Source organism: Nocardia sp. Root136 (genome assembly GCF_001427185.1).
Classification (GTDB): domain Bacteria; phylum Actinomycetota; class Actinomycetes; order Mycobacteriales; family Mycobacteriaceae; genus Nocardia; species Nocardia salmonicida.
Genome location: NZ_LMFE01000003.1, coordinates 1 through 55,250 on the forward strand (window position 1 = coordinate 1; position 55,250 = coordinate 55,250).

Annotated in this window: 59 protein-coding genes and 2 pseudogenes (1 of these 61 running past the window's edge); 23 read left to right on the top strand and 38 right to left on the bottom strand. The window is 68.2% G+C overall.

The genetic code is table 11. The annotated features are described in order from the left end of the window. The 10 genes and pseudogenes from ASD42_RS14920 to ASD42_RS14965 all read right to left on the bottom strand — a co-directional run. Positions 1-198: NAD(P)-binding protein (locus ASD42_RS14920; protein ID WP_156677474.1), on the bottom strand; the 198-nt coding region annotated here is incomplete at its 3' end. Then, positions 195-530, bottom strand: a complete 336-nt coding sequence (gene fdxA, locus ASD42_RS14925; protein WP_056816898.1) for a ferredoxin — start codon at positions 528-530, stop codon at positions 195-197. The genes fdxA and ASD42_RS14920, both read right to left, overlap by 4 nt. Further along, positions 527-1,282: an ABC transporter ATP-binding protein gene (locus tag ASD42_RS14930; protein WP_056817273.1), complete on the bottom strand. Its 756-nt coding sequence runs from the start codon at positions 1,280-1,282 to the stop codon at positions 527-529. Before ASD42_RS14930 ends, fdxA begins: the two co-directional genes overlap by 4 nt. After that, positions 1,279-2,142: an ABC transporter permease gene (locus ASD42_RS14935; protein ID WP_084465373.1), complete on the bottom strand. Its 864-nt coding sequence runs from the start codon at positions 2,140-2,142 to the stop codon at positions 1,279-1,281. The genes ASD42_RS14930 and ASD42_RS14935 overlap by 4 nt, the downstream gene beginning before the upstream one ends. Positions 2,143-2,171: 29 nt before the next feature. Then, positions 2,172-3,584: an ABC transporter substrate-binding protein gene (locus tag ASD42_RS14940; RefSeq protein ID WP_056816900.1), complete on the bottom strand. Its 1,413-nt coding sequence runs from the start codon at positions 3,582-3,584 to the stop codon at positions 2,172-2,174. Between the two features lie 10 nt (positions 3,585-3,594). Next, positions 3,595-3,822 (bottom strand): 4Fe-4S dicluster domain-containing protein, encoded by a 228-nt coding sequence (locus tag ASD42_RS14945; protein ID WP_056816902.1) that lies wholly within the window; start codon positions 3,820-3,822, stop codon positions 3,595-3,597. Continuing rightward, positions 3,822-6,487: pseudogene (locus ASD42_RS14950) on the bottom strand (fumarate reductase/succinate dehydrogenase flavoprotein subunit). Before ASD42_RS14950 ends, ASD42_RS14945 begins: the two are co-directional and overlap by 1 nt. 5 nt (positions 6,488-6,492) lie before the next feature. Next, the gene (locus ASD42_RS14955; RefSeq protein ID WP_056816905.1) at positions 6,493-7,302 is read right to left on the bottom strand and encodes a GntR family transcriptional regulator; all 810 of its coding nucleotides are present in this window, start codon (positions 7,300-7,302) and stop codon (positions 6,493-6,495) included. Between the two features lie 75 nt (positions 7,303-7,377). Next, on the bottom strand, positions 7,378-8,352 hold the full coding sequence (locus tag ASD42_RS14960; protein WP_056816908.1) for a LysR substrate-binding domain-containing protein: 975 nt from the start codon (positions 8,350-8,352) through the stop codon (positions 7,378-7,380). A 36-nt stretch (positions 8,353-8,388) separates the two neighbouring features. Next, complete coding sequence (locus ASD42_RS14965; RefSeq protein ID WP_056816911.1) at positions 8,389-8,994, bottom strand: YdcF family protein; 606 nt, start codon at positions 8,992-8,994, stop codon at positions 8,389-8,391. Between the two features lie 107 nt (positions 8,995-9,101). On the opposite strand from ASD42_RS14965, the gene ASD42_RS14970 reads away from it, so the two are divergent. Then, positions 9,102-10,109 (top strand): YeiH family protein, encoded by a 1,008-nt coding sequence (locus ASD42_RS14970; RefSeq protein WP_056816913.1) that lies wholly within the window; start codon positions 9,102-9,104, stop codon positions 10,107-10,109. 108 nt (positions 10,110-10,217) lie between these two features. Continuing rightward, positions 10,218-10,478, top strand: coding sequence for a hypothetical protein (locus ASD42_RS14975; protein ID WP_056816916.1), 261 nt, complete (start codon positions 10,218-10,220; stop codon positions 10,476-10,478). Between the two features lie 45 nt (positions 10,479-10,523). Here the strand turns inward: ASD42_RS14975 and ASD42_RS14980 are convergent, their stop codons facing one another. Next, positions 10,524-12,269, bottom strand: a complete 1,746-nt coding sequence (locus ASD42_RS14980) for a 2-isopropylmalate synthase (RefSeq protein ID WP_084787151.1) — start codon at positions 12,267-12,269, stop codon at positions 10,524-10,526. 180 nt (positions 12,270-12,449) lie between these two features. On the opposite strand from ASD42_RS14980, the gene ASD42_RS14985 reads away from it, so the two are divergent. Together ASD42_RS14985 and ASD42_RS14990 are read left to right on the top strand one after the other, a co-directional pair. After that, the gene (locus ASD42_RS14985) at positions 12,450-13,121 is read left to right on the top strand and encodes a FadR/GntR family transcriptional regulator (protein ID WP_056816919.1); all 672 of its coding nucleotides are present in this window, start codon (positions 12,450-12,452) and stop codon (positions 13,119-13,121) included. After that, on the top strand, positions 13,118-13,900 hold the full coding sequence (locus ASD42_RS14990) for an ABC transporter ATP-binding protein (protein ID WP_056816921.1): 783 nt from the start codon (positions 13,118-13,120) through the stop codon (positions 13,898-13,900). The genes ASD42_RS14985 and ASD42_RS14990 overlap by 4 nt, the downstream gene beginning before the upstream one ends. Here the strand turns inward: ASD42_RS14990 and ASD42_RS14995 are convergent. The 4 genes from ASD42_RS14995 to ASD42_RS34400 are packed head-to-tail and all read right to left on the bottom strand — an operon-like array spanning position 13,867 to position 16,113. Beyond that, entirely contained in the window at positions 13,867-14,817 is a 951-nt protein-coding gene (locus ASD42_RS14995) for an ADP-ribosylglycohydrolase family protein (RefSeq protein WP_056816925.1), read from the bottom strand. The genes ASD42_RS14990 and ASD42_RS14995 overlap by 34 nt on opposite strands. A 41-nt stretch (positions 14,818-14,858) precedes the next feature. Next, complete coding sequence (locus ASD42_RS15000; protein ID WP_056817280.1) at positions 14,859-15,068, bottom strand: hypothetical protein; 210 nt, start codon at positions 15,066-15,068, stop codon at positions 14,859-14,861. Between the two features lie 18 nt (positions 15,069-15,086). Next, positions 15,087-15,638 carry a MepB family protein gene (locus ASD42_RS15005; RefSeq protein WP_084787152.1) on the bottom strand — a complete coding sequence of 184 codons (552 nt, stop codon included), beginning with the start codon at positions 15,636-15,638 and terminating at the stop codon, positions 15,087-15,089. After that, on the bottom strand, positions 15,628-16,113 hold the full coding sequence (locus tag ASD42_RS34400) for a hypothetical protein (protein ID WP_056816926.1): 486 nt from the start codon (positions 16,111-16,113) through the stop codon (positions 15,628-15,630). Before ASD42_RS34400 ends, ASD42_RS15005 begins: the two co-directional genes overlap by 11 nt. Before the next feature lie 112 nt (positions 16,114-16,225). Here ASD42_RS34400 and ASD42_RS15015 point away from each other — a divergent pair, with 112 nt between their 5' ends. Next, a complete protein-coding gene (locus tag ASD42_RS15015) occupies positions 16,226-16,750 on the top strand; it encodes a DinB family protein (RefSeq protein ID WP_056817284.1) in 525 nt (174 codons plus the stop codon). A gap of 1 nt (position 16,751) precedes the next feature. On the opposite strand, the gene ASD42_RS15020 is transcribed toward ASD42_RS15015, so the two are convergent. Then, positions 16,752-17,408, bottom strand: a complete 657-nt coding sequence (locus ASD42_RS15020; protein WP_056816929.1) for an HAD family hydrolase — start codon at positions 17,406-17,408, stop codon at positions 16,752-16,754. Between the two features lie 157 nt (positions 17,409-17,565). Here ASD42_RS15020 and ASD42_RS15025 point away from each other — a divergent pair, with 157 nt between their 5' ends. The 5 genes from ASD42_RS15025 to ASD42_RS15045 all read left to right on the top strand — a co-directional run bounded on the left by ASD42_RS15025 (position 17,566) and on the right by ASD42_RS15045 (position 21,745). Beyond that, on the top strand, positions 17,566-18,240 hold the full coding sequence (locus tag ASD42_RS15025; protein WP_056816932.1) for a PaaI family thioesterase: 675 nt from the start codon (positions 17,566-17,568) through the stop codon (positions 18,238-18,240). Positions 18,241-18,429: 189 nt separating this feature from the next. Then, positions 18,430-19,206 carry a GntR family transcriptional regulator gene (locus tag ASD42_RS15030; RefSeq protein WP_056816935.1) on the top strand — a complete coding sequence of 259 codons (777 nt, stop codon included), beginning with the start codon at positions 18,430-18,432 and terminating at the stop codon, positions 19,204-19,206. Then, the gene (locus tag ASD42_RS15035; RefSeq protein WP_056816936.1) at positions 19,206-19,433 is read left to right on the top strand and encodes a 4Fe-4S dicluster domain-containing protein; all 228 of its coding nucleotides are present in this window, start codon (positions 19,206-19,208) and stop codon (positions 19,431-19,433) included. Before ASD42_RS15030 ends, ASD42_RS15035 begins: the two co-directional genes overlap by 1 nt. Positions 19,434-19,451: 18 nt before the next feature. Then, complete coding sequence (locus ASD42_RS15040; protein WP_056816939.1) at positions 19,452-20,882, top strand: ABC transporter substrate-binding protein; 1,431 nt, start codon at positions 19,452-19,454, stop codon at positions 20,880-20,882. Continuing rightward, entirely contained in the window at positions 20,879-21,745 is an 867-nt protein-coding gene (locus ASD42_RS15045; protein WP_056816941.1) for an ABC transporter permease, read from the top strand. Before ASD42_RS15040 ends, ASD42_RS15045 begins: the two co-directional genes overlap by 4 nt. Here ASD42_RS15045 and ASD42_RS15050 read toward each other — a convergent pair. Beyond that, on the bottom strand, positions 21,742-22,986 hold the full coding sequence (locus ASD42_RS15050) for an RNA-guided endonuclease InsQ/TnpB family protein (protein WP_056816945.1): 1,245 nt from the start codon (positions 22,984-22,986) through the stop codon (positions 21,742-21,744). The two genes, ASD42_RS15045 and ASD42_RS15050, sit on opposite strands and share 4 nt — an antisense overlap. Between ASD42_RS15050 and tnpA the strand changes: the two are divergent. The 4 genes and pseudogenes from tnpA to ASD42_RS15070 all read left to right on the top strand — a co-directional run. Continuing rightward, positions 22,957-23,229 (top strand): annotated as a pseudogene (gene tnpA, locus ASD42_RS15055) (IS200/IS605 family transposase); the annotation flags it as partial. The gene ASD42_RS15050 and the pseudogene tnpA sit on opposite strands and share 30 nt — an antisense overlap. 57 nt (positions 23,230-23,286) lie before the next feature. After that, entirely contained in the window at positions 23,287-24,030 is a 744-nt protein-coding gene (locus tag ASD42_RS15060; protein WP_056816949.1) for an ABC transporter ATP-binding protein, read from the top strand. Further along, positions 24,027-26,765: a fumarate reductase/succinate dehydrogenase flavoprotein subunit gene (locus ASD42_RS15065; RefSeq protein ID WP_056816952.1), complete on the top strand. Its 2,739-nt coding sequence runs from the start codon at positions 24,027-24,029 to the stop codon at positions 26,763-26,765. The genes ASD42_RS15060 and ASD42_RS15065 overlap by 4 nt, the downstream gene beginning before the upstream one ends. A 245-nt stretch (positions 26,766-27,010) precedes the next feature. Continuing rightward, a complete protein-coding gene (locus ASD42_RS15070) occupies positions 27,011-28,261 on the top strand; it encodes a serine hydrolase (RefSeq protein ID WP_056816954.1) in 1,251 nt (416 codons plus the stop codon). Between the two features lie 18 nt (positions 28,262-28,279). Here the strand turns inward: ASD42_RS15070 and ASD42_RS15075 are convergent, their stop codons facing one another. From ASD42_RS15075 to ASD42_RS15085, 3 genes are read right to left on the bottom strand one after another with little or no spacing between them, the layout of a single operon-like run. Beyond that, positions 28,280-29,476: a GNAT family N-acetyltransferase gene (locus ASD42_RS15075; RefSeq protein ID WP_056816958.1), complete on the bottom strand. Its 1,197-nt coding sequence runs from the start codon at positions 29,474-29,476 to the stop codon at positions 28,280-28,282. Between the two features lie 32 nt (positions 29,477-29,508). Continuing rightward, complete coding sequence (locus ASD42_RS15080; RefSeq protein WP_056816961.1) at positions 29,509-30,093, bottom strand: NAD-dependent epimerase/dehydratase family protein; 585 nt, start codon at positions 30,091-30,093, stop codon at positions 29,509-29,511. 26 nt (positions 30,094-30,119) lie between these two features. Then, positions 30,120-30,410 carry a hypothetical protein gene (locus ASD42_RS15085; protein ID WP_174555379.1) on the bottom strand — a complete coding sequence of 97 codons (291 nt, stop codon included), beginning with the start codon at positions 30,408-30,410 and terminating at the stop codon, positions 30,120-30,122. 280 nt (positions 30,411-30,690) lie between these two features. Between ASD42_RS15085 and ASD42_RS34405 the strand changes: the two genes are divergently transcribed. Beyond that, positions 30,691-30,837 carry a hypothetical protein gene (locus ASD42_RS34405; RefSeq protein WP_156677475.1) on the top strand — a complete coding sequence of 49 codons (147 nt, stop codon included), beginning with the start codon at positions 30,691-30,693 and terminating at the stop codon, positions 30,835-30,837. Between the two features lie 71 nt (positions 30,838-30,908). Here the strand turns inward: ASD42_RS34405 and ASD42_RS15095 are convergent, their stop codons facing one another. Next, positions 30,909-31,553 carry a response regulator gene (locus tag ASD42_RS15095; RefSeq protein WP_056816971.1) on the bottom strand — a complete coding sequence of 215 codons (645 nt, stop codon included), beginning with the start codon at positions 31,551-31,553 and terminating at the stop codon, positions 30,909-30,911. Then, positions 31,550-32,698 carry a sensor histidine kinase gene (locus tag ASD42_RS15100; protein ID WP_056817287.1) on the bottom strand — a complete coding sequence of 383 codons (1,149 nt, stop codon included), beginning with the start codon at positions 32,696-32,698 and terminating at the stop codon, positions 31,550-31,552. Before ASD42_RS15100 ends, ASD42_RS15095 begins: the two co-directional genes overlap by 4 nt. A 108-nt stretch (positions 32,699-32,806) precedes the next feature. Between ASD42_RS15100 and ASD42_RS15105 the strand changes: the two genes are divergently transcribed. Next, the gene (locus tag ASD42_RS15105) at positions 32,807-33,355 is read left to right on the top strand and encodes a hypothetical protein (protein ID WP_056816974.1); all 549 of its coding nucleotides are present in this window, start codon (positions 32,807-32,809) and stop codon (positions 33,353-33,355) included. A gap of 57 nt (positions 33,356-33,412) precedes the next feature. On the opposite strand, the gene ASD42_RS15110 is transcribed toward ASD42_RS15105, so the two are convergent. The 8 genes from ASD42_RS15110 to ASD42_RS15145 are packed head-to-tail and all read right to left on the bottom strand — an operon-like array spanning position 33,413 to position 40,989. After that, positions 33,413-34,357: an ABC transporter substrate-binding protein gene (locus tag ASD42_RS15110; protein ID WP_056816977.1), complete on the bottom strand. Its 945-nt coding sequence runs from the start codon at positions 34,355-34,357 to the stop codon at positions 33,413-33,415. Next, positions 34,354-35,073 carry a class II aldolase/adducin family protein gene (locus tag ASD42_RS15115; RefSeq protein ID WP_056816979.1) on the bottom strand — a complete coding sequence of 240 codons (720 nt, stop codon included), beginning with the start codon at positions 35,071-35,073 and terminating at the stop codon, positions 34,354-34,356. The genes ASD42_RS15110 and ASD42_RS15115 overlap by 4 nt, the downstream gene beginning before the upstream one ends. Before the next feature lie 15 nt (positions 35,074-35,088). Beyond that, the gene (locus tag ASD42_RS15120) at positions 35,089-36,258 is read right to left on the bottom strand and encodes an LLM class flavin-dependent oxidoreductase (RefSeq protein WP_056816982.1); all 1,170 of its coding nucleotides are present in this window, start codon (positions 36,256-36,258) and stop codon (positions 35,089-35,091) included. Next, positions 36,255-37,355, bottom strand: a complete 1,101-nt coding sequence (locus ASD42_RS15125; protein ID WP_056816985.1) for an LLM class flavin-dependent oxidoreductase — start codon at positions 37,353-37,355, stop codon at positions 36,255-36,257. Before ASD42_RS15125 ends, ASD42_RS15120 begins: the two co-directional genes overlap by 4 nt. After that, positions 37,352-38,377 (bottom strand): ABC transporter substrate-binding protein, encoded by a 1,026-nt coding sequence (locus tag ASD42_RS15130; protein ID WP_056816989.1) that lies wholly within the window; start codon positions 38,375-38,377, stop codon positions 37,352-37,354. Before ASD42_RS15130 ends, ASD42_RS15125 begins: the two co-directional genes overlap by 4 nt. Beyond that, positions 38,374-39,138 (bottom strand): ABC transporter ATP-binding protein, encoded by a 765-nt coding sequence (locus ASD42_RS15135; RefSeq protein WP_056817290.1) that lies wholly within the window; start codon positions 39,136-39,138, stop codon positions 38,374-38,376. The genes ASD42_RS15130 and ASD42_RS15135 overlap by 4 nt, the downstream gene beginning before the upstream one ends. After that, on the bottom strand, positions 39,135-39,950 hold the full coding sequence (locus tag ASD42_RS15140; RefSeq protein ID WP_056816992.1) for an ABC transporter permease: 816 nt from the start codon (positions 39,948-39,950) through the stop codon (positions 39,135-39,137). Before ASD42_RS15140 ends, ASD42_RS15135 begins: the two co-directional genes overlap by 4 nt. A 1-nt stretch (position 39,951) precedes the next feature. Then, positions 39,952-40,989: an NrtA/SsuA/CpmA family ABC transporter substrate-binding protein gene (locus ASD42_RS15145; protein ID WP_056816995.1), complete on the bottom strand. Its 1,038-nt coding sequence runs from the start codon at positions 40,987-40,989 to the stop codon at positions 39,952-39,954. A gap of 213 nt (positions 40,990-41,202) precedes the next feature. On the opposite strand from ASD42_RS15145, the gene ASD42_RS15150 reads away from it, so the two are divergent. Continuing rightward, a complete protein-coding gene (locus ASD42_RS15150; protein ID WP_056816998.1) occupies positions 41,203-41,949 on the top strand; it encodes an IclR family transcriptional regulator in 747 nt (248 codons plus the stop codon). Positions 41,950-42,061: 112 nt separating this feature from the next. Beyond that, a complete protein-coding gene (locus ASD42_RS15155) occupies positions 42,062-43,489 on the top strand; it encodes an MDR family MFS transporter (protein WP_056817000.1) in 1,428 nt (475 codons plus the stop codon). Here the strand turns inward: ASD42_RS15155 and ASD42_RS15160 are convergent. After that, positions 43,476-44,453, bottom strand: a complete 978-nt coding sequence (locus tag ASD42_RS15160) for an alpha/beta hydrolase family protein (RefSeq protein ID WP_056817005.1) — start codon at positions 44,451-44,453, stop codon at positions 43,476-43,478. The genes ASD42_RS15155 and ASD42_RS15160 overlap by 14 nt on opposite strands. A gap of 62 nt (positions 44,454-44,515) precedes the next feature. Here ASD42_RS15160 and ASD42_RS15165 point away from each other — a divergent pair, with 62 nt between their 5' ends. Beyond that, positions 44,516-45,052, top strand: a complete 537-nt coding sequence (locus ASD42_RS15165; RefSeq protein WP_056817008.1) for a helix-turn-helix domain-containing protein — start codon at positions 44,516-44,518, stop codon at positions 45,050-45,052. Positions 45,053-45,123: 71 nt separating this feature from the next. Here ASD42_RS15165 and ASD42_RS15170 read toward each other — a convergent pair whose 3' ends face one another. Next, complete coding sequence (locus tag ASD42_RS15170; protein WP_131816530.1) at positions 45,124-45,819, bottom strand: hypothetical protein; 696 nt, start codon at positions 45,817-45,819, stop codon at positions 45,124-45,126. Between ASD42_RS15170 and ASD42_RS15175 the strand changes: the two genes are divergently transcribed. Beyond that, a complete protein-coding gene (locus tag ASD42_RS15175; RefSeq protein ID WP_056817015.1) occupies positions 45,818-46,621 on the top strand; it encodes a class I SAM-dependent methyltransferase in 804 nt (267 codons plus the stop codon). The genes ASD42_RS15170 and ASD42_RS15175 overlap by 2 nt on opposite strands. 5 nt (positions 46,622-46,626) lie before the next feature. Here the strand turns inward: ASD42_RS15175 and ASD42_RS15180 are convergent, their stop codons facing one another. Both ASD42_RS15180 and ASD42_RS15185 read right to left on the bottom strand, forming a co-directional pair. Further along, positions 46,627-47,634 (bottom strand): hypothetical protein, encoded by a 1,008-nt coding sequence (locus ASD42_RS15180; RefSeq protein ID WP_156677476.1) that lies wholly within the window; start codon positions 47,632-47,634, stop codon positions 46,627-46,629. Between the two features lie 127 nt (positions 47,635-47,761). Beyond that, positions 47,762-49,177: an amino acid permease gene (locus ASD42_RS15185; RefSeq protein ID WP_056817021.1), complete on the bottom strand. Its 1,416-nt coding sequence runs from the start codon at positions 49,175-49,177 to the stop codon at positions 47,762-47,764. Between the two features lie 144 nt (positions 49,178-49,321). On the opposite strand from ASD42_RS15185, the gene ASD42_RS15190 reads away from it, so the two are divergent. Next, on the top strand, positions 49,322-50,314 hold the full coding sequence (locus ASD42_RS15190; RefSeq protein ID WP_056817024.1) for an LLM class flavin-dependent oxidoreductase: 993 nt from the start codon (positions 49,322-49,324) through the stop codon (positions 50,312-50,314). A gap of 13 nt (positions 50,315-50,327) precedes the next feature. Here the strand turns inward: ASD42_RS15190 and ASD42_RS15195 are convergent, their stop codons facing one another. Beyond that, the gene (locus ASD42_RS15195) at positions 50,328-51,155 is read right to left on the bottom strand and encodes an NADPH-dependent oxidoreductase (protein WP_056817027.1); all 828 of its coding nucleotides are present in this window, start codon (positions 51,153-51,155) and stop codon (positions 50,328-50,330) included. 135 nt (positions 51,156-51,290) lie between these two features. Between ASD42_RS15195 and ASD42_RS15200 the strand changes: the two genes are divergently transcribed. Next, positions 51,291-51,869 (top strand): pyridoxamine 5'-phosphate oxidase family protein, encoded by a 579-nt coding sequence (locus tag ASD42_RS15200; protein ID WP_056817030.1) that lies wholly within the window; start codon positions 51,291-51,293, stop codon positions 51,867-51,869. Positions 51,870-51,871: 2 nt separating this feature from the next. Here the strand turns inward: ASD42_RS15200 and ASD42_RS15205 are convergent, their stop codons facing one another. Beyond that, complete coding sequence (locus ASD42_RS15205; RefSeq protein ID WP_235569569.1) at positions 51,872-52,951, bottom strand: SMP-30/gluconolactonase/LRE family protein; 1,080 nt, start codon at positions 52,949-52,951, stop codon at positions 51,872-51,874. A gap of 82 nt (positions 52,952-53,033) precedes the next feature. On the opposite strand from ASD42_RS15205, the gene ASD42_RS15210 reads away from it, so the two are divergent. Further along, a complete protein-coding gene (locus ASD42_RS15210; protein ID WP_056817032.1) occupies positions 53,034-53,780 on the top strand; it encodes a M50 family metallopeptidase in 747 nt (248 codons plus the stop codon). Here the strand turns inward: ASD42_RS15210 and ASD42_RS15215 are convergent. Together ASD42_RS15215 and ASD42_RS15220 are read right to left on the bottom strand one after the other, a co-directional pair. Then, complete coding sequence (locus ASD42_RS15215; RefSeq protein WP_084787163.1) at positions 53,771-54,253, bottom strand: gluconokinase; 483 nt, start codon at positions 54,251-54,253, stop codon at positions 53,771-53,773. The genes ASD42_RS15210 and ASD42_RS15215 overlap by 10 nt on opposite strands. A 114-nt stretch (positions 54,254-54,367) precedes the next feature. Beyond that, positions 54,368-55,250 carry the final stretch of a CocE/NonD family hydrolase gene (locus ASD42_RS15220; RefSeq protein WP_235569572.1) on the bottom strand. Its footprint extends 1,157 nt past the window's final position, so only the last 883 of its 2,040 coding nucleotides appear in the window; its start codon lies beyond the right edge, outside the window; its stop codon occupies positions 54,368-54,370.

A 55,250-nucleotide genomic window follows, 5' to 3' on the forward strand; every position in this document is an offset into this window, starting at 1 on the left:
GGCGGTGATGATGCCCTTGATGCGCGGGTGGTCGGGCGCGACGCCGTAGCGGATCAGACCGAAGGGCGCGGGCATGCGCTCGTAGAGGTCGATGCTCACTCCCCCGTCTGAGCAGGCATCGGACTTCATCAACGCGTCGGCGGCGTAGATACCGGCGGGCCCGGCGCCGATGATCGCCACCCGCAGTGGGGTTCTCATTTCTCGTACCCCGCGACGAACGGCGTGTCCACGCCGAGTTCGCCCACCGCACCCGCGCCACCAGGCGAACCCAGCGCAGTGTCGCGGCCGGGGAGCACCGTGTCGAAGAAGGCCGCGTTCGTGGCGACGAACCCTTCCTGGCCCGGCGGGATATCGTCGTCGAGATAGATCGCCTCGACTGGGCAGACCGGCTCGCACGCACCGCAATCCACGCACTCGGTCGGATGGATGTAAGCCATCCTGTCACCGGTGTAGATGCAATCGACCGGGCATTCCTCCACGCAAGCGCGATCCATGACGTCCACGCAGGCGGCTCCGATGACGAAGGTCATGGCTGTAGTTCCTTCTCGTTGGGCTCGCCGAGGGCGGCGAGGATTTCGTAACGCAGACGCGCGAATTCGGGTTCGAATCGGGCGCCGGGTGCGCGCGGTGAGGCGATCTCGATGACGCGCTGAATGCGGGCAGGGCGCGGGGTGAGCAGAACGATCCGGTCGGCCAGCAGGAGCGCCTCGTCGACGTCGTGGGTCACGAACAGCACCGTGGTTCGGCGTTGCTGCCACACCGAGATGAGCAGGCGCTGCATATCCGCGCGGGTCTGCGCGTCGAGGGCGCCGAACGGTTCGTCCATCAGCAGCACCCGTGGCTGCGCGGCCAACGTTCGCGCCAATTGCACGCGCTGACGCATACCGCCCGAGAGCGCACCGGGCAGGTGATCACCGAACTCTGTGAGCCCCACCAGGTTCAGCAGTTCCTGGGCTTCGATGCGGCGGCTGCGCCGTGATACCCCGCGCAGTTTCAGCGCGAATTCGACATTGCGCCGAGCGGTGCGCCACGGCAGCAACGCGTCCTCCTGGAACACCATCGAGCAGTGCTGCGCCGAGGGTCCACCGTCGACCGTGACCGTCCCACCGATCGGCGGCAGCAACCCGGCCATCGCCCGCAGGACCGTGGATTTGCCGCAGCCCGATGGGCCGAGCAGTACCACGATCTGACCCGCGTCGACATCGAGATCGACTTCGGCGGCGAGACTTTCACCGTAGGCGATACGCAACCCGTGCAGCCGCACCGCGGCGCCGGCGCTCATCGCTGCGCCCTCGGAAGCCACCGGTTCACCCGGCGACCCGCCAGTTCGACCAACCAGGCGGTGAACCAGCCGAGCAGGCCGATGGTGAGCATTCCGACGATCACCCCCGGATAATCCAGGAGCCCGTAGGACTGCCAGGTGAAGTACCCGATACCGAACTGACCCGAGATCATCTCCGCGCTGATCACACAGATCCAGGCCACACCCATCGCCACCGACAGCCCGGAGAAGATGCCGGGCAGCGCGCCGGGCAGCGCGATCTGGAACAGGATGTCGCGGCGGCGGGCGCCGAGGGTGTGGGCCGCCTCTTCCCAGACTTTGGGCAGCGCGTGCATGGCGTGGATGGTGCTCACCGCGACCGGGAAGAACGCGGCGAAGAAGGTGATGAACACGATGCCCTGTTCACCGGTCGGGAACAGCAGGATGGCAAGGGGCACCAGCGCGATCGCCGGGATCGGCCGGAACACCTCGAGCACCGGCCGCACGAGCGCGCTGACCACGGCCGAGCGACCCACCGCCATACCGATCAGCACGCCGGACACCGTGGCGAGGCCGAAGCCGATCAGGATGCGGCGGGTGCTGGAGAAGATGTCACGGTAGTAGGTCGACGCACCGAGCTGCGTGCGAAAGGAGTCGAATACCTGTGCGGGCGTAGGGATCTTGTCGAAACGCAACCAGAACACGACCTGATTGGTGGTGAGCAGGTACCAGCCCAGCAGCAACGCCAACAGCGGCACGGCGGTCAGTACAGCCTTGCGCACCTTGGTGGGAACGGCGAATCGGATGGGTGAACTCGTCGGTGTGGCAACGGTTTCGGGGGCCGCGACGGGCGCGGTGCGGGGTTCGGCGGAAATGGTCATGGTGAGCCTCCTGGTCTCACGTGACGGATCTAGCGGGCCTTCAGTGCTGCCTGGTAGTCGATCACCGTGACGCCCGGATGGGCGGCGGCGTACTGCTGTGCACCGACGCGGGTCGCGAACGGCAAGAGCCGATCGTCGGGGCCGACGGCGGGATCGCTGACCCAGGTCGCGGTCGCGGCGAACAGCCGGATCCCGGTGCCGTGGTCGGGCACGTAGGCGGCGCGGACGGTGGCACCCGTGGCCGCGATCTGCCGCAGCAGACAGGTCGGTGTTCTGGCGACCATGGTTGTCGGGGTGTCGGCGAACCACACTTCCGAGGCGGTGGGGATTCCGTCCACCATTCCCCCGCACGCGGCATCGGTACCGGTCAGTGGTGCGGCGGCGGCCACCGACGCGCGGGCGGTGTCGTAGTCGGCGCCGTACACAGCACGCACGTAGCGGTCGTCGACGAACTCGCCGAGGTCGAGGTCCGCCAGTGCGCCGAGGCTTTTCAGGAACGGCAGCAGCTTGCCGAGCGCGTCCACCTGCTGAGGTTTGATCGTCGGATCGAAGCTCACCAGGCCGTTCGGGCCGTTGTAGAGATACACCACCTCGGCGGGCAACCCGGTGATCTCGGCGACTCGCTGCGCGGCGGCCAGTGGGTTCTGGTTGAGATAGTCCGTGGTTTTGCGCACCGCGGTGAGAAACGCGGTGACGATGTCGGGGTTGTCGGTGCCGAAGCGTTCACTCGCGACGACGGCGTGAAAGGTCGGAATGCCCGCGCTGCCACCGTCATAGAGCAGTTTCGCCTTACCGTCGTAGACGAGCTTCTGTGGCCACGGCACGAACTGAGCCAGCGCGGCCACCTGATCACCCTGCAGAGCCGAGGCGCCGACGGCGGGATCCTGACCGAGCAGCTTCACATCGTCGAGGGTCATCCCGGCCGCGGACAGCCCCGTGGCGAGCATGCCGTGCGCGGCCGACCCGACGCTGGTCGACACGATCTCACCGCGCAGATCTGTGATCGTCGCTGCCTTCGAATCCGTCGGCACCACAATCTGATTCAGCGAACCGCGCAGATTGTAGCCGGTGACGGCGATCAGTTCGGATTTCACGTCGGCGTGATCACGGGTCTTGGATCCGTTGACCAGGATCGGTGCGTCGCCCATCGAGCCGATGTCGACCTGACCTGCCAGCATCTGTGCGGTCAGCGGTGGGCCCGCGGCGAAATCCTTCCACTCCACCTTGTAGGTGAGGCCCTTGGTCTTGCCGAGTTCGGCGAGTTCGGCCTCGAAGGTGCCACGATCACGCAGCAGGGTGCCCGCCGTGACGGTATTGATGGTCTTGGACTGGTAGCCGATGTTCACGGTGACGGTCTTGCCGTCGTCGGCGCCCCCGCAGCCGGTGGCCAGGGAGGCCACCGCGGCGACACCGAGCAGCAGCGCGGGGATTCGGATGCTCATGATGGCTCTCTCAACGCAACAGGAACGGGATGTTCACGGTGACGGCGCCGACCGGGCATCGCGCGGCACACGGCCCGCAGTACCAGCACTCGTCGACGTGCATGTACGCCTTGCCCGAATCCGGGTGGATGGCAAGGGAATCGAGCGGACACATGTCCACACAGAGGGTGCAGCCGTCGATACATTTCGCCTCGTCGACCGAGACGGGGACATCGAGGCGGGCATTGACCTGGGCCATCAGAGTTCCTTTCCAGAGTTGGCGATGCCGATGCGGGCGAAGGCACGGACATCGGCGTCCGGGTCGTCGAGGGCCGCCTGCAGCGCCGAGGTGATGTCGCGTCGCTCGGCGATCCGTTCGGCCAGTGCGCGCACTGCCGCCTTGCGGACGTCGAGATTGGGGTCGGAGACCGCCGACAGCAGCGGTGCCGCGGCGAGTTCGGGGTCCGCGGCGGCCAGGGCGATCGCCGCTGCTTGGCGGACCTGCCACGCCGGATCGGTGATGGCCACGGTGGCCGTCGCGGCGGCGTGTTCGTCGCAGCCGGTGCCCGCCAGACTCGACAGCGCGGCCGCCCGGACGAGCGGTTGGGGATCGGCCGCCAAAGCGAGGAGGGTTACCGCGCCGCGCGGATCACCGACCGCCGCGATCCCTTTCGCGACACCGATGCGCACGTCGTGGTCTTCGTCGGCGGCAGCGACGGCGAGTTCGTCGAGCGCGTCGACCGAGGTGAGGCCGCCGACCACCGTGCGCCGCACCGCGGCATTCGGATCGACCAGCCATCGCGCCAGCTCACCCGCGTCCACCCTGCGGTGTCGCCACAGCGCCTCGATGGCGGCCGAGCGCACCGCAGGCTCCGGTGCGGAGACGCATTTTCGCAGGGCGGCATCGAATTCCGGCCCCGGAACGAGCACTTCGAGGAGTTCGGTGAGCAGACCGATGGCGGCGTGGCGCACGTCGACATCGGTATCGGCGAGCGCGGCGGCGAAGATCGGTGCCGCTCGGGACCAGTCGTCGGTGGTTTCACTCAACACCGACAGCGCGGTGCGGCGAACCTCCGGGTGCGGGTCGGTCAGAAACGGGGTGAGCTCGTCGAGTTCGGGGCATTCGTCGGCGAGCTCGAGCAGGGTCAGCAGCCGCGCGCTCATCGGGCACCCCACGCGCCGACGAGTTCGGGGGCAGCCACATCGGCGACTCCGTCGGGCCGCACGAAACCGGGCACGGGCACGATATAGGGCGCGACCGGCCGAGTCTTGAACTCCATCGCACCGCCTGCACCGCGAAAGAGGTTCAGATGGCAGAACCACTCGGCGTCGTTGCTGGCGGGCCAATCCGCACGCTGATGATAGAGCCCCCACCGACTTTCGGTCCGGCGCAGGGAAGCACGCGCCGCCATTTCGGCACAGTCTCGAATGAAGGTGACCTCGGCGCAGCGCATCAGTTCGTGCGGCGTCTGTCCGCCCATCGCGGCGATATCGGTGCTCATCCGTTCGAAGGCTTCGACGCCGAGCGTCAGATACGACTGCGCCTTGGGCGGCTGCAGGTAGTCGTTGACGAAGCGGCGCAGCTTGTACTCGACCTGCGGCTGTGGCGGGCCGTCGGGGTTGTGCAAGGGGCGGTAGATCAGCTCGTGGGCGGCCTCGATCTGATCGGCCGGCAGGTCCGGGTGTGCTGCGCCGCGCGCGAATTCGCTCGCGTGCTCACCGGCGATGTCGCCGTAGACGAAGGCGCCGATCATGTAGTTGTGCGGCACCAGCGCCATATCGCCGGCCGCGTAGAGCCCGGGCACCGTGGTCGCGGCGTGTTCGTCGACCCAGACTCCCGACGCGGAATGTCCACTGCACAAACCGATCTCGGAAATGTGCATCTCGATGTCGCTGGTGCGGTAGTCGGTGCCGCGGCCTTCGTGGAAGGTGCCACGGGTGGGGCGTTCGGTGGTGTGCAGAATGCCTTCGATCTCGCGAATCGTGGCATCGGGCAAGTGGCTCAGTTTCAGGTAGATCGGGCCGCGTGCGCTGTCGAGTTCGCGTTTGACCTCGGCCATCATCTGACCTGACCAGTAGTCGCAGTCGACGAAGCGGTTGCCTTCGGAGTTGACCTGGTAGCCGCCGAACGGGTTGGCCACATACGCGCAGGCAGGACCGTTGTAGTCCTTGATCAGCGGGTTGATCTGGAAGCACTCGATGCCCGAGAGTTCGGCGCCGGCGTGATAGGCCATCGCGTAGCCGTCACCGGCGTTGGTGGGGTTCTCGTAGGTGCCGTAGAGGTAGCCCGACGCGGGCAGACCGAGCCGACCGCACGCACCCGCCGCCAGGATCACCGCGCCTGCCGAGATGGTGACGAATTCGCCGGTGCGCGTGTCGAATCCGACCGCGCCGACCGCGCGTCCGTCGACGGTGAGTACCCGTACCGGCATCACCCGGTTGCTGATGGTCACCTTGGATCGGACGTCTCGGGCGCGCAGGGTGCGGTAGAGCACCTTCTTCACGTCGCGCCCCTCGGGCATCGGCAAGACGTAGGAGCCGGAGCGGTGTACCTTGCGGACGGCGTATTCGCCGTGCTCGTCCTTCTCGAATTTGACGCCGTAACCTTCGAGGCGTTGCACCATCTCGAATCCCCGGGTCGCGGTTTCGTAGACGGTGCGTTGGTTGACGATGCCGTCGTTGGCGACGGTGATGTCGGCGACGTAATCCTCCGGGCTGGCCTTGCCGGGGACAACGGCGTTGTTGACGCCGTCCATGCCCATGGCCAGTGCGCCGGAGTGCCGGACGTGGGCCTTTTCGAGAAGGAGCACGTTGGCGCCGTGGCGGGCCGCGGTGAGCGCGGCCATGGTGCCCGCGGTGCCGCCACCGACGATCAGGACGTCACAGACGAGTTCTCGCCGGTCGGTCAGCGGTGGAACCTGCATGGGGATCAACCCCTTTCGTTGTTGTCGCGGGTGCGCCGCGGGGTCACCGGGACGCGGTCGAGCCGCCCGGACAGGGAGAACCGGTCGCCGCGATAGCGGATGTATTCGAGATCGACGGGTCGACCGGAGTCGGTGTAGGTGAGCCGTTCGACGAACAGCAACGGAGATCCCGCGCGGACCTGCAACAGTCCGGCGACAGTGGGATCGGCGGCGACCGCCTCGATCGCGACCGCGGCCGAGCCGAGTGGCAGACCGAGTTCGGCTTCGAGGAGGCCGAACACGTCGCAGCCGGCGAGATCCTTGTCCAGGAGTGGGATGCCGACGTCGGCGGTGAGATAGCTGGCGTCGAGCGAGAGCGGAGCGCCGTCGAGGTAGCGCACCCGTTCCAAGGCGACGACCGGGTCGCCGGGCTGCAGCTCGAGCCGTTCGGCGACCAGCGGTGTGGCGGGCACGACCTCGGCGAGCAGGACCTGGTTCACCACCCGGTCACTGCTGGTCTCGAAGGTTTCAGCGAGGCCACGCAGTCGGTCGAGGCCCTGTACCGCCTTGTCGGCGACGACGAATGTGCCCGCACCGGGGACTCGGTCGATCAGGCCCTCGTCGCGGAGCAGAGTGAGTGCGTCGCGGACGATATTGCGGCTGGTGGCGAAGTCGGCGGCGAGCTGGGCTTCGGCGGGCAGTGCACGAGTGCCGTAGACGCCGCTGCGGATGCGAGCGCGCAGGATGTCGCGGATACGCCGGGCCGGTGCGCTGCGTCTGCCCGAACCCGGATCGGGAGGCCGTGGCCTCGCCGAGGAGGCTGGAGTGGCTGTCATGCGGCAAATGCTGCGAACGCCGCGTTACGGCGGACGTTTCGGGCAATTACCGGCCGGTTACGCCAGTTCCTGGTTTTACTCCAGGCCCTCGACCTGCGACGATGCGGTCTCGGTGGGGAGTCCCACCACCGAGCTACGGGCGATTTCGAGGCGCGCGGCCCGATCGACGAGCAGTTCACCGGGTCCCGACGGTGGGGTGTTGCGGCGCCAGATGGCGCGGAATTTGCGGGTCAGGCGGGCCGAGTCGGCCGAGGGGACCTCCACCAGGGTGCCGGTGACGAGGTCCGGTGCGGCGATCAAGCGGCTCAGGACCGCGGGAGCCATGCCCGTTCGGGCCGCCGCCACGATCGCGCCGGTCGAGCCGAGTTCGGCCGCCGGGCCCGTGGGTGGGGCCGCGGTGGCCAGGAGGTCCCATACGGTGTCGCGGGTGCCCGAGCCGGGTTCGCGCCACAGCAAGGCGGTGCCTGCCAGCTCGGTCAGCGTGACCGGAGTCTTGCGCTGCGCCCATGGATGATTCGGTGCCACGACGACGACCAGGTCGTCGGCGCCGAGCACTCGGCTGCCGAGTCCGGCCGGTGGATGCGGGCCTTCCACGAATCCGAGATCGGCCGTGCCGTCCCGCACGAGGCCCGCGACCTGTGTCGAGTTCTCGACTTCGAGCGCGATCACGACTTCGGGGTGATCGGCGCGCAGGGCGGCGAGCCAATGGGGGATGCGATGGTCGGCGATGGTCTTGGAGGCGGCGATGCGCAGGCGTGGGGCTTGTGCGGCGCGAAGCCGGGCGACATCGTCCACGAGGTCTTTGACAGCAGCCAGGACGGTGCGCGCGTGAGCGACGACGGCGCGACCCGCGTCGGTGAGTTCGGAACCGGTCGGCGCACGGTCGAGCAGCTTCACGTGCATGCGCCGTTCCAGCGCGCTGATTCGCATGCTCGCGGCGGGCTGGCTGACCCCGTGTCTGCGCGCGGCGGCACCCAGGCTGCCCAGCTCGGCCACCGATACGAGGAGATCGAGGACCTCCAGGTCGGGGGTTCCGGGTGGCAACGTCATGGCCCGATTATGGGTGACCGGCGGCGCGCCACCACATCAGGCACCGTCGCCGCCGTGATCCGGGCCGAATCGGCGGCGCAGCTTCTTGGCCACCCCGTAGAGGGCGAACGCCGGTTTGAGCGGCATCCATTCGCCGAACCGGTACTCCTGTCCGGGGACGAGTCGGACGGCCAGTTCCGGGCTCTGTTCCGTGAGATAGGCGCGGGCGGTCTCGGCATGGGTGGGCAGTGAGATGATCTTGATCCGGTCGACGTCTTTCAGGTACGGAATCGCGAAAGCGATGTTCTCCCAAGTGGATCGGCTCGATTCCTCCAGGACCAGTTCGCCCTCGTAGCCACAGGTTTCCACGGCGTAGCGCCCCATCAGCGCCGCCTCGGTCTCCGGACCCGCGCAGGCGCCCCCGCACAGCACGAGGCGGGTCTCGGTCGCACGCGGATCGATGGATCGCAGACCGGCGCGCACTCGCCACCGGTTCATGCCGTTGGCGCGCGAACCGGTGTTGCGGTACCCGAGGACCACGACTGCTTCCGACCCTGAGCGTGGCGGGCCGACGCCCCGACGAGAGGCGCGCCGATTCGCCCATTCACCCCACAGCATCAATCCGACACCGGTGGCGACAGTCAGCCGGGTTCGTTTCCGCACGTCTCCAGGAAACCACACACCCCATCGACAGGGCCATAAGCGCAAATTATGACCACCTGCGAATTCGGGCTCTACCTCGGAGTCCTCGGTGGCGCGAGGGTGAAGGAGTGAACCGCGTACCCGCTCTCGCTCCCGGCCTGATCCTGGCCGCACTCCTGGCTACCGTGGCCACGCCGTTCGGCAAGGCGCTGCCGATGATCGGCACGCCGGTGCTCGCGCTCGGCGCGGGCGCCGTCGCCGGGATGGTGCTGCGACGCAAGGACGTGACGGGCGAGACGTTCGGCCCCGGGCTCGATGTCGCCCGCCAGCGCTTGCTCGGGCTGGCGATCGTGCTGCTGGGGCTCGGCCTGCCGCTGGGGTCGGTGATGAGTGTGGGGCGCGAGACGGCGGTGGTGCTGATCGGGACGCTGCTCGTCGGCGGGGTGGCGGCGTTCTTCGTCGGACGGATGCTGGCGGTGGACAAGGAGTCGGCGACCCTCATCGCCGTGGGCACCACCATCTGCGGCGCGTCCGCGATCGCCGCGGCCACCGCGGTCCTTCGGCCCGACAAGCAACGGGTCGCCTACGCCCTGTGCACCATTTTCATCTTCAATGTCACGGCCGTGCTGGTGTATCCGCCGATGGGCCGCGCTCTCGGCCTGTCGCAGGAGGCCTTCGGACTGTGGGCGGGCACCGCGATCAACGACACGTCGTCCGTGTTGGCCGCGGGCGTCATCTTCGGCGCGGCCGCTGCCCAGTTCGCGGTGATCGTGAAAATGGTGCGCAGCCTCGCCATCATCCCGCTCTGCGTCGGCCTGCACGTCGGCCGCCGCCACATCGCCGAGGTGACCGATCTACCTAAGCCCTCTCTGCGTCAGGCGGTCCCGCTCTTCGTGATCCTGTTCCTGGCCGCCTCCGTCATCGCGGGCCTCGGCATCGTCCCGGCCGAACTGACCGCACCGCTCGCCGACCTCAGCGGCTGGCTCATCGCCGCCGTCCTCGCCGCCATCGGCACCTCCCTGAGCCTGGCCCGCCTGCGCACCGCAGGTCCGCGCCCCCTGATCCTCGGCGGCACCCTCGGCCTGATCCTCGGCACCACCAGCCTCGGCCTCATGTCCCTGACCGGTTGGTGCTGACAGCAACTGCCCAGCAGACGACTACGACGGCCTCTCGCACCTGAGCCGCACGGTCGCGCGCAGCTAGGATTGCTGGACATCACATGTCGGCGCGGACAGGAGGATGTCATGAACAGTGTTTGCCGGATCATCGCCACCGCGGGTGCCGCCGCGGCATTGACCCTGGCCACCGCGGGCGTCGCAGCGGCTGAGGAAGCCGAGCCACCTTCGTCGCCGTTGGTCGAGTACATCGAGTCGTGGCCGCCCGCCCCCGAGGGGTGCAATACGATCTGGGACCCGATCGAGAATGCCGTCGAGGACTCGATTCCGCCCCAGTACGAGGCGGAGTTCGACGCGTTCGACGACTGGTGCGAGGGCGATCAGGACTGACGCGCCCTGCTCGGGGCGGTCGACAGTGCGACCGCCCCGATAGACCTATTCCGTCGCGTTGACGGCGTTCATCACCGCGTCCAGCGAGGCCGCCAGGACCGAGGTGTCGCGGCCGAACGCCCACCCGGTGCGGCCCGCCGCTCGGTATTCGACGTAGCTCACGGCAGTGCTGTCGGCGCCTGTGTTCACGGAATGCTGGGTCAGGCCGAGGATCTCGATGGGGTGGCCCGCCTCGGCGAGGGCAGCGGCCAGTGCCTCGACCGGGCCCACGCTGTGGCGTACCGAGCGCTGTTCGTTGCCGTGCGCGGCGAGGACGAGCTCGGTGGTGTCGTCGGCGATCTCCCATCGCACCAGCGTGATTCGGTGTTCGGGGGCGGTGTAGGCCCGCTCGAACAGCGTGAACAGTTCCTTGGCGGTGATCTCCGCGCCGGTCTCGTCGGCGTGTTCTTGGACCCGCTTCGCCAGGTCGATCTGCAGACGCCGTGGCAGGGCCAGCCCGTATGCGGTGTGCAGCAAGTAGGCGATGCCGCCTTTGCCGGACTGTGAGTTGACCCGGATCACGGCGTCGTAGGAGCGGCCGAGGTCGGCGGGGTCGATCGGCAGATACGGCACCTGCCACTGCGATTCGCGTTCGGGGATGTCCTCGGCCGCTGCCCGTCGGCGGTGCTCGGCCATGCCCTTGCCGATCGCGTCCTGGTGGGTGCCGGAGAAGGCGGTGTGGACGAGATCGCCTACGTACGGGTGCCTTTCGTGGATGGGCAGGCGGGTGCAGTGCTCGACGGTGCGGCGGATCTCGTCGATATCGGAGAAGTCGATCATCGGGTCCACGCCCTGGGCATGCAGGTTCAGGGCCAGGGTGGCGATGTCGACGTTGCCGGTGCGTTCGCCGTTGCCGAAGACGCAGCCCTCCACGCGTTGCGCGCCTGCCAGCACAGCCAGTTCGGCGCAGGCGATGCCGGTCCCCCGGTCGTTGTGCGGGTGCACCGACAGGATCACGCCGTCGCGGCGAGCCAGGTTGCGGTGCATGTATTCGATCTGGTCGGCATAGATGTTCGGGGTCGCGACCTCCACTGTCGCAGGCAGATTCAGCGTCACCGGCCGCTGCGGGGCCGCCTGCCACAGCTCGGTGACGGCGTCGCAGATCTCGAGGGCGAAATCCGGTTCGGTCAGGTTGAACACTTCCGGCGAGAACTGGAACCGCACGTTCGGCAGCTCGCCCGCCAGTTCCAGGACGTCGCGAGCACCGGCGACGATCAACTCGCGCAGTTGTGCGCGATCCTTGCCGAGAACCACCGCACGCCAGACCGGCGCGGTAGCGGTGTACAGGTGGATCACCACCTCGTTGGCGATACCGCGCACCGACTCGACGGTCCGTTCGATCAGGTCACGACGCGCCGGGGTGAACACGACGACGGCCACGTCCGGCGGGGCGAGCGGGGTCTCGGCCAGCAGTCGCACGAAATCGAAGTCGGTCTGCGAGGCGGACGGGTAGCCGACCTCGATCTCCTTGTAGCCCATGGCGATCAGCAGCTCGAAGAACCGGCGTTTGCGAGCCGGGTCCATCGGTTCGGCCAGCGCCTGGTTGCCGTCACGCAGGTCGACGGGGACCCACAGGGGCGCGGTGGTCATCCTCGCGTCGGGCCAGTCACGGTGCCCGACAGGGACATCCACGCGCCGATGGACATCGCGGTATCGGTACGACGGCATCGCCGAGTGGCGCTGCCGGTTCCACGCGGGCGCGCCGTCGGCGACAGCGCCCGAGGGGGTGGTCAGGGTGGGGAATTCGGTCATGACTTGCTCTGCTTCCTGGCCACGTCGGGCCACGAGACGACGGCGACCGGCCATGACTGAGCCCCACGGCGGGGCGGCCGGTCGGTCAGGCCCCGCCGTGGCGGCCGAGAAGAAGCGCGGTGTTGGTCATGATGGGTACACTTCTACCACAACTCCTCAGACAAGTAGAGAGGTTTATCGGTGGTATCGCAGGTACGACGTCAACCGCTGGCCGCACAAGCGGCTGAACTCCTGCTCGCGCGGATCCGCGCGGGTGAATGGCCGTTGGGCCATCGGTTACCGGGTGAGACGCTGCTCGCCGCCCAGTTGGGCGTCGGCCGCTCGACCCTGCGCGAGGCGATCCGGGAACTCGCGGGCAAAGGTGTGCTCGACAGCAGGCAGGGCTCCGGGGTGTTCGTCACCGCACTCGACGTCTCCGAGGACTGGGATGTCGTGCTGCGTGGCGCCACCATCGCCGCGGTGATCGAGGCGCGCATCGCGATCGAAGCCGAAGCCGCCGCCCTCGCCGCGCACCGGCGAACGCCCGCTGACCTGCGAGCAATCCGGCGCGCCCTGGCGGGTCGCCGCGCCGAGGGCCAGAGCGTCGCCGCTCACGTCGACGCCGACATGGCCTTCCATCGCGCGGTCATCGTCGCCGCGCACAACGACGTGCTCACCCAACTGTTCGACAGCTTCCTCCCGCGCCTGCGCCTGGCCATGATCGACATGCTCGAGCTGCGCCCGGTTCGCTCCGAGCAGGCCGACCACTGCGCGCACGAGCAGCTGACCCAGGCGATCGCCGACCGGAACCCCACTGCCGCCGCGGAATTCAGCCGCACCCACCTGTCCGCCTTGAAGGATGCCTTCACATGACCGGCGCTCCTGTGATCGAACTCGACGAGGTGACCTTCCGTCGCGACGGCAAGAAGATCATCAACGGCATCTCGCTGACCGTGCGCGCTGGTGAGCACTGGGCTCTGCTCGGCCCCAACGGCGCGGGCAAGAGCACGCTGCTGGGCTTCTGCGGCGCGGTCACCTTCCCCACCACCGGGGCCGTGCGGGTGCTCGGCGAACAGTTCGGCCGGGTGGAGTTGGCTCGGCTGCGCCGCTCGATCGGCCACGTCAACCCGCGTCATCCCCTGCGCTACGCCCTCACGGTGCGCGAGGTCGTCCTCACCGGCGTCACCGGCACGATCGATACGCCGATGCGCTGGTCACCGTCCGCCGACGACCTCGCCCGTGCCGATGCGATCATCGACACCCTCGGTCTGTCCGGAAGATCCGACGACATCTGGCCGACGTTGTCCCAGGGCGAGCGCGGACGCACCCTCATCGCCCGCGCCCTGATCAGCGACCCCCGGGTCCTACTCCTGGACGAACCCTCCACCGGGCTCGACCTGGCCGCCCGCGAACAGCTGCTCACCACCATCGACACCCTCGATCACACCCACCCCGAGGTCGCCTCGATCCTGGTCACCCATCACCTCGAGGAACTTCCGAGCACCACCACCCACGCCCTGCTCATCGCCGACGGCCACACCGTGGCCGCGGGCCCGGCCACCGAGGTCATCACCACCGACCATGTCTCCACCGCCTTCGCCCACCCGATCGAAGTCCGCTACGACGGCCGCTGGAGCGCTCGCGCCCGCTGAGAACCCAGCGCCCATGCGGGCAGCGGTTCCCGCGCGGCGAGCCACTCCGCCGGAATTCCCCGGGTGCGACCGCGATTTCCGGTGCCGGTATGGGCTGCCACGATTCCGCCGACGATCGCGGCCGTGGTGTCGACGTCTCCGCCCGCCTCGATACAGGCGCACACCGCCGCCGGATAGTCGTGGAGGTATGTAGCGGCCACCCACAGGGTGAAGGGCACGGTGTCGTGAGCGCTGACCCTTGCGCCGTTGCCCAGTTCATAGGCAGCCTCGGCGACCGTTCGGCCGAGCAGCTGCCGGGCTCGACGCACACCCTGCGCGGTGCGCCCGTCGACCAGATACGGCTCGACAGCCAGCAGCAATTCGTCAGGCGTACAGCCCTTTTCGCGAGAGGCGGCGGCGTATGCGGCCGCAGCCGCGACCGCCATCGCACCGACGATCGCTTCCGGATGCCGATGGGTCAGCTCCGCGGACATCGCCGCCTGCGCCGCGGCCCGGTCCGGATCTCCGGCGAAATGCGCACCGAGCGGCGCCACCCGCATCGCGGCCCCGTTTCCCCACGATCCCCGCCCGCCGAACACCGCACCCGCCGCTTCGGCCCACGGACGCCCGTCTCGAATCTCGTGCAGCACAACCACTGTGCCCGGACCGTAGCCGCGATACGGTTCGCAACGCTCGGCGAACGCGGCCGCGAGAGCATCGCGATCCACCCTGCCGCGTTCTCGGATCTCGGCGTACACCGAACACGCCATCTCGGTGTCGTCGGTCCATTGCCAGGGTGCGACCGGTGGTCGTCCGGCAAGAAGATCGGGGATCGAGCGCCCGGGGACGAAGAATTGCGCGCCCAGCGCATCCCCCACGGATAAGCCTTCGAGGCTGTCGAAAGAGGCTTCGGAATTCAGCATGCTGAGCGCAATCATCGCCCACCTGCAGCAGGCGCCACAAGACGAGCTCCGAGTCGCTACACCAACTCGACCTCGTCGAATCCGACAGTCAGCTTGTGCCGCCGCTCCCGCAGGACATTGCCTTCCCGGTGGACGGTCCCCTCCCCGAATTCGATGCGCAGCTGTGCCCGCCGCGCGTCGACCTCCCGGACGACACCGCAGATGCCGCTGAACGGGCCCGCCGGGAAATACACGACATCGCCCGGACCGTATTCGGTAATCCCCACGGCGCCACTGTAATTCACCTAACCGCTACTCGCCGTTGTGCGATGAGCCAGGGGAAGGTACACCGGTTCGTACAGATTCCGTGCGGTCGGCGAATCCATCTCTTCGAGGTCGAGGAAGTAGCCACACTGCCACTTCTGCGAGCGTCGCGCCTGTGCGTTCGCTGTCTGCGACCACGGTGGGTAGACCCGGAACCCGCGCTTGCCGCCACGACCGGCGACCGACACGATCCCGTGTTCGACAAGTGCGCTCGTGGGAAACACGAACTGCCCGAAACGCGGTCCGGTGCGGGCGGTGATCACCAGCAGATCGACGCCGTCCTCGGCCGCGAAAGGCTCCGTCGAACCGTCCTCGGCACGCCGCCACACGGAAACGAACAAACCAACCTTCGTCGGGGTCTGCTTGCCCACCCGGAACCTGACCGAACCACCACCCACATTCGAGACGACCGCGCCGTACTCGGCGTTGTCCACCTCGGGAACGGCGGCTGAAATGTGCAGCCCCAGAGCGCTGATGAGATTTCGCGCCTCGGCCACGTCAGGATGCACGGCCGTGGCCGGCCTACTGTTCACCGAGGTCGAAATCGAAGTCGGCGTCGAGGAGTTCGTCGGCGCGGGCCAGGGCCTGGTCCAGTTCGTCGGTGATCGAGTCCATCAGGGAGATGCCGTCGAGCATGTCGGTGAGTTCGGTGTGCAGAGCGTGGAGTTCGGCGATGGCGGGATCGACGGTGGTCCAGGCGACAGTGTCGGACCACCAGGTGTCGCGTTGGACCCAGGACCAGACGATGTCGCGGACCAGGAGGGCGTCGCTGGTGAACAGGTGGCGGTGGGTGGGGCCGGTAGTGTGTTCGAGTTCGTAGGTGCCATCGGGGAGGTAGCGGGCCTGGATGTGGTCCGTGGGGGTCCGGGTGAGCAAGAGGAAGGGGTGTTCGGGCGCGGGATCGGTAGCGGTGAGACCCGGCCGGGCGGGGTCGACGGGGTGCGGCGCGTCGGAGCCGTCACCGACGTGGACTACGACTTCGGGCTGGTCGTCGCGTTGGTCACCCATCGGGCCAGTGTGCCGGATCAGCGAGGGCTCCGAGCGGGCGGACCGATGAATCGGTGACGCGACACTCGAAATCGAGCTGCACCGGGATATGGCGGCGGGTAGCCTCGCCTCGATGACGTGGAAAGCACCCGAACTCGAGCCCACCAGGACCCTGGTAGGCGCTGACGAACGGGCGATGTTGCAGTCCTGGTTGGACTTTCACCGCCAGACGTTGCTCGGCAAATGCGGTGGACTCGACGGCGAACAGCTCGCCACGCGGTCGGTGGAGCCGTCGACGCTGTCGCTGCTCGGGCTGGTCCGCCATCTCACCGAAGTGGAGCGGGGCTGGTTCCGGCTGTCCGCGGCAGGCCAGGAAGTCCAACCGGTTTACAGCACCGATGACGAGCCCGACGCCGATTTCGACAACCTCGCGTCTCTGCCCGCCGAGGAGGTCTTCACCGCCTTCCACGCCGAGGTCGCCGCCTGTGACGCCGCCGTCGCCGACCTCTCCCTCGACCATGTGTTCCACGTTCCGTGGCGCAGCGACGACTACACCCTGCGCTGGGTGTACCTGCACATGATCGAGGAATACGCCCGCCACAACGGCCACGCCGACCTGCTGCGCGAGCGAATCGATGGCGTCACCGGCAGCTTCTGAGTCAGACGGTCCCGGTCACGACGTCGGCGGTGAGCTGATCGAGATCGCCGATGACCGCGTCGGCCAGGGCGAGCACGTCGGGCCGCGGCGGGAATTCCGGGCGCGGCGCCGCGATCAGACGCATCCCGGCGCCGTGCGCGGAGAGCAGACCGTTGGTCGAATCCTCCACGGCTGTACAGTCTTTCGGGTCCACACCGAGACGCTGCGCGACGGTCAGGTAGACATCGGGTGCGGGCTTGCCGCGTCCGACCTCCTCGGTGGACAGCACCGTGGTGAACAGGTCGAGCAGGCCGGACTTCGCGAGCACCAGATCGATCACCGTGGCAGGCGAAGAGCTGGCCAGGCCGAGTTTCCAGCTTCCCGCGCACCGCTGGACCGCCTCGACCGCGCCGGGCAACAGCGGGACGTGATGGGCGTATCGGTCGGCCATCAGATCGATGACGTCGGCAGCCACCTTGCCGGCCGGTTCGGCCACACCGAGATCGTCGGCCAGATACGACGACCACTCGAGGGTGTTCATCCCCATCATCTTCTTCTGCGAATCCGGTTGCCACCGGCCACCTTTGAGGACCACATAATCGTGCCTGACCTGTTCCCAGATGGGTTCGGAATCGATCAGCACGCCATCCATGTCGAACACAACCGCCGCGATACCCATGCGCTCAGCCTTTCGCCGCTCACCCGGAGGGGGCACCACCGGTGGTGCGCCGACGCTCCGGTCCGTAGGACCTACTCGGTGATCGGGACCCAGCCTAGTTGACCTGACACCGATCCCCGGCGCGAACATCCAGCTCGGCAGCGATAACGTGTTGCATATGGACGATACACAGGTCGGCAACTCGCTCCCGGACGAGAAGCATCACGAAGGTGGATTCCGGCCGGTCGCCGAGCTGATCCAGGCGCGGAAGAACCGCAGTGCCGACAACCCGGTGGGCGGGCCGCACTACGGCGAGCTGATCGAACAGGTCCGCGTGCTGATGGACCGCGCGCGGCTGGTGAACCCGTCCGACGAGCTCGCCAAAGAGACCATCGCGACCCTCGAGCAGCTCAATGCCCGCCTCGACGAGGCAGTGGTGGACGAGTGGTCCTCGCCCAGCTGGACCCGCACCGACCTGCCCGCGCGCGGCAACATCACCCTGCCGCCGTACACGGTGGTCAGCGGTGACAGCGACGGCGTCACCGCGAAGGTCACCTTCCGCAGCTTCCACCTGGGCGGCAACAACGCCGCCCACGGAGGGCACATCGCCCTCGCTTTCGACGACATCATCGGCATGACCGCCGCGCTGTCCACCAAGTCGGTGACCCGCACGGCCTCGCTCACCCTCGATTACCGCTCGATCACCCCGCTCAACCGCGAACTGACGGTGCGCGCGTGGACCGAGAAAGTCGAAGGCCGCAAGGTGTACCTACGGGCGACGATGCACGACGACGACCGGTTGTGCGCCGAGGCCAAGGGGCTGTTCATCGTGCTCAATCCCGGCCAGCCATGAGCCCCGCGCCGACATTGCGATCGACGTGATCGCAATGTCGGCCGCGCGCCACGAGGTGGCGCAATAGCGGTTTAGCCGCCGATACCCGCAGGTCGCGCGAACCACCGCCCGGCGTAGAAACATCCCCTGACTTCACGTCGGAATCGCGACGGGCCGAGTGCCGCGAAATCGCCGCTATCGTCGCTGTTCATGCAGGTCAGCGAGAAAACAGGGGCTTCCGAGCCCACCCCGATTCGCGGTCAGCGCGCCGATCGGGCGCGCCGGGTCGCCGATATCCTGCGTCACCAGATCCTGGCGGGCGCGGTGGTGGGCACGGTGCCCGGCGAGCAGGAACTCGCCGCCGAGCACGGCACCTCCCGCAACACTGTGCGCGAAGCGCTGGCGCTGCTGCGTGACGAGGGGCTCATCGATCGCGCCCCGAAACTCGGCACCCGGGTCGCCGCCCGCAAGTTCGACCACGGCCTCGACGCCCTGCTCGGCCTGCAGGAGACCCTCAAAGGACACGGCACCGTCCGCAACGAGGTCCGTGCGGCCACCACGATCACCGCTCCCCCGGCCGTCGCGCGCCGGCTCGAGCTGGCGCCCGGCGACAAAGTCGTCTACATCGAACGCCTGCGGTTTCTCGCCGATCTGCCGCTGAGCCTCGACCTCACCTACCTCGCGCCCGATATCGGCGCCGAGCTGCTCACCCACGATCTCGAGACCACCGACGTGTTCGTGCTGCTCGAACAGATCACCGGCCAGTCGCTGGGCGCCGCCGATCTCGCACTGGAAGCCGTCGCGGCCGATCCACACACCGCGACCACGCTCGATACCCCGGCCGGTGCGCCGCTGCTCATGCTCGAACGACTCACCCACCTCGACGACGGCCGACCCGTCGATCTCGAATACATCCGCATGCGCGGTGACCGCATCACCATGCGCGGCAGCCTCACCCGCAGCACCCCCGAATGGAAGGTCCTGTAATGGCATTGGTCCCCCAGCGCGCCGACGTCCCGGTGACGATCGACGAATCGCTGTGCATCACCGGTTGCACCCTCTGCGTCGACATGTGTCCGCTCGATTCCCTTGCCATCCACGATGATTCGGGCAAGGCCTACATGCACGTCGACGAGTGCTGGTACTGCGGGCCGTGCGCGGCACGCTGCCCCACCGGCGCCGTCACCGTCAACATGCCCTATCTGCTCCGCTGAAAACCGGGAACTCCACGCATGAAGATCACTCGATTCGCCCCTGTCGCACTGGCTCTCGCGCTCACCGCGGCGGGCTGCTCGCTCGAAAGTACCGACGCCGCACCGGCGGGCACCGTCAAGGTCGTCATCGGCTACCAGTCCAAGACCATCAATACCGTCACCGCGGGCACCCTGCTGAGAGCGCAGGGGTACCTGGAGCAGCGGCTGCAGAAGATCACCGACGGTGGTGGCGCGAAGTACCAGGTGGAGTGGCAGGACTACGACACCGGCGCGCCGATCACCGCGCAGATGGTGGCCGAGAAGATCGACATCGGCTCCATGGGCGATTACCCGTTGCTGATCAACGGATCTCGCACGCAGGCCAATGAACGCGCACGCACCGAGCTGGTGTCGATCACCGGTTACAACCCCAAGGGCGCACTGAACATGGTGGTGGTGCCCAATGATTCACCTGCTCGTTCGCTGACCGATCTGGCCGGGCAGAAGATCTCGGCCAGCGTGGGTTCGGCGGGCCACGGCACCCTGGTGCAGGCGCTGAGCCGGGCCGGGATCGACCCGGCCAAGGGTGTGGAGGTGCTCAACCAGCAGCCGCAGGTCGGGGCGTCCGCGCTGGAATCGCATCAGGTGGGCGCACTGTCGCAGTTCGTGGCGTGGCCGGGTCTGCTCGTGCAGCAGAACAAGGCCAAGCTGCTCTACGACGGCGCCGAACTGAATGTGCCGACCTTCCACGGCGTGGTGGCGCGCCGGACCTACGCGGCCGACCACCCGGAGGTGTTGCAGGCCTTCCTCGCGGCGCAACTGGACGCGACCACGTTCCTCAACGAGAAGCCCTTCGAGGCAGCCGATCTCGTCGCCAAGGGGTCGGGCCTGCCGCAAGAGGTCGTCTATCTCTACAACGGTCCCGGCGGTACCAGTTTCGACACCACGCTCAAGGCGAACCTGATCGCGGCGTTCAAGGACGACGTGAACTACCTGAAGTCGATCGGAGATTTCGCCGATCTCGACATCGACGCCTTCGTCCAGGACGCGCCGCTGCGCAAGGCGTTCGCCGAGACCGGCCGTACCGACTACGACACCGCGCTGGCGTCGAGGGTCAACCCGAGCAAGGTGACCGGGACCGATCCGATCTGCGCTGTGGCGGTGAGTGATCCGGCACTGGCCGGCGAGGTCTGGGTCGACGGCGCCGACAAGCCCCAACCCGCCGCGAACCCCGGCTGCCTGTTGCGGGCGGTGCAGGCGGCGAAGGCGCAGGGCAAGACGATTCGCGCGGTGTATGTCCCCGATGCCGAACTGGGTACTCGCTGGTTCGCCGACAAGGCCATCTGGTTGCGCGAGGGCACGCAGTTCCTGCCGTTCACCACACAGGCAGCGGCCGACCGCTATCGCGGTACCCATCCCGCCGCCGCGCCGGTCTCCTATGAGCAGGCCGTCACGGAAGTCCGCGGATGAGCACGGCTTCCGGGCTGTCCGCCCCGACCGGGACCGGTGTCGACAGCACCGATACCGCCGCGCTGCGCGCCGACAGCGCTCCCACCAGATCGGTGTGGGTCTCGCGGGTGATCCGAGTCGCCTCGGTGGCCGCGGCCGTCGGTCTGTGGCAGCTGCTCACCGCGGGCAATGTGCGTGCGGGGTTGCGGTTCGACACGCTGCCGACGGTGACCGAGATCGTCGCCGAGTTCGGTGAACATCTCGGGACCGGTCAGTACTACCTCGATGTGGCGCAGTCGCTGATCCGGATCGTCACCGGATTCGGTCTGGCCGCGGTCGTCGGGGTACTGGCGGGCATCGGGCTCGGTCGGTCGCGACTGCTGGCCGATGTGTTCGGCTCGCTGGCCGAGCTGATCCGACCGATTCCGGCGATCGCGCTGGTGCCGGTGGCGATCCTGCTGTTCCCCAGTGACGAATCCGGCATCGTGTTCATCACTTTCACCGCGTCGCTGTTCCCGGTGCTGGTGAGTACCAGGCATGCGACGCGGGCGCTGCCGACCATCTGGGAGGACGCCATCCGCACGCTGGGCGCCTCGCGGCGGGAGGTGCTGACCCGGGTCGTCGTGCCCGGCATCCTGCCCGGTGTGTTCAGCGGGCTGTCGGTGGGCATGGGTGTGGCCTGGATCTGCCTGATCTCCGCGGAGATGATCTCCGGGCGCCTCGGCATCGGCTACCGCACCTGGCAGTCCTACACCATCGTCGACTACCCGGCCGTGTTCGTCGGGATGATCACCATCGGTGTACTCGGTTTCCTCACCTCCGGAATCGTCGAACTGGCAGGCCGTCGGGTGACCCGCTGGCTGCCGCGAGAGGTTGCCTCTTAACCCTTCCTCACGGATAAATCCGGGGGATTTCCAGCTCGGACCGCACCATCAACCGCCCCGAAAGGAGGCCAACAATGTCTTACGTCGTCAACACTGACACGGTCGAGTTCTACCGTGGCCGCCAGGATTACAGCGGCGGCGTTCCGGTCACGGTCTGCGGCGTGCCCACAGTCCCCGCAACAGAAGATCCGTACATCCAACGCAAGCCGCTGCTTGGCTCTCGCTCCACAGCTCGCGCAGGTCATCGTGGTGTAAGCGGGCGGAACCAACACCACCCTTCGCCCCGCCCGCGTAGCACGTTCGATCAACTCTCGTTTCGCGGCACCGATCGCAGCGTCCGCCGCTTTCCGCGCCATCGTGGAACGGGCAAGGAACTTCGGCTTGAAGTCCTCCACCGCAATGGTGTGATAGTCGGCGACGACACGGCGAGCCCATACCCGCGCGGTGTGAGTGTTCTGCCTGGCCGCCTTCTTGTACAAGCGGGCGGCTTCACGCCGAGCCTGCCGGTAGCCGTTGCTCTGCGCCTGCCCCTTCGGCCGACGGCGGCGGGCCATCTTCCGCTGAGCACGCGCGAGTTCGGCGGCGCACCGCTTCCGATGCCCGAGATACGGCAGATCATGGTCGGGGTCGGTTGTGGTCGCGGTCGTGGTTATACCCCAGTCGATCCCGATACTGCCGGTCGCGACAGGAAGCGCGTCGACCGATCGGCGTACGACGAACGAGGCGTACCAGTGGCCGAGGCTGTCTCGGTAGACGCGGACCGAGGTTGGTGCGCAGGGCAGTTCCCGCGACCACACCACGGGGATGCTGACGCCTTTCGGCAGGGTCAAACGACCACCGCTGATACCGAACCCGCGCGTCGTGTATTCCAGCGACGGCAGAGCCTTCTTGCGCGACTTCACGACCGGCAGGCCGCGGCCCTTCACCTTGAACGACTGGTCCAGCGCTCGAGAGTAGGTGCGCAGCGTCTGCTGTTGGGCGACCTGCGATCCCTCACGCAACCATGTGGTGCGGGCGCGCGCTTCGGTGAGCATCTTCGACAGGCGCGAGAAGTTGGGTTTACCGCCCTCACGCCGCTGATGGACGGCTTCGTTCCACAGGAATCGGCAACGATGCCATTCGGATTCGAGCGCGCGCGCCGCGTGCGCGCCGGGGCGCAGACGGTAGGTGTAGCGCACTACTTCATCCACACCAAAAGTTATACAGCCCCCATCATCGAGCTGGAAACCATGCCCGACCATGTGCAACTGCTCGTCTCGTGTGATCCGGAGTTCGGGATTCACCGGCGGGTCAAGCAGATCAAGGGCCGATCCTCGCGAGTACTGCGCGCCGAGTTCCCCACCCTCATGCTCACCGACCTGGCCCGCGCTTCGGCCGAGGCCCGCCTGCCCACCCTGTGGACCAATTCGTACTTCGTCGCCACTGTCGGCGGCGCAACCCTGGAGGCAGTGAAACGCTATGTCGAGAACCACAAAGACGCTTGAAAGGCACTCCCATTCCTCCCCACGGATAAATCCGGGGGTTTCCTTGGAGCTTTCCCGATGACCACGACCACCGCCACGCCGACCGTCTCCGTCGGCATGCGTTTGAGCCTCGAGGCCGTTCGTATCAGCTACGGCCCCAAAACTGTTGTGCGCGACTTCGATCTGACCGTCGCGGCGGGCGAGATCCTGGTCCTGGTCGGCAAATCCGGCTGTGGCAAGTCAACGTTGTTGCGCGCCATCGCCGGACTGCGCAAGCCCGCCGCCGGGGTGATCCGCGCCGACGAGGACACCGTGACCGGCCCCTCGGCCGATCGCGCACTGGTGTTCCAGGACGACGCGCTGCTTCCGTGGCGCACCGCGCGCGCCAATATCGATCTGGCGCTACGCCTTCGGGGAGTGTCGCGCACCGAGCGGGCGCAACGTTCGCAACGCTGGCTCGACGAGGTCGGGCTCAGCGGCTACGCCGACTATCTACCGCGCGATCTGTCCGGCGGGATGCGCCAGCGAGTTCAGCTCGCCCGCAGCCTGGCGGGCTCGCCGCGCGCGGTGCTCATGGACGAGCCCTTCGGCGCGCTCGACAGCCAGACCCGTGCGGAGATGCAGCGACTGCTCGTCGAAACCTGGCGCGCGCACCCGACCACGATCGTTTTCGTCACCCACGACCTCGACGAAGCCCTGCTGCTCGGCGATCGGATCGCCGTACTCGGCGCCGGTTCGCTGCGCGCGGTCGTCGAGGTACCCGACCCGCGCGAACCGGTGGACCGGAGCGCCCTGCGGGCCCGAATCCTGGAGTCTCTGTGAACATTCCCGAACTATCCGACCGTATCCGTCTCGACTGCGATGTGCTCGTCATCGGTGGTGGCACCGCGGGCACCATGGCCGCGCTCACCGCCGCCGAGTCCGGCGCGAACGTGCTGCTGCTCGAGAAGGCACATGTGCGGCATTCCGGTGCGCTGGCCATGGGCATGGACGGTGTGAACAACGCCGTTATCCCGGGTAAGGCCGAACCGGAGGACTACGTCGCCGAGATCACCCGGGCCAACGACGGCATCGTCGACCAGCGCACCGTGTACCAAACGGCCACACGGGGTTTCGCGATGGTGCAGCGGCTCGAGCGGTACGGGGTGAAGTTCGAGAAGGACGAGTACGGCGAGTACGCGGTGCGCCGGGTGCATCGGTCGGGGTCGTATGTGCTGCCGATGCCCGAGGGCAAGGATGTGAAGAAGGCGCTCTATCGCGTACTGCGCCAACGGAAGATGCGCGAGAAGATCCGCATCGAGAACCGGCTGATGCCGGTGCGGGTGCTCACCGCCGACGGACGCGCGGTGGGTGCGGCCGCGTTGAACACGCGCACCGGCGAATTCGTCGAGGTGGCCGCGAAAGCAGTGATTCTGGCGACGGGCCCGTGTGGTCGGCTCGGCCTGCCCGCGTCGGGCTATCTGTACGGCACCTACGAGAACCCCACCAACGCCGGTGACGGCTATTCGATGGCCTACCACGCCGGTGCGGAGCTCTCCGGTATCGAGTGCTTCCAGATCAACCCGTTGATCAAGGACTACAACGGTCCTGCCTGCGCGTATGTGGCCAACCCGTTCGGCGGCTATCAGGTCAACGCCGAGGGTGAGCGTTTCGTCGACTCCGACTATTGGTCCGGTCAGATGATGGCCGAGGTCAAGCAGGAGATCGAATCCGCGCGCGGGCCCATCTATCTCAAGGTCTCGCACCTGCCCGACGAGACGCTGTCGACGCTCGAATCGATCCTGCACACCACCGAGCGCCCCACCCGAGGAACCTTCCACGCCAATCGCGGACACGATTACCGCACCCACGATATCGAGATGCACATCTCCGAGATCGGTTTGTGTGGTGGACATTCCGCGTCCGGGGTGTGGGTGGACGAGAACGCGCGGACCACGGTGCCCGGCCTGTACGCGGCAGGCGACCTGGCGTGCGTGCCCCACAACTACATGATCGGCGCGTTCGTCTACGGCGATCTGGCCGGCGCCCACGCGGCGTCGACGCTGGACCGGCTCGACGCACCGGCCGACCTGCCCGAGGACCAGCTCGCCGAAGCCCACGAACTGATCTACCGGCCGTTGCGTCAGCCCGAGGGACCGCCGCAGCCACAGGTCGAATACAAGCTGCGCCGGTTCGTGAACGACTATGTGGCGCCCCCGAAGACGGCGGCCAAGCTCTCGATCGCCGTCGAGACCTTCGAGCGGATGCGCTCCGAGGTCGACGGCATCGGCGCGCAGACTCCGCACGAACTGATGCGGGCCGTCGAGGTGCAGTTCATCCGCGATTGCGCCGAAATGGCCTCGCGCAGTTCGCTGACCCGCACCGAGTCGCGGTGGGGTCTCTATCACGATCGCGCCGATCTGCCCGAGCGTGACGACGAGTCGTGGAACTTCCATCTGAACCTGCGCAAGACGGTCGACGGGGCGATGGAATTCGTCAAGCGCTCGGTGGCGCCGTATCTGGTGCCGGTGCCCGGTCTTGACGATGTGCCCTCGGCCGAGTCGATCGTCGAGGTGATCGCCCAGCCCGAACTGGTCGGGACGCGGGCGCCACAGCGCGAGGCCCCCGTGCGCGACGAGGTCGCACCGGTATCGCCGTCCTCGCCGCGGCTGGTCACCCTGCTCGCACTGGATTCCCCTGCGGTCGAGGATGTTTCGAGCTACCTGACCGATCCCGATCCGGTGGTGCGCGTCGCGGCGCTGTCGGTGCTCACCGAGAACACCCCCCACGGATTCGCCGAGGAATTGGTGCGGGCGCTGGGCGATGAGGCGGCCTCGGTGCGCCGAGCGGCCACCGAGAGTCTGCGGGAACTGGTCGAGGTGCTCGCGGGGGCCGGTGCCCTGGGCGAGCATCTGGGCTCCCCCGATCCCCTGGTTCGCGCGACCGTCGTCGATCTGTTGCGCGCGCTGCGGGCCGGGTCGGCACCGGATTACCGTGCGGCACTGGGTGATACCGATCATCGGGTCAGGATCGAGGCGGTGCGCGCACTGGTTTCGCTCGACGATGCCGACGCGGTGTCCTCGATCGCGGGCGATGTCAACCGTGAGGTGCGCATCGCGGTCGCGCACGGGCTCGCCACGATCGGTGACGGCGGTGTCGAGGTGATCCGCGTGCTCGCCGGCGATCCCGATCCGCTGGTCCGCGCTGCCGCGCTCTCCGCGTATGCCGCGCTGGGCACCGCCGACGAGGACGACGCCGAACTCGGTGCGGCACTGCGACATTCCGCCTGGCAGGTGCGTGTCGGCGCGGCGCGCGGGCTGGCAGGTTCGACCCCGGAGACGGGCGTGGCGCCGTTGAGCGAGGCGCTCACCGACCGTCACCTCGATGTGCGCAAGGCGGCGGTCCTGGCCCTGTCGACCTGGCCGAGCAGTGCCGCCGCCCTCGACGCGCTCGAGTCGGCGATCGCCGATCCCGACGCCGACGTCCGTGCCTATGCCCGCCGCGCGGTGACCGCCGCAGGTCGCGACCCGGTCGACGCTGTTCGTGTCGACGCGGCACTGGCCGAGGCCAAGGCGTGATCAGCAACTCGTCGCGGCGTTGCCACAGCGCGGATGCGGCGCGATGGTCACTGCTCCGGGCGGGCGGCGTCGGGCCCGGAACACAGCGCCCGAACGCGGGCGAGCACTCCGATGGTCGGGCGTGCGCGACCCCCGATCCCGGTCGGCACAGCTCGGAGTTCGCGGACCCGTCGACGACGCTGTGTCACCGATCAGCGGGAAGCGCGCTCAGGATTATCACAGCTCGCCGTCGGTAGGCTGGCCCGATGAGTGCACTTCCAGCCACGTTGGTGAGGGTTACCGAGGATCTGGACGCGGTGACCACGGTCGGCCACGAGGACGATCCGGCCGATGCCGGGTCGTCGCGTGCCGACGTCGAGGCGATCTGGGCGTCGGTGCGCACGTGGTACGCGATGGGCACGACACCGGCCATTCAGGTGTGTCTGCGACGCAACGGCGCGATCGTGCTCAACCGGACCATCGGTCACGGGTGGGGCAACGCCCCGAGCGACGGTCCCGACGCCGAGCTGATCCCGGCGACACCGCAGACACCGTTCTGCGGGTTCTCCACCGCGAAGGGCGTCGCCGCCACGGTGATGTTCATGCTCATCGAGCAGGGCGCTTTCGCACTGAAAGACCCTGTGGCCGACTATATTCCCGAGTTCGCCGCCCACCGCAAGGGCGTGATCACCATCGGCGATGTGCTGTCGCATTCGGCGGGTATTCCGTTCATCACCGCACCGCACAGCGGAACCGCCGCGGTCCTCGACGAGGAACTCGCCCTCGCCGCCCTCACCGATCTGGTGCCGAGCTGGCCGCCCGGCCGTTTCCGCGTCTACCACGCGTTGACCAGCGGACTGATCCAACGACTGCTCGTCCAACGAGCCACTGGCAAGCGGATGCGCGAGCACCTCGCCGACCAGGTGCTCACACCGTTCGGCTTCCGCTGGAACAACTTCGGCGTCGATCCCGCCGATGTCGACAAGGTCGTACCCAGTGTGAAGACCGGTCCGCCGCAGCCGCGGTTGGCCCGATTCCTGGCGAACAAGGCACTCGGCGGCCATATGGACAAGGCATCGAAGGCGACCAACGACGCCTTCCTCGCCGCCGAACTCCCCTCGGGCAACCTGGTCACCACCGCCTACGAACTGTCGCGGTTCTACGAAATCCTCGCGCGCGGTGGAGAATTGGATGGAAGACGAATCATCGGGCCCGCCACGCTGCGCGCGGCGATCGCCCCCGCCGATCGCATGCCCGGCCTGGCCGGTCGCGTCAGCCGCGCGGGATTCGAGCTCGGCGCCCGCCGATCGAAATTCGGCCGCGATACCGGTTCCCATTTCGGGCGGAGCGGGCTCACCACCCAATACGGCTGGGCCGATCCCGACCGTGGCCTCTCCGGCGCCATCCTGACCAGCGGCAAGGCAGCCACCGACCTCGAACGGCCGTGGCGACTGGTCGCCCAGATCTCCGACACGCTGCGCCCGCTGGCGCCCGCCGATCGGCTCTTTCATCCCTGATCGAACCGATCACGTCGGTCAGAAGAACGTTCCACTGAAGGGCAGGTTCGGCGTGGCGAACAGGTTGTCGGCGGCGTCGACGGCGCCCGCGTGGTGCTCGACGACACGACCGGCGAAGGCGAGCTGGCGCCAGGTCGACCCGCCGAGGTAGATCGCGCCGAGCGTGGCGACATCGACGCTGACATCGGCCGGGTCGTCGACCCTGGTGATCTCGTCCGCGCGGATCCGGTATCGGCCGGTGTTGGCGGTGCGGATCGGATCGTCGACCTCGATGATCACCGGCGGTGCGTCGCGGTAGGTGCGGCGGGCCAGCGCGGTGGGGACATCGACGAGTCGCAGCCAGGTCTCGTCGTGCACCGCGGCGACCTCGACCGCGCGTTCGTCGGCGAACAGGTGCCGCAGCGGCGCGTCCACCGGCGCGAACGCGAAGGTCACCTTGTCGACGAGATCGACCGCGAGCAGGTGTCGGATCAGACCGAGGTAGGACTGCGGGGTGGTCGCCACGAGATCGTCGACGACGATCGTGCGTTCGCGGCTGGTGAACCAGTTCGCGGTATCGACCGGGTGGTAGCGCGCGAACCCGTCCTCGGCGCCGATCGGGCCGTGCGTCACCGTGTACAGCGGTTCGGCTGCGGTGCGTTCCTTGAGCTTCCACCAGTAATCGGGACGATCGATCGCACCGGTCCACGAGATCGCGGCACTCGCGTAGATCTGTGGGAACAGCTTCCACGCGTCGGCCGGTTCGACGAACCGCACCGGGCCGGACGGCGGCACCGTGTCGCGCAGGCGGGCTCGGCCGCGGCGAAGATCCAGGCGCGCGAAGGAACTCGCCACGCCGTAGCCGAAACGCTCGTAGATCGAGCCCTCGGACGCACGCAGGGTGGCCACCACTTCGCCACGCTCGGCGATGTCGTCGAGCTGTCGGCGCAGCAGGGCGGTGAGCACTCCTCGCCGGGTGTGCGTCGGCAGCACACCGACATGCGTCACCGCGGCATGGGCAACGCGCGCGCCGCCGGGGACGACCAGCCAGCTGGTGTAGGACTCCGCGGTGCCGACCAGCCGACCGTCGATGCGCACACCGAGCGTGCGGCCCGGTTCGGACAGGTGATCGCGATGCGGTGGCAGCGGTGGCAGTCCCACCATCGCCGCGCGGAACAGCGCACCCGCCGCGTGCAGATCGTCGTCGCTGTGAAGGGTGTCTACGTCAACAGCCATCCCCTCACTGTTCCCTATCCGGGGCAGTGCCTCTACTCGGGATCGACGAGAACAACGACGCCGGTCTGCGCTTCGAGCAGGTCGAGTGTGCGCGCGGCGGCGGTGTCGACGTGGATGCGGGGATGCGCCGGTGGGGTCGACTCGTAGTACGTTCCCGGACCGTAGAACTGGCCGTATCGCAGCACTACGCCGCCCACGGCGAGCACGGCGGATTCGTGGGTCGCGATCGCGTCGCCGCGACCCGCCGGCGGTGACCAGGCGATGCTTTGGGCGAGAAAGCGTTTCGCCCCGGCGGCCGTGGCGGCCGCGAGCAGATTGGCGGTGCCCTCGGTGCGGATACGGGAGTTCGCCTCCCCGGCGGTGGCCAGTCGCGCCACATCGTCGGGGAGGTCGGTGAGCTGGTGCATGACCAGGTCGGGGGCGAAGTCGACCACGGCGGTGGTGAGGCCGTCGGCGTCGTAGACGTCGTGGACCACCGCGTCGGCTCCGGCCGCACGGACGGCCGCCGCTTTACTCGGGGAACGGGTCAGGCCGGCCACCTCGTGACCGGCGCCGACCAGTAGTGGTAGCAACCGTGATCCGATGACGCCCGTGGCGCCCGCGAGAAAGATACGCACGTCCCCGACAGTAGCGGGGACGGTTCTCAGGCCCCGATGACCGCGTTCATTATCGTGCCCGCGCTGGTGGCGACCGCGCCGCCCGCCATGGCGCTGGCGATCATCTTCGGCGATTGCAGGCCTCCGCCGTTCCACTTCTCCCAGGCGAAGCGGCCGCCGCCATAGGTGATGGCGGTGACGCCGGACAACAGGATCATCCAGGTGAAATACCGGCCCAGCTGCATCACCTTGTCGGCCATCGGCGGTGCCTCCGGCGTGGGATTGCCCACCTGGGCGACAACGATGCCATAGGTGTCGTGCACTGCGGCCAGGATCATGCTCACGATCGGTGCTCCTTCGTCGGTTGTTCGTGGTGAAGCCGATGTCGAGAACTCGTGACGCGGTAGAACCCAGATATGTTGAACATTCAACCTCATGGGCGGATCGGTGACGTGGGCGACACTCCGCACAAACCATGACCGCAGTCACAGCCGCGGATCCGTGCCCGCGTCGCGCCGTGCCCCTAGTATCGAACGTGCGGGGCTCGTTCAGATTCGGCGCGACGAGGCGCTGACCACCACCTTCATCGCACGCCTACCGTACCGCGAGGAGGGCACAATGGCTTTCTTGATTCCCTTGTTCATCGCGTTTCTCTTGGTGACCGCCGCAGTGGTGGCGGCTTCCTACGCCACCGTTTTCCTGACCTATTGGTTTGAATCACGCCGGATCAGTCCGGAACAGTCCGACCCGCATCCCGCACGCTGAGCCCTGTCCCGACTCGATGTCCCGGTATCCCACGCGGTACCGGGACATCGTCGGTTTCGCCCCGATCGAAATCAGGGCAGATCGAGACCGGACTGCGATGCGATCACCGCGGCCTGCACGCGCGATTGCACGCCGAGCTTGCTCAGCACCCGGGAAACGTGCGTCTTCACCGTGGCCTCGCCGATGCGCAGGCGTGTGCCGATCTGGATGTTGGACAGACCGGCGCCGAGGCCGGCGAGCACCTGCCGTTCGCGGTCGGTGAGCGCGGACAGGTCCGGCGGGGGCGGGGTGTCGGCCACGCGGGGCAGCGCGGCGATCACCGCGCGCGTCACCTTCGGGTCCAGGACCGCGTCCCCGTCGGCCACCGCCAGCACGGCGCTGACCAGGTCGTCGCCGCCGACGGACTTGAGCAAGAATCCGCTCGCACCGGCCGAGAGCGCGCCGAGGACGTATTCGTCGATGGCGAAGGTGGTGAGTACCAGCACTTTGGCGCTGGTTTCGGCGACGACGGCGGCGGTGGCCTCCAGCCCGTCGACGCGCGGCATACGCACATCCATCAGCACCACATCGGGGCTCAGCGCACGAGCCTGCCGCACCGCGGCGGCGCCGTCGGCCGCTTCCCCGATCACCCGCACCTGCCCGGAAACCTCGAGCAGCATTCTCAGGCCCGCTCGGATGGTGGCGTGATCGTCGGCCACCAGCACGGTCACTGTCACTTGTCCCCCAGTGGAATTCGCGCCGACACGCGCCAGGTGCCGTCGTGTGGGCCCGCGGTGATCGCGCCGTCGACCGATTCCGCGCGAAACATCATGTTGCGCAATCCGTTTCCCTGCCCCTGAGCCGCTCCCGGTAGGATCGAATTCGTCGCGGTCATCACCAATCTTGTCGCATCGCGGCTCAATTCGATGTCGAGGGGCGCGCCTGGTGCGTGTTTGGTCGCGTTGGCCAGGGTCTCGCTCAGGATCCGGGTGACCACGGCCTCGACCGCGATGGGCAGTTCGAGGTCGGCGGGCCGTCGCAAGGTCACCGCACCGCCTGCGGCCTCGGCCGCGTCGATCAGGCCGTCCAGGGAGGAGAGCCGCGTGGTCACCGCGGTGTCGTCGGGTGCGGTCAGCAGTTCGATGGTGGTTCGCATCTCTTCGAGTGCGGCCAGACTGCCCGAGCGGATGGTCTGTAGGACCGCGATATTGCCGGGATCCTTCTGTGCCACTTCGGCCAGGATCGCCACAGCGGAGACGTGGCCTGCCACCGCGTCGTGCAGGTCTCGGGCCAACCGCCTGCGCTCCTCGCCGATCGCGGCGGACCGTTCGGCGTCGCGCGCGGTGAGCTCGGCGCGGGCAGCGACGCGTTCGGCGTCGACGGTGCGACGGGAGGCGCGCACCGCGCGCGCGTATCCGAGCGGCGACCAGGTGAGCGCGACACCGATCAGAGCGGTGTACAGCGCCGCCCTGAGGCCGACCACGGCCAGCGCCAGCAGCGATCCGCCCAGGGTGACCGTCAGCGAGAACCAGCCGACCACCGCGCCGAGCCGGTCCGATCCGGTGCTGACGGCCAGGTAGATCACGTCGGTCAGCGCGATCCACAGCGGCAGCGAGGGACCGTACACGAAGTCACCGGCCAGCAGGACGATCATCAGACCGAAGGCGAGGGCGGGCCTGCGTTGCGCGGTCATCTGGATCGCGAACGCCGCGCACAGCAGCGCCAATTTCGCGGGCGGGGGGTACAGGTCGCGGTCCACCGCGACCGCCCAGCCCCCGGCGGCCCACAGCAGCAGCCCCACCAGAAACACCCCGACGGCAGCGGAGGTCGCGCTGTCGAAGACGTCCGCGAACCTGCTCAGGAGCGTGCGCGGTGGTGGCATGCCCCATTTCAGCACACTGCCGTCATGCGGCGGGTCCCCCGAAAGGCGGACCGGACAACGACCCGAAGCGGGACGACGGTGGACCGGTGTCGCGGGCACAGTGAGGAAATGGACGAACTGAACAACCCCGTTTTGCTGACGATCGCCGCGTGCGAAGTCGGTTTCTGGGTGCTGGTGGTGGGCGGTTTACTGCTGCGCTATGTGATCCGGCTGCCGCGCGCGAGCACGGTGACGCTGGCGCTGGTGCCGGTCCTGGATGTGGTGCTGGTGGTCGCGGTGGCGATCGACCTGCATCGCGGTGGCGAGGTGACCTTCGCCCATCGGGTCGCCGGGATCTATCTCGGCTGCACGGTGATGTTCGGTGGCCGGATGATCCGTTGGGCCGATGAGCGATTCGCCCACCGATTCGCCGGTGGGCCGGTTCCGGTGAAGGTCCCGAAATACGGGCCCGAGCGCACCCGCAAGGAATGGGCCGATTTCTCCCGGTGGCTCGGTGCGGCCGCCATCGCCGGCGCGCTCACCGTGGTGTTGAGCTATACGGTCGCCGATGCCGAGCAGCGCGAGCAGTTGATGGGGATCTTCGGCAGCCTCGGCGTGATCACCGTGATCTGGCTGATCACCGGGCCGGTGTGGGTCACCGGGTCGCGCGGCAGCTGAGGCCGGCGGGACTCCGGGTGATCGAGCCGATCACCCGGAGTCCCGGCGTTCGGTTCCTCAGACGGTGGCCCCGGCCTGATCGGTGACGACCTCACCGATCCAGGGCAGCACCGCGGACCGTACGTCGACCGTGCGCGGGAGCAACCCGTTCGCCGCGAGGAGGTCAGCGGCGCGCTGCTGCTCGTCGAGGAAGTCCTCGCTCACCGGGTGCACGCCGAACGGGCGGCCGCGCAGCGCTGCTTCCCAGGCGTCGAGGTCGGCGGGGATGCCGCGTGACTCGGCGTCGTCGACGAAATACCGCGCCGCTTCGCGGGGGTTCGCGGCGATCCAGGCATCGGACTCCTGCAGCGCGGCCAGTACCGCTTCCACCGCGGCACGGTTGCCTTCGGCCAGGTCGCGGCGGGTGAACCACAGCGACGGGTGGCTGAACACCGAGGCGGTGTGGACCAGCGTGGTGAGCTCGGTGGCGGCCTCCACCTCCCGCAGGCCGGGGTAGGTGCCGACCCAGGCGTCGAGTTCACCGGCCAGCAGCGCGGCGCCGCCCCCGCGCACATCGACGTCGACCGGTTCGACATCGGCCCAGGTGAGACCGGCCTGATCGAGGGCGAACAGCAGCAGGGTGGTCTGCCACGAGCCGTGCGCGATGCCGACCCGCTTGCCCTTCAGATCCGCGGCGGAGGTGATGCCGCTCGCCGCGGTCGCGACCAGTCTGCCGTTCTCCACCCGGGGACCCGAGATACCCAGATAGACGATGTCGCGCTGGTTGGCGAGCGCGGTGATCGGCGGGGTGAAGCCGGTGCCGATGATATCGTAGCCGCCCTCGGTGAACAGCCAGTCCGAATGTTCGCTGGGCAGCGCGGTTTCGGGATCGACGCGTTCGGGCTGCGGCAGAGCGCGCAGGTCGACCCATTCGACCTCGGGCAGTGACCGTTCCAGGATCCCGCGGTGGCGCAGGACGAACAGCGAGTTGTTGTGCGGGAAATAGCCGACCCGAATGCTCATCGCGCGTCTCCGATCAGGCCGAGGCGGCGGGCTTCGTCGGCCAGACCGCTGCGCTGCCACTGCACGGCGAGGTTGGAGGGATCGAATTCGACCGAGCCGCCGAGGGTTTCGGCGATCGCCTGGTACTGCGCGCCCTCTTCGAGCAGCACGACGAACTTCGCCAGCTCCAGCAGACCGGCACGACCGATCACATTGGCGCCGCCGTTGGCCTCGAAGATCGCGACCAGGTGCGGGTCGACCTCGAGGCGGCCGAGGATGAAATCGCCCGCGCCGATCGTGCGGTCGATGTGCGGCGGGATCTCGCGCGAGAGGGTGAGGCGCTGCGAGGCGGCGTAGCGGATCGGCAGGGTGCGGTGGGTCTGGGCCCAGCCGCCGAGCCACGGGGTGTGGATGTGGACGACGGAGGTGATCTCGGGGTGCGCGCGGAACACCTTCGCGTAGCCGGTGACGAATCCGGCGGATCCCCTGCCGGACAGTACTTCTCCGTCGAAGGTGGCGACGACGGGTTCGACGGTGCGGTGGGTTGCCCACGGGCCGGGTGCGTTGAGCGCGACGGCGATCTCCTCGCCGGGTACCCGCTCGACGAAGTTGACGGTGCCGTTGCCGGTGACGGTTCCGGTTTCCCGGAATACCCGGAACGCGGTGTCGGCGTCGCGGGTGACCGCATCGACGAAGGCCGTGACAGCCTCCGGCAGACGGGTTTCGGTGGTGGTCATCGAAGGACTCCTGGGTTATCGGACCGTCTCGAGGACGGTCTCGGTGGACGGGGTGGTGAGCCGGGAACGGCCGAGCAGTGGGAGGACTTCCTCGCCGACGCGGTAGGCCTCTTCCAGGTGCGGGTTGCCCGCGAGAATGAAGGCGTCGACGCCGAGAGCGATCAGTTCGTCGAGCCGCTGGGCGACCTGTTCGTAGCTGCCGACCAGGCCGAAGGCCGGGCCACCGCGGATCAGGCTGAACCCGGCCCAGACGTTGGGCTGAACTTCCAGATCGCGGTAGCCGGTGATGGTTTCGGGCACCCATCCCGCGATGCGGGCGGCGCCGACGGAGTCGCCCTGGGCGGCGCGGTTGGCGGCGGCGCGGTCGACGAAGGCCCAGCCCTTCTCGATCTCGGCCCAGGCCGCTTCCTCGGTGTGGCGGGCGACGATGTCGATGCGGACCGCGAACTTGGGTGTGCGGCCGGTGGTTTCGGCGTTGCGGCGCACACCGTCGAATTTGGCGCGCAGGTCGGCGTAGGGCTCGAGCCAGGACAGGTAGTAGTCGGCGTGGCGGCCCGCCGCGGCGACGGCGGCGCCCGAGGAGCCGGAGAAGTACACCTCGGGGAAGGGCTGTCCGGCCAGGCCGGGCGGCAGCGCGGCGCCCTCGGTGCCGAAGAAGCGGCCGTCGTGATCGAAGGGCTCGCCGTCCCATACCCCGCGCAGCACGTCGAGGAATTCGCTCGTGCGCGCGTAGCGGTCGTCATGGGAAACCTTGTCGCCCCACCACAATTGGGCCGGTCCGCCGCCACCGCTGATGATGTTGTAAACGAGTCGCCCGCCGGTGGCGCGCTGCAGGCTCGCCGACATCCTGGCCGCCTGCACCGGGTGCAGGAAGCCGGGCTGGAAGGCGACCATGAAGCGGTAGGTGGTGGTCTCGGCGGCGAGCGCGGCGGCCACCGCCCACGGGTCGTCGGTCACCGGGAACGACGGCAGCAGCCCGCCGAGGAAACCCGCCGATTCCGAGGCTTTCGCCACTGCGACGACGTGGTCGAGATAGCTGTACTGGTCGAGTGCGCCGTCGCGGATGGCCGGTGCGATATTGCCCGGTCCGTACCCGCTCGCATTGCCCCGGTTGTAGCGGCGCGGGGTGCGCAGGGAAGCGTGGTCGCCTTCCATGCCGATGCGCCAATAGACGTCGATGGTCATGCGGTGAGCTCCTGCGCGGTGGTGAGGGTGCGGCCTGCCGGGTCGGCGAGGAACAGCAGATGTTCGCCCGCGCGATGGATTTCCTCGATGTTCGGGTGTCCGGCCAGCACGAAGGTCTGCACGCCGGCGCTCTCATAGGCCGAGAGTTGTTGTGCCACCTGCTCGTAGCTGCCGACCAGACCGATGCGCTGGTCGTAGCCGAGGGCGTCGAAGCCCGCCCAGCGGCCGTCGCCGAGCGCGTGTTCGGCCGCAGTGTCGGGGCGGTCCAGCTCGGCCCACTGTCGGTGGACCCTGGCCCAGGCTTCGTCCTCGGTCTCCCTGGCGATGATCGGCAGCTCCAGACCGACCCGTACCTCGCGTCCCGCCGCGGCGGCCCGCTCCCCCAATTCGGTGACGGCACGGGCGATTCCGTCGGGGCTCTCGGCGAACAGGTGCAGGTCACCGTGCGCGGCCGACAGTGCCAGCGCGGCCGGTGAGGTGCCGCTCAGGTGCACGCTCGGGAACGGCAGACCGGACAGGATTCCGCGGAATCCCCCGTCGATGACGTCGTAGTAGCGGCCGGAGTAGTCGAAGCCGGTGCCCGCGAATCCCGCTGCGCCGATCTCGTTCTCGTTCCAGACGCCGCGTGCGACGGTGAGGAACTCCGCGGCACGGTCGTAGCGCTCGTCACCGGTGACGCGGTCGCCGCGCGAGCGGGCCTCGGCCTCGTCGGTGTCGACGGCCAGTCGCCAGTTCAGTCGGCCTGCCGAGTGCCGCTGCAGGGTCGCCGACACCTTGGCCGCGTACACCGGCGTGCCGAAGGCGGGCTGGAATTCGACCGTGACCCGGGTGTAGCGAGTGGCGCGCAGGGCCGCGGCCGCCAGGATCCAAGATTCCTCGCCGAGCGGGTCGTAGGGCGCGAGTACGCCGTCGAAGCCGTTCAGCTCGGCGGCGTCGACGATCTGGGCGAGATCGTCGAACGGACCGAACCGGCCCGGCCGGACATCGGTGGCCTCGGTGGGCGCCGTCGGCGGGCCGAAGCCACCGCGACCACGCAGTTCGGACTTCGCGCGGCGGCCGTCGCCGCGGCTGGGCAGCCGCCAAGAGAACTCGGTCATGCGGGCACCCGCTCGGCAGCGACGAGCTCCTGTGCGCGAGCCAATGGCTCAGGGGCGACCCAGGCGTCGAGATCGAAGTCCGCGGCCAGGAAACCGTGGGTATAGAGGAACTGCTTCTGCACGCCGAGCAGTTCGACGCGTTCGGAGGTGAGCGAGGGATGCAGTCCGCGATGGAATTCGTCGCCGTAGGCCGCGGCGACTCCCTCTGGCCCGGACAGTGTTTCGCGCTGCAGCACCGCGCGGACGCCGTCGAGATCGCCGGCGGCCCAGTCGGCGGCGCGCAGGCTCTGCGCGAGGAAGCCGACGACGACCTCGGGACGGGACTCGAGCAGGTCGGCGTGCACGGTGATCGGACGCGGTGTCCCGTTGTTGACCCGCAGGTGCTTGGTGGCCGAGGCGTCGAGGTCGACCGCGACTCGGAGCCCGTTCTCCTTCGCCACTTCCTGGGCGCGGGCGCCCTTGACGTAGATGGCGTCGACCTTGCCGTCGAGGAGTTCGTCCACACCCCACGTCGTCGAGCGCCGTGCGCTCTGGATCGCGGTGCGCACCTGCGGATCCCGCTCGACATCGAGCTCGACGACCCGGACATCGGCCAGGGTCAGCCCGGCGGGGCGCAGCGCGTTGGCGAAGCCGTGCAGTGCCATCGCGCGTGGGAAGCTGCGTGCCTGGTCCTGAGCCCAGGCGGGGACGCCGACGCGCAGACCGGCCAGGCCCGCCGCGTCGGTGACCGGCGAATCGGGGCCGACCAGGATCGCCTGGGACTCGTCGATCCAGGTGAGCCCGATCAGGCGGGTGGGCGAACCCTGCGCGCGAGCAGCCAGGGCGGGCACATTGCCGCCCTCACGGATCAGGCCGGACAGGTCGTGCAGGAAATGGTGGCCCGCGAGCTCGGGACCGGCGTCCTGCAGGACACCGAATTCGAGGCCCGCGCTCGCGGCGGTCTCGCCGAGCCAGCCGAGGCTGTGCGCGAGACCGCTCGCGGTCGGCACGGGGCAGCGGGTGTACCACAGTGTTTCGGTCATGACAGGCTCCTGGTGTGTGGTCCGACGCCGAGCTGGGCGAGGAATTGCGTGCGGTAACCGAGGGTTTCGGGCGCCGCGTGATCACGCGGGTGGGGTAGGTCGATGACCTCGTCGACGGCGAAACGGCCGTGGTCGAGGATGATCACCCGATCAGCGAGGCGGATCGCCTCGTCGACGTCGTGGGTGACCATGAGGACGGCGGGCCGGTGCCGGGCGACGAGATCGCCGACCAGGTCCTGCATCTGGAGGCGGGTGAGCGCGTCCAATGCCGCGAACGGTTCGTCGAGCAACAGCAGTTCCGGTTCCCGCACCAGTGCCCTCGCGAGTGCGGCGCGCTGGGCTTCGCCGCCGGACAGCGTGGCGGGCCACTGGCCTGCTTTACCGTCGAGGTGGACTTCGTTCAGTGCGCGCAGACCGGCTTCGCGTTGCTGCTTGCCGCGCCGCAGGCCGACGATGACGTTGGCCAACACCCGCTTGGACGGGATCAGCCGAGGCTCCTGATAGACCGTCGTGCGCCGGGAAGGCACCAATACCGCACCGGCATCGGGGGTTTCGAGCCCGGTGAGCAGACGAAGCAGGGTGGTCTTGCCGGTGCCGCTCGGGCCGAGCAGCACCACGAACTCGCCACGGCGGATGGTCAGGTCGACTCCGTCGAGCACTGTCTTCTCGCCGAACGCCTTGCGCAGACCGGTGATCGACACCGCGACCGGGGCCGGTGCTTCGGTCTCGAGCTGGACCGGCGCGGCTGTTGTCGTCGTCATCGGATCGCCACCTGCTTCCGCCATGGCATCGCGTAGCGTTCCGCGAGCCGCACGAGTGCGTCGAACACCAGACCGAGCAGCGCGTAGAGCACGACGCACAGCACCATGTAGTCGGTGCGGTTGTATTCCTGAGCGAGGGTCACCAGGTAGCCGACGCCCTGCTGGGTGCCGACCTGTTCGGCGGCGATGAGCGCGGTGATGCTGATCGACAGGCACACCCGCAGCGCCATCAGAATCCCGGGCAGCGCGGCGGGCACGATCACCTCGACCACCAGCCGGGTGCCGGTGAGCCCGAAACTGCGAGCCGCCTCGACCATCTTGCGGTCGACATTGCGCACGCCGAGATAGGTATAGGCGTACATCGGCGCGGTCGTCGCCACCGCGATGAGCAGGATCTTGTACAGCTCGTCGATGCCGAACCAGGCGATGAACAGCGGAACCAGCGCCAAGAACGGCACGGCCCGCACGATCTGCATGGTCGAATCGACCAGTTCCTCACCGAGGCTGGACAGGCCCGACAACAGGCCGAGCACCAGCCCGACCCCGACGCCGATCGCCACACCGGCGGCCGCGCGCCCGAACGAGGCGAGCGCGAACTCCACCAGCTGGCCGCTGTCGAACAGTTCGACGAACGCCGACCAGACCGCGGCGGGGCCCGCGATCACCCGTGGCGAGATCGCGCCGCTCGCCGAACCCACCCACCAGACCAACACGATCGCGGCGGGGAGAACAGCACGCAGGCCGAGCGACAACCACCTCGGGCGCTGCCGGGCGACGCGCGCCCGGGGCGGGGCCAATGCGAGGCTGCTCACCTCACTTGCCCTTCAAGGCGGCGAGCTGGTCCGGGGTGAGCTTGGACTTCAGGTCGTAGAAGATGTCGCCGGCAGCGATCCGGCGCGAGATGACGCCGTTGTCGGCGAAGGTGTTCACCACATCGGCCAGGTCGGTGGCATCGGATTCGGCGGGCAGGCGGGGCACGGTGACCTCGCCGCCGACCCGGACGGCGTCGGCGAGCCGGTCACCGGTCAGCGCACGCGGGCCGGTCTTCTCGAAGACGTTCTCGAAGTCGGCGGGCGTGGCCTTCTGCTTCGCCGTGAGTCCCTGCAGCACTTCCAGGTACTTCGCGGCGATATCGGGGCGCTTGTCGAGGACCTCGGTGCGGAACACGACCACGGTGTTGTCCTTGGAGCCGACGGACTTCTCGGTGGCGATCTCCTTGGCGCCCGAGGCCTTGGCCTCCTGGTAGGGCACCAGGAACGACGCCCAGGCGTCGACCTTGCCGGTCGCGAAGGCCGACGCGGCGTCCTTCTGCTGCAGGGGCACCCGGGTCACCTTGTCGGCCGGAATGCCTGCCTGGGCCAGCGCTTTGAGCGTGATGTACTCGCCCTTGCCCGCGGGATTCACCGCGATCCGCTTGCCGACCAGGCCCGCCACGGTGGTCACGCCCGACTCCGGGGTCACCACGATGCCGCTCTGATCCTGACCCGCCGGGTCGGCCACGGCGACGATCTTCACGCCGACGTCCTTGGACAGCGCACCGACGACGGGACTGAACGCGGCGCCGGAGACATCGAGTTCGCTGGTGTTGAACAGCTTCAACATCGAGCTGAAACCCGGTGTGGTGCTGACCCATTCGATCTTGGCGCCCAGCGGGGCGAGTGCGGCATCGAAGGTGCCGTCGCGCTTGCCGACCGCGAGCGGGCCGCTGTTGCCCGGATCGGTGACCTTGAGAACGAACGAGGCTTGCGCTCCCTGTTCCGGCGTGGAGTCGGAGCCACACGCCGCGACAAGGGCTACGACGGGGACGATCGCGAGGGCGATCCGCGAGAAGGCCGGCAGCCTGCGGGACATCGGGGCTCCTGTTCGGGGCTGGGGGGTTGATGCCTTCGCAGCGTAGGAGCGGGTGCGGTCTCGAACGAGGTATGCCTTTCCACGGATCGGAAAGCTTGACAGCGGTGGACTTGTCGTTCTATGGCAGGTGATGCGGTTTCTCGGGCATCGACTTTCCATATACCGGAAAATCGGGAGGTCGTGGGCTCGAACACCTGTGTTACCGTCGGCCCTGTGGAGACCTCCAGCGTGCAGACCGTGACCAGGGCCCTCTCGGTACTCGACTGCTTCCGCGGTGGCGAGGAGCGTGGGGTCTCGGAAGTCGCCCGCGCCCAGGGCCTGGCTGTCAGCACCACCCACCGTCTGCTCGGCGCGCTCGTGCAGGCCGGGTTCCTGGAGAAGGACGCCGAGTCCAGTCGCTATCGGATGGGCGGAGCGCTGGCCGAATACGGTCAGATCGCCTATCGCCAGCACCGCATCTACCTCGCCGAGCCCTACCTCGAGCAACTGGCCGCCACCACCGGAGCGACCGGTTCGGTCGCCACCCGCCACGGGATCCACGCGGTACTGCTCGGGACCAGCCGGTGGCGCGAGAGCGACGGACACAAACTCCAGGGCGTGCGACTTCCGTTGCACGCCAGCGCACTCGGCAAAGCGCTGCTGGCCTGGTCGGACGCCGACGATGACGAATTGCGTTCGCTGCCCTACGAAGAGGGCACCGAGCGTTCGGTGTCGAGCCCGGAGGAACTGCGCGCGGAACTGATCACCACGCGCGAGCGCGGCTACGCGTTCAACGATCGTGAACTGGATCCCGGGTTTCGCACCATCGGCCTGCCGATCCTGGATTCTCAGGGTCGCTGCCGCTTCGCACTCGGCATGCGCGGACCCGCGACGCTGATGATCGACGAGCGGGTGCCGTTCTTCGTCGAACTGGCCAAGGTCACCGCGGCCGATATCGCCACGCGGTTCGCCGCCGACTGACGCCCTCCCTCGACACCGATCGCGTCACACCCTCGAAAAATGCCGCGCGGAAACAGTCGCGCCCCCGATACCGTGAACCCGAGTGGTTAGTCGATGCAACGAAAGGACCTCGGTGGCTACCGATACCGCGAGCCCGGCTGTCGGTCTGCGATCCGAACGAGGTCCGATCCTGGCCTCGCTCATGCTCTCCACCGGGCTGGTGGCCCTCGACTCGACCATCATCGCGACAGCGGTGCTCACCATCACCGACACTCTCGGCGGGTTCGCGATGTTCCCGTGGTTGTTCTCCATCTACCTGCTCGCACAGGCCGTGACGGTGCCGATCTACGGCAAGCTCGCCGACATGGTCGGACGCAAGCCGGTGATCCTGTTCGGGATCGCGGCGTTCGCGGCGGGGTCACTGCTGTGCGGACTGGCCACGAGCATGGTGGCCCTCATTGCCTTTCGGGCGATCCAGGGCATCGGGGCTGGCGCGATCCAGCCGATGACGATGGTGATCGCCGGTGATCTGTACACACTGACCGAACGCGCCAAGATCCAGGGCTACCTGGCCGGGGTGTGGGCGAGTTCAGCCGTGCTCGGTCCGCTGCTGGGCGGAATGTTCGCCGACCATCTGAGCTGGCGGTGGATCTTCCTGATCAATCTTCCGCTGTGCGCGGTCGCGGCCTGGATGTTGGTGCGCCACTTCACCGAATCGGCGGTGCGCCGCACCCAGCGCATCGACTATCTCGGCGCGCTCCTGCTCACCGTCGGTGCGGGGGCCATGATCCTCGCCCTGCTCGAAGGTGGCCAGGCCTGGGAGTGGACCTCGCCGGTCTCGCTCACCCTGTTCGTGGGGAGCGTGGCAGTGCTGGCGCTGTTCGCGGTCGTCGAACTGCGGACCGCGAATCCGATTCTGCCGCTGTGGATCTTCACCCGGCGCGTGGTGATCGCGAGCAGCACCGTCTCCCTGCTGGTCGGCGCCGTCATCCTCGGATTGACCTCGTACGTGCCGACTTTCGCCCAGGGCGTGCTCGGGACCACCGCCCTGGTGGCCGGACTGGCCGTCGGCGGGCTCACGCTCGGCTGGCCGCTCGCCGCGACCCTGTCCGGACGGCTGTACCTGCGCTGGGGGTTCCGCATCAGCGGCATCGTCGGCAGCACGATCGCCGCGCTCGGCTGCGCGACCACCCTGCTCGTCGGCCCGCAGTCGAGCCCCTGGCAGATCGCGGCGTCGTGCTTTCTCATCGGCTGCGGTATGGGTCTGGTGGCCTCCCCCACCCTCATCGCCGCCCAGGCCAGCGCCGAATGGCACGAACGCGGTGTGGTCACCTCCGCCAATATGTTCGCCCGCTCCCTCGGCAGCGCACTGGGCGTCGCGGTGTTCGGCGCCATCGTCAACGCCGGCATCCACGACCCCGACCGCCCCGCACCCGGTGAACTCGCCCACGGCATCCACCTGGTCTTTGTCGCGATGCTCGCCATGGCTGTCGTCATGCTGATCGCCGCAGCGACCATGCCGGGCCGCAGCCACGGCGCATCGGCGGTCAGTGCGCCGTGATCCACTGCGCGATGTCGGCCACGACCGCACCGTCGACGTGCTGCGGCCGCGCGTAATCGGCGGGCGTCGAGGGTGAGTCGCCGGGAAAGAACAGGTGGTCATCGGCGGGGTAGGTGCGAATGTCGACATTGGCTCGATCGGCGAGGCCGGCTCGCCACTGCGCGAGATCGTCCTCGACGGTGACCTGATAGTCGCGCCCGCCCTGCAGGATCAGCATCGGGATGTCGAGGGTGGCCGCTACCGCGACCGGGTCATAATCGCGCAGGTCCAGCCAATAGGCGGCGGACTGGCCGAACGGGAGATCCTCGGTCGGCGTCTCGAGTGACAGCTCGGGACTGTCCACCCGTTTCGCCTGCTCGATCACCGTCGCGAGAGGTGGCAGTGCCGTGATCGCGGACGGATCCACCTCGGCGAGGTGACGCAGAACGCGCACCAGAGCCCACCACATCGGCGATGTGTCACCCGCCAAGGTGATGATCCCGGCAATCTCGGGGGCGGTATCGGCCACGCGCGGAGCCATCCTCCCGCCCATACTGTGGCCGACAAGATGGATTCGACTCGCGTCGATATCCTCTGTCGCCCTGAGGATGTCGATGGCCGCGAGGGCGTGGGGCAGGTACTCGTCGCGGACGGTGAACCCCGCGGTGGCGGCGACCGCGTCGGCGTGGGTGAGAGTGACCTTGTCGAAGCGCAGGACCGCGATGCCACGAGAGGCCAGTCCCCACGCGATGTCCCGGTAGATCCGGTTCGGGCCGACGGTACCGTCGCGGTCGAACGCGCCGCCACCGGACAGGATGACAACCGCCGGGTGTGGCCCCGGAGCCGACGGCACGCTCAGGACGCCCGCGACGGCGAGTTCGTCGGAACCTATTGTGACATCGCGATCAGCGAAGGCCGCCGGATTCACATACTCCGGGATCTGCCACGACTCGATACCCGCTTGCGCTGTCTCGTTGCCACCCATGGGTGCCCTCCACTCATCGTTCTCATCTTTGCGAAAGGTAGCACATGTGAGAATATTGACGCATGGACTCGTTGGAGCTACTGACACACCCCGTGCGCCTGCGCATCGTGCACGCGATGTCGGGCGGTCGGACGCACACGACCGCGCAGCTGTGCGCGCTGGTGCCCGAGTCCTCGAAGGCGACGGTGTACCGCCACGTCGAGCTGCTGGCGTCCGGTGGCGTGCTCGAGGTCGTCGACGAACGTCGCGTACGCGGGGCGGTCGAGCGGCGCTACCGATTACGCCGCGAGCGCGCGAGCATCGATGGCGCCACCGTGACGCCGGCGGACCATCGCCAGATCTTCGTCGCCGCGATGGCCACTCTGCTCGCCGAATTCGACGCCTACATCACCGACGACCGCGCCGACCCGGTGGACGATCTCGTCGGCTACCGCCAGCACTCACTGTGGCTCGACCCCGACGAACTCGCCCAGCTGATCACCGGCATGCGCGCCGCGATCACCCCCCACCTCGACAACGCGGCCACCCCGGATCGTTCGGAATACCTACTCAGCCCGATCCTGTTCCCGCTCGACCGTCGAGGCGATGCCACGCGGTGACACGCACGCTCCGGACGTAGCGGACATTCGACATGACCGACCTCAACCGAGGAGCTCGGACTGCTGGGCAGTCACATCGGAGGTGTCCCTCTGACGAACTCGTGGCGCCTGCTCCTGAGCGTGACGAGGTGGCCGTCGAGATCGGCATCGACGCCGGGTTCGATCCCGAGATCCTCCCGGATCGCTCGACGCAGGAGGCGGACACCGAAGCCCAGCGAGTCGTCCACGAAGTGATAGAGGGCCGCCACCGCCACGGCGTCGTTCCCGTCGAGCTCGAGCGCCGCGCGATGGCCGACGTCGAGGCACCGATTCACCTCGGACGCGAAATCGAGCGCTCGGTCCGACACCACCATCTGCGCACGGGAATAGGTGTCGCGCAGCGCCTCCCGCGCTGCCTCGAACTTGGCGAGATCAGGTGTGCGCCCGCCACACTTCTCGTCGAGGTAGTGCCGGATAGCCGCTCGACAGGAATGCGCCGTGGTGTTGAGGCCCGCGTAGACCGTCCGCTTCTCGTCGGTGGCCTCTTTTCGGGTGAGTTCGCGCAATTCCTCCGCCCGATTGTCGCGCTGTACCTTCGCATCGATTCGCTTGCTCCGAATCGCGAAAGCCTGGGTCACGATGCCGCCCCCGAGCGTGCCGACGACCGTGATCGAGGCAACCGCCACATTGGTCCAATCCATAGTGGCCATTCTCGCTGCACCCCAATAAAATTCACCACCCGCGCGATCATTCCGCAGCGCCACGGCGGTCTGTAGCTTCCTACTCATGGTGGGATTCGGGAATTCTGAGGACGGGACCGCGGACGAGATCCAGCGCCGGAAGCGACGGGCGGGCTCGTTCGGCGCGCAGGCCGCCGTCTACACCGAGCATCGGCCGGACTATCCGGCGGCGGGGATTCGGTGGGCGCTAGAGGCTGTCGCGGAAAGGGCGGGGGTCGTTGTTCTGGATCTGGGGGCGGGGACGGGCAAGCTCACCGGAGGTTTGCTCGCCGCGGGGGTCGAGGTGATCGCGGTGGAACCCGATGAGGAGATGAGGGCTGAACTCGTTCGTCTCCATCCCGGGGTGACGGCGCTTTCCGGTGCGGCGGAGGCAATTCCGCTGGCCGACGGGTCGGTGGACGCGGTGCTCGCCGGGCAGGCGTTCCACTGGTTCGACCAAGCGCGGGCCTTTCCCGAAATCGCGCGGGTGCTGCGCGCGGACGGGGTGTTCGCTGCGTTCTGGAACAACGACGACGACAAGGTCGAGTGGGTTGTGGGGCTGCGGGATGTCGCTCGCTCGTCCGCCTCGTTTCCGCCGTCGTCCGATGACGCGCTGCCCGCGCATCCGCTGTTCGCCCCGTTCGAGTACGCCGAGTTCGCACACAGCCAGCGGCGGACCGCCGAATCGCTGACCGCGTCCATCGGCAGCCATTCACACACCGTGGTCATCTCCGCGCAAGAACGAGCCGAAGTGCTCGGCCGGATTCTCGACTACCTGCGGGCGACACCGGAGACCGCCGAGGGCGAGTTCGATTTTCCCCTGCGCACCGAGGTGATCCGCGCGGTCCGGCGCGCGAATACACCCCGGTGAGCCCATTACGCCGAGCGTTCCTCCGCTCTGCGCACCACATCGACGACCTCGTCGGCGGCGAATTCGACGACCCGACGGACGCGCGAGTTGGCGACCGGCGCCAAGTCCACGACGATCGATGCTCTCGCGGCGGGTTGGCTGATCGCGGTGACGCGGTCTTGTAGGAAGCCGCCGTCGGGGACCGGGACACGGATGATGTCACCGACCGTGAGCGCTTCGGCGCGGATTCGGCCGCCGGTGGCGGTGGAATCGTGTGTGCCGCACCGGGTATAGCCGACTGTTGCGCCGAGGCCACGTTCGGCGATGGTCCACCAGACGGGTGGTGAGTCGGGTTCTTCCGGGCCGATTCGGGTGTGCCAGGACAGGATTCGGTCGCGTTCGGCTTCGGCGTCGGCACGGGTCTCGTGCAGGGACAGCTGGCGCCGGACCGGGGCGTTGCGGGGCCGGGTGGTGCCCGAGGCGCCGTCGACGACCAGGATCCAGCGGGCGCCGACGGCTTCGTCACGGCGGGCGGTGACCCGTTTGGCCAACGCGAGGCCCGGAGTGGCGCCGAGGCGGTCGGCGGCTTCCTCGATGCTGTCGACCAGCCCCAGCGAACGCAACAGCTCGGCGACCGAGAGTTCCGAGGTGGCCAGTTCCTGGGCGAGCGCGGGCATGGGAGTGCGTCTGCGCCAGCCGATCCGGGCACAGTGCTCGTGGCGGGTGAACCACAGGCCGCCGCGGGAGCGGCGGTGATGGTCGATCACCACCGCCCACCAGTCCCATTCCGGCTCGGCGACAAGGCGTGTGCGGATCCAGCGTTCCCGTTCGGCGGTCGGTACCCGTTCCTCCGGCGGCACGAAATTGCGCAGTGCGCTGCGCACCGCCGATTCGGTGCGCCCGACCGTGATCGCCGTGCGGGCCAGATCGACGCCCGCGCGCAGATCGTCGGCCAGTACCCGGTATTCCGATTCCCGCCAGGTGGTTCCGTGCTGGCGTGGCGGTCGCAGATCGCCGCTGTTCTCGTCACTCATCTCGTGTGCCCCCGTTCTCGCACCGCCCGGCCACACTCGCGTCCGGGCTGGTTGTGTGACACTTCGACGATACCGGGGGGGTATGACAGAAAATGGCTCTCTGCCAGTGGCTTTCCAGCAAACGGAGCTATCCGGTGTGCACGGCGTCGCGGCGGCCGAAGGCGTAGTAGCCCGCACACACCAGTGCCGCCCACACCGCGCCGACCACCAGCGCGGTGCGGCCACCGTCGGTCCACAGCAACAGCACCACGACCAACCCGAGGAAACCCAGTGCGGCCCACGTGGTGACGGGCGCACCGGGCAGTCGGTAGTCACTGCCGGGCAGCTCGCCGGCACGAACCTTGGCGCGATACTTGATGTGGCACAGCAGGATCACACCCCACACGACGATGATCCCGACGGTGCTCACCGAGGTGATGTAGGCGAAGGCCTTATCCGGCGAGACAAGGTTCACCACCACGCCGATCACCATCGCGCCCGCCGACGCGCAGATACCGGTGAACGGCACCGACTGCTTGCTCAGCGTCGCGAACTGCGCGGGCGCTTCGTCGCGCAGCGCGAGGCTGCGCAACATCCGGCCGGTGGAGTAGATGCCGGAATTGCACGACGACAGCGCCGCGGTGAGCAGCACGAAGTTGATGATGCCCGCGGCGGCGGGGATGCCGATCTGTTCGAAGACCTCGACGAACGGGCTGCGGCCCGCGTGGAAACTGCGCCAGCTCGCCACCGACATGATCACCACGAGCGCGCCGACATAGAACAGGCCGATGCGGAACGGCAGGGTGTTGATCGCCTTGCGCAGGGTGGTCTTCGGATCGCGCGCCTCCCCTGCGGTCACACCGACCAACTCGACACCGACGTAGGCGAACACCACGATCTGCAGCACCAGCAGGGTCTGCCCGAAGCCGTGCGGGAACATCCCGCCATCGGCCCACAGATTGGTCACCGTCGGGTCGGCGGCATGACCGAAACCGAACACGAGCACGCCGATGCCGATCAGGATCATCGCCAGGATCGCGGTGATCTTGATGGCCGAGAACCAGAACTCCCCCTCACCGAAGAACCGCACCGAGATCAGGTTGGCGGTGAAAAGCACCGCGAGCACGACCAGCGCGGTCACCCACTGCGGGATGTCGAACCAGTACTGCACGTAGTGGCCTGCCACGGTGATCTCGGCCATGCAGGTGGACACCCAGACCGCCCAATACGACCAGCCTGTCGCGAACCCGGCGAACCGGCCGAGGAACTCGTGGGCGTACTCGGCGAAGCTGCCCGAGACCGGGCGGTAGGTGAGCAGCTCACCGAGTGCGCGCATGATGACGAAAATCGCCAGGCCGGCGGCGAGGTAGGCCAGGATCAGCGATGGGCCCGCCTGTTCGATCGCCGCGCCGGAGCCGTAGAACAGGCCGGTGCCGATCGCACCGCCGATGGCGATCATCTGGATGGTGCGCGGGTTCAGGCCGCGTTCGTATCCCTCCGATTCGGCCGTAGGGGCGGACGCCACGGGGACATCGGTGGATAGGCCGGGGCCATCGGCTGACATGGAGCAGTCCTTCCTTCGCGCGATCAGTCGTGCACGCTACCGCCCCGCTACCGTGGCCGGTGTCACCACCACCGGTGCGCGGAAATACCGGCGGCCCGGCGCGGGTTGGCTCCGAGAGGGGCAATACACAACTCGAGGAGGCTCATGAGCGCCGTCACGCTGTCGGTTCTGGATCTGGCACCGGTGCAGTCCGATGCGACGGCGGGTGCGGCGTTGCACGCGACGACGCGCTTCGCACAGCACGCCGAGGAACAGGGCTTTCGTCGATTCTGGGTGGCCGAGCACCACAACATGCCCGGCATCGCGAGTGCGGCGCCCGCGGTGGTCCTGGCTCATCTGGCCGCGTCCACCTCGCGGATCCGGGTCGGTTCGGGTGGGGTGATGCTGCCGAACCATGCGCCCCTGGTGGTCGCCGAGCAGTTCGGCACGCTCGAGTCGCTGCATCCCGGACGGATCGATCTCGGGATCGGACGGGCACCGGGCACCGATCCGGTGACCGCGCGCGCCCTGCGCCGCAGTGCCGAGGGACTCGGTGGTGACGAGTTTCCTCAGGAACTCACCGCGCTGATCGGCTTCTTCCGTGGCGCCGATCCCCACGGGATCGTGGCAAGCCCCGGACTCGGCGCCGAACCGGAGGTGTGGCTGCTCGGTTCGAGTGGTTACAGCGCGCAGGTGGCCGCGGTATTGGGACTGCCGTTCGCGTTCGCCCATCACATCGCGCCGGACAACACCGTGGCCGCGCTGACGCTCTACCGCGACAATTTCCGGCCCTCGCAGACCCTGAGCGAGCCGTACACGATCGTGGCGGCCTCGGCGATCTGCGCCGACACCGACGCCGAGGCCGATCGCCTCGCCGCACCCCGTGATCTTGCCTTCGCCAACTTGCGCTCGGGGCGCCCGCAGGCGCTGGCCACGCCGGAGCAGGCCGCGGGCTTCCCCGGCAACGACGCCGAACGCCACTTCGCCGCGCAACGCAGGGCCGCGCAGTTGCAGGGTTCGCCGGAGACGGTGCGGGCCCAGGCGGCACAACTGCTCGACGCCACCTCCCCCGACGAACTGATGCTCAACACCCTCGTCTACGACCTCGACGCCCGCATCCGCTCGCTCGACCTGACGAAGAAGGCGATCGACGGCTGAGTGGTCCGCCTGCTCAGCGCAGTCGGAATCCTCTCAGGGCCAAGGATTCCCGCAGGCGGTGGCGTCCGTTGAGCGAGGCCGCCGAGGCCAGGCGGGCCAGGGTGCGCTCGGTCCACGAGAACGGCAGGCCCTGATCGGTGTAGATCTCGCCGATCCGCTGTTCGTACTCGGCGACCGGCTCGCGCTGGGCGGGCAGGTCGTAGGTCTCCTGATGCAGAACCGCCGCCTGCGGTAGGCGCGGCTTGACCCTGGTGCCCTCCGTCGGGTCCGGGTGGCCGACGACCAGGCCGAAGACCGCGAAGACGTGATCGGGCAGATTCAGTTCGGCCGCAACCGCTTCCGGGTCGTTGCGCAGCGCGCCGATGTAGACCGTCCCCAGGCCGAGGGATTCGGCGGCGACCACCGCGTTCTGGGCGGCCAGCGCGGCATCGACGAAGCCGACATAGCTGGATTCGAGATAGTCCGCGCCTTCCAGCGGTGCGCCGTGATCGTCGGCGAGCTGACGCAGCCGGGCGAAGTCGGCGGTCCACACCAGCAGCACCGGCGCCTGCTCGATATGTGCCTGACCCCCTGCTATCGCGGCCAACCTGGCCCGGCGCGCCGGGTCACGCACCTCGATGACGCTCCACACCTGCAGGTTCGACGAGGTCGGCGCCGATTGCGCGGCCGAGACCAACAGCCGAATCGTCTCCGGCGACACGGCATCCGGGAGATAACGGCGCACCGACTTGTGGGCGTGCACTACCTCGAGCACCGGATTCCACTCGGCGGGGATCTCGGTGGCCGGGTCCGCGTAGCGCTGCTGCACGGGGTGGACGGGGCTTGGAGCGGTCTGCGTCATAGAAGACATCGTCGGATACGGTGCGGGTCGCCGTCTGCGGTAACCCTCAGCGTGAACCGAACGGTCGTCGCGGTGGGGGCCGTCGATAGGGTGGATGCGGGGAGCCTGCCGACTGGCGGGACGAGAGAGTGCGTCATGGGCAAGGTGTTCGATCGGATCGACGACAAGTTGCGGGCATTCATCACCGAACAGCCGATGTTCTTCATCGGCACCGCGCCATCGGTGGGCGGCCACGTGAATGTCTCCCCCAAGGGTTATCGCGACACCTTCGCCGTGATCGACGACCACACCGTCGCCTACCTCGATCTGTTCGGCAGCGGATCGGAAACGATCGCCCACCTGCGCGACAACGGCCGGATCACCGTGATGTTCTGCTCGTTCACCCGGACCACCCGCATCCTGCGACTGTTCGGTACCGGCCGCGTCGTTCGCCCCGACTCCGACGAATTCGACACGCTACGTGAGCATTTCGGCACCGGACACCCTGGTGTCCGCGCGGTGGTGACGATCTCGGTGGAGCGCATCGCCGACTCGTGCGGCTGGTCGGTGCCCACACTCGACCTCGTCGAGGAACGCTCCATCCTCGACGAGGCCCACACCCGCCGTACCGACGCCGACTTCGCCCGTCGCATCGCCGGCGACAACTCCACCAGTATCGACGGGCTGCCCGCGCTCGAGCCGGACCACCCGCTGCCGTCCACCGTTCGCCGCTGAGGTCAGCTCACCGGTACCGAGGTCACCGCGATCGCGGATTCGGACAGGCTGCCGAGGTAGAGGGTGCCCTCGTGTTCGGCCACCGCGGTGACCAACGCGTAGTCGGTGCCATCGCGCTGCAGGTCGTGCACGATGGTGCCGTCGAAGTTCACAGCGAGCACCCAGACCGAGCGGACGGGCGCGGGCGTCAGTCGGTCCGGCAGCGCGTCGACGATTCGGCGCAGGATGCCGGGGAGCGGAAAGAGACTGTCCAGCAATGGGTTACGTGGCGAGACGATGCCGACCCAGACCAGTCCGTCGCTGCCGAGCAGCATGTTGTCGGGTGAGCCGGGCAGGTTCTCGGCGAGGTAGTCGGTGGTACCGGCGCGCGGACCTGTCAGCCAGTATCGCGTGATCCGATAGGCGCCGGTCTCGGCGACCAGCACACTGGATCGGTCCGGGGCGAGCACCAGGCCGTTGGCGAACTGGAGACCGTCGACGAGCACCTCGAGGCGTCCGTCCGGATCGAGACGGACCAGCTGTCCGCTGCCGGAGTGTTCCAGGATGTCGGTCATCCACTCCTCGAACGGCCACCGCCGCGACGAGATGGTGAAGTAGATCGTGCCGTCGTCGTCGCGAATCACATTGCTGGGGAACGCGATCGGAGCCCCGTCGATCTCACCGACGACGACTTCCAGGTCCGCGCCCGCCTCGGCCAGGCGAAGGATGCCTCGACCCGCTACGCAGATCAGCAGGGAGCCGTCCGCGTCGACGTGCATGCCCAGTGGCCTGCCACCGGCGTCCGCGATCCGCTCGACCGCGCCGCCCGCCGGATCGACGCGCCAGATCGCACCGTCGTCGGTTCCGGTGACGAGCCGACCGTCGGGCAACACCACGACATCCTCCGGGCCACTTCCCGGCAGCGGCAGCAGTCGGACCGGCGGCATCGGCGGATCGCTGTGGGTTCGGCGCGCACGCGCGGTGGGGCGCGGCGGAGTCCAGCGGAGAGGGCGCATCTGCATGCCCATTGCTACCACGAGGAGAGGCGCCGCGGGCAGATGCGACAAGGGCCGCGACCACATCGGCTCGGTCGGAAGTGTCACTCGCGCAGCGAATGTCCGCGTCGCCGATCGAGTAGAGCGCAGCCGCCTGCGCGGCGGGCCCGCGGACGGCTAAAGTGCGGCGGTGAACACCGGATCCGCCAGCTCACTGCTCGATCATCTCATCGCACCTCAGCCCGCTCCCGCGTGGTGGCTGGTGCTCGCCACCGCCGCGTCGGCGCTGGTGCTGGTCGGGTACCGGCCACTATGGCGGCTGACCCGCAACGCGGTGACGGTGGCGCACGAGGGCGGCCACGCGTTGGTCGCGCTGCTCACCGGGCGCAGGCTGCACGCGATCACCTTGCACACCGATACTTCGGGACTGACCGTGTCCAGCGGCAAACCGAGTGGTCCCGGCATGATTCTCACCGCGGCGGCCGGGTATCCGGCGCCCGCGCTGCTGGGGCTCGGCTACGCGGCGCTGCTCGGGACAGGCCGGGTCACGGTGATGTTGTGGGCGACGCTGGTGATGCTGGCCGCGGTGCTGATCAAGGTGCGCAATATGTACGGGCTGCTCACCGTGCTGGTGCTCGGCGCGTTGGTGTTCGGGGTGTCCTGGTTCGGCAGCGATCTGCTTCAGGCCGCGTTCGCGTACCTGACGGCGTGGTTCCTGCTGGCCGCCGGGGTGCGGCCGGTCTTCGAACTGCAAGGGAGTCGACGGAGACAGCCGGGGCGTACCGATTCCGATGCCGACCAACTCGCCCGGTTGACGCACCTGCCCGCGGTGCTGTGGGTGTTGTTCTTCAGCGCTGTCTGCCTGGCATCGCTGGTCGTGGGCGCGATGCTGATGCTGGCGCCGGTCGAGGAGCTACATCCGCTGCTTCAGCGGTGATCGGCGATCCAGGCGTCGACGGCCTCGGAGACGAGCGTGCTCGGCGGTTGTAGCGCGTTGAGGGTGATGCCCGCTTCGTCGGATTGCAGTGGTTCGAGGGTGTCGAGCTGGGAATCCAGCAGGATCGTCGGCATGAAATGGCCGAGTCGGCCGGTCATCCGGCGCAGCAACTCGTCGCGGGTGGCCGCCAGGTGCACGAAGTAGGTCTGCGGCGCTTTCGCGCGCAGACGGTCACGGTAAGCCCGTCGCAACGCCGAGCAGCTTGCCACTCCACCGGCTTCCTGGTGTTCGGCGAGCCAGTCCGCGACGGTGTCGAGCCAGGGCAGCCGGTCCTCGTCGGTGAGCGGGACGCCCGCGGCCATCTTCTCGATATTGGCCGGCGGGTGGAAGTCGTCACCTTCGGCGTAGGGGACTTCGAGCCGGTCGGCGGTCAGCGCGCCGACCGTCGTCTTCCCGCATCCCGACACCCCCATCACCACGATGACAGGTTCGACCACAGCGACCTCCTCGTCGAATGAACTCCGCACGGCATGCCTGCGCATCCCGCTCGATCGAGGGTAGCCGGGGGCGGTGACTCCCCGGGTCGATCAGGGTATCGGTCGGTCGGTGGGCAGGTTGACGAAGCTCGGCGACGCGGGGTCGAGAAGAACGTGCTGGGGCTCGAGGCCGCTGGCGTTCAGCATCGGCCGGAACGGTAATGCCTTGGGCGCGTTGCCCGCGAAGACGTCGATGCGCAAGCGGTGTCCCGGTGCCAGTACCGCCTGGGTCGGGATGACGGCGACATCGATGTCGGTGGGTGCGCCGGGTACCACCGGGAGCAGCCGGTCGACGGTGAGCGGGTTGAAGGGCGCGGTGAAGTCGCCGTTGATCGAGCGTGCGCTGCGACGCTCGTCGACGGCCCGCATCGACGAGGTGAGCTGTCCGGTGGTGAGCACGGTCGAGGTGCCGTCGGGTGCCACGTCGTTGACGGTGACGTTCCAGAATCCGTCGGTGGCGTCGTGGATGGTGTTGAGCCGCACGTTGATCGGGCCCGAGATGACCGTCTGTTCGGTCAGCGGGGCGCTGGTGAAGGTGAGGCCGTTGCGTTCGGCGATGCGGGAGTCCTTCGCGCAGGCATCGAATGCGGCGGTCATGCCCGCCGAGCCCTGCGCCGCGTCGCGCGAGCAGACCTGATTCAAACCCGGTGCGACGGTGAGCGTTTCGGCGTCCGACGGCCCGGTGGCGCTGAGCGATCCGTCGTGCAGGCTGTCCTCGGTGCTGCCGCTCGGTGCGGCGGAGAGATAGACGCGGCGATGCGTCACGCCCGGCTGGGGGAACTCCCGCAGCGTAATCCAGCTCCCGCCTTGCTGTTTCACCGTGACGGGCCCGAATCCTTCGACGCCGCTGTCGATGTCCTTGAGCCACTTGTCGAACCAGGCCCGCTGCAGAACGTCCAGGCGCGGAGGTGCGCCGGGAACACCGGTGCCCGCA

Coding starts and splice junctions, on each gene's coding strand:
- fdxA (WP_056816898.1), bottom strand. CDS start 530: ATGACCTTCGTCATCGGAGCCGCCTGCGTGGACGTCATGGATCGCGCT.
- ASD42_RS14930 (WP_056817273.1), bottom strand. CDS start 1,282: ATGAGCGCCGGCGCCGCGGTGCGGCTGCACGGGTTGCGTATCGCCTAC.
- ASD42_RS14935 (WP_084465373.1), bottom strand. CDS start 2,142: ATGACCATTTCCGCCGAACCCCGCACCGCGCCCGTCGCGGCCCCCGAA.
- ASD42_RS14940 (WP_056816900.1), bottom strand. CDS start 3,584: ATGAGCATCCGAATCCCCGCGCTGCTGCTCGGTGTCGCCGCGGTGGCC.
- ASD42_RS14945 (WP_056816902.1), bottom strand. CDS start 3,822: ATGGCCCAGGTCAATGCCCGCCTCGATGTCCCCGTCTCGGTCGACGAG.
- ASD42_RS14955 (WP_056816905.1), bottom strand. CDS start 7,302: ATGACAGCCACTCCAGCCTCCTCGGCGAGGCCACGGCCTCCCGATCCG.
- ASD42_RS14960 (WP_056816908.1), bottom strand. CDS start 8,352: ATGACGTTGCCACCCGGAACCCCCGACCTGGAGGTCCTCGATCTCCTC.
- ASD42_RS14975 (WP_056816916.1), top strand. CDS start 10,218: ATGAACAGTGTTTGCCGGATCATCGCCACCGCGGGTGCCGCCGCGGCA.
- ASD42_RS14980 (WP_084787151.1), bottom strand. CDS start 12,269: ATGACCGAATTCCCCACCCTGACCACCCCCTCGGGCGCTGTCGCCGAC.
- ASD42_RS14990 (WP_056816921.1), top strand. CDS start 13,118: ATGACCGGCGCTCCTGTGATCGAACTCGACGAGGTGACCTTCCGTCGC.
- ASD42_RS14995 (WP_056816925.1), bottom strand. CDS start 14,817: ATGATTGCGCTCAGCATGCTGAATTCCGAAGCCTCTTTCGACAGCCTC.
- ASD42_RS34400 (WP_056816926.1), bottom strand. CDS start 16,113: ATGGGTGACCAACGCGACGACCAGCCCGAAGTCGTAGTCCACGTCGGT.
- ASD42_RS15015 (WP_056817284.1), top strand. CDS start 16,226: ATGACGTGGAAAGCACCCGAACTCGAGCCCACCAGGACCCTGGTAGGC.
- ASD42_RS15020 (WP_056816929.1), bottom strand. CDS start 17,408: ATGGGTATCGCGGCGGTTGTGTTCGACATGGATGGCGTGCTGATCGAT.
- ASD42_RS15025 (WP_056816932.1), top strand. CDS start 17,566: ATGGACGATACACAGGTCGGCAACTCGCTCCCGGACGAGAAGCATCAC.
- ASD42_RS15030 (WP_056816935.1), top strand. CDS start 18,430: ATGCAGGTCAGCGAGAAAACAGGGGCTTCCGAGCCCACCCCGATTCGC.
- ASD42_RS15035 (WP_056816936.1), top strand. CDS start 19,206: ATGGCATTGGTCCCCCAGCGCGCCGACGTCCCGGTGACGATCGACGAA.
- ASD42_RS15040 (WP_056816939.1), top strand. CDS start 19,452: ATGAAGATCACTCGATTCGCCCCTGTCGCACTGGCTCTCGCGCTCACC.
- ASD42_RS15045 (WP_056816941.1), top strand. CDS start 20,879: ATGAGCACGGCTTCCGGGCTGTCCGCCCCGACCGGGACCGGTGTCGAC.
- ASD42_RS15050 (WP_056816945.1), bottom strand. CDS start 22,986: ATGGTCGGGCATGGTTTCCAGCTCGATGATGGGGGCTGTATAACTTTT.
- ASD42_RS15060 (WP_056816949.1), top strand. CDS start 23,287: ATGACCACGACCACCGCCACGCCGACCGTCTCCGTCGGCATGCGTTTG.
- ASD42_RS15070 (WP_056816954.1), top strand. CDS start 27,011: ATGAGTGCACTTCCAGCCACGTTGGTGAGGGTTACCGAGGATCTGGAC.
- ASD42_RS15075 (WP_056816958.1), bottom strand. CDS start 29,476: ATGGCTGTTGACGTAGACACCCTTCACAGCGACGACGATCTGCACGCG.
- ASD42_RS15085 (WP_174555379.1), bottom strand. CDS start 30,410: ATGATCCTGGCCGCAGTGCACGACACCTATGGCATCGTTGTCGCCCAG.
- ASD42_RS34405 (WP_156677475.1), top strand. CDS start 30,691: ATGGCTTTCTTGATTCCCTTGTTCATCGCGTTTCTCTTGGTGACCGCC.
- ASD42_RS15100 (WP_056817287.1), bottom strand. CDS start 32,698: ATGCCACCACCGCGCACGCTCCTGAGCAGGTTCGCGGACGTCTTCGAC.
- ASD42_RS15105 (WP_056816974.1), top strand. CDS start 32,807: ATGGACGAACTGAACAACCCCGTTTTGCTGACGATCGCCGCGTGCGAA.
- ASD42_RS15110 (WP_056816977.1), bottom strand. CDS start 34,357: ATGAGCATTCGGGTCGGCTATTTCCCGCACAACAACTCGCTGTTCGTC.
- ASD42_RS15115 (WP_056816979.1), bottom strand. CDS start 35,073: ATGACCACCACCGAAACCCGTCTGCCGGAGGCTGTCACGGCCTTCGTC.
- ASD42_RS15120 (WP_056816982.1), bottom strand. CDS start 36,258: ATGACCATCGACGTCTATTGGCGCATCGGCATGGAAGGCGACCACGCT.
- ASD42_RS15125 (WP_056816985.1), bottom strand. CDS start 37,355: ATGACCGAGTTCTCTTGGCGGCTGCCCAGCCGCGGCGACGGCCGCCGC.
- ASD42_RS15130 (WP_056816989.1), bottom strand. CDS start 38,377: ATGACCGAAACACTGTGGTACACCCGCTGCCCCGTGCCGACCGCGAGC.
- ASD42_RS15135 (WP_056817290.1), bottom strand. CDS start 39,138: ATGACGACGACAACAGCCGCGCCGGTCCAGCTCGAGACCGAAGCACCG.
- ASD42_RS15145 (WP_056816995.1), bottom strand. CDS start 40,989: ATGTCCCGCAGGCTGCCGGCCTTCTCGCGGATCGCCCTCGCGATCGTC.
- ASD42_RS15160 (WP_056817005.1), bottom strand. CDS start 44,453: ATGGGTGGCAACGAGACAGCGCAAGCGGGTATCGAGTCGTGGCAGATC.
- ASD42_RS15165 (WP_056817008.1), top strand. CDS start 44,516: ATGGACTCGTTGGAGCTACTGACACACCCCGTGCGCCTGCGCATCGTG.
- ASD42_RS15175 (WP_056817015.1), top strand. CDS start 45,818: ATGGTGGGATTCGGGAATTCTGAGGACGGGACCGCGGACGAGATCCAG.
- ASD42_RS15170 (WP_131816530.1), bottom strand. CDS start 45,819: ATGAGTAGGAAGCTACAGACCGCCGTGGCGCTGCGGAATGATCGCGCG.
- ASD42_RS15180 (WP_156677476.1), bottom strand. CDS start 47,634: ATGAGTGACGAGAACAGCGGCGATCTGCGACCGCCACGCCAGCACGGA.
- ASD42_RS15185 (WP_056817021.1), bottom strand. CDS start 49,177: ATGTCAGCCGATGGCCCCGGCCTATCCACCGATGTCCCCGTGGCGTCC.
- ASD42_RS15190 (WP_056817024.1), top strand. CDS start 49,322: ATGAGCGCCGTCACGCTGTCGGTTCTGGATCTGGCACCGGTGCAGTCC.
- ASD42_RS15195 (WP_056817027.1), bottom strand. CDS start 51,155: ATGACGCAGACCGCTCCAAGCCCCGTCCACCCCGTGCAGCAGCGCTAC.
- ASD42_RS15200 (WP_056817030.1), top strand. CDS start 51,291: ATGGGCAAGGTGTTCGATCGGATCGACGACAAGTTGCGGGCATTCATC.
- ASD42_RS15215 (WP_084787163.1), bottom strand. CDS start 54,253: ATGGGGGTGTCGGGATGCGGGAAGACGACGGTCGGCGCGCTGACCGCC.